The 57671-nt window shown below is 36.6% G+C and carries 62 protein-coding genes, 1 pseudogene and 1 riboswitch (1 of these 64 running past the window's edge); of the genes and pseudogenes, 39 read left to right on the plus strand and 24 right to left on the minus strand.

The genetic code is table 11. The features are described 5' to 3' along the window. Together EW028_RS00005 and EW028_RS00010 are read right to left on the minus strand one after the other, a co-directional pair. A complete protein-coding gene (locus EW028_RS00005; protein ID WP_131519477.1) occupies positions 1 to 672 on the minus strand; it encodes a helix-turn-helix domain-containing protein in 672 nt (223 codons plus the stop codon). A gap of 188 nt (positions 673 to 860) precedes the next feature. After that, positions 861 to 1055 (minus strand): annotated as a pseudogene (locus EW028_RS00010) (response regulator transcription factor); the annotation flags it as partial. A gap of 282 nt (positions 1056 to 1337) precedes the next feature. On the opposite strand from EW028_RS00010, the gene papA reads away from it, so the two are divergent. The 6 genes from papA (at position 1338) to cobT (ending at position 8931) form a co-directional block, all read left to right on the plus strand. Then, positions 1338 to 1496 carry a freyrasin family ranthipeptide gene (gene papA / locus EW028_RS25055; protein ID WP_156113266.1) on the plus strand — a complete coding sequence of 53 codons (159 nt, stop codon included), beginning with the start codon at positions 1338 to 1340 and terminating at the stop codon, positions 1494 to 1496. An 82-nt stretch (positions 1497 to 1578) separates the two neighbouring features. After that, positions 1579 to 2991 carry a PapB family radical SAM/SPASM ranthipeptide maturase gene (papB, locus tag EW028_RS00015; protein ID WP_131519479.1) on the plus strand — a complete coding sequence of 471 codons (1413 nt, stop codon included), beginning with the start codon at positions 1579 to 1581 and terminating at the stop codon, positions 2989 to 2991. Then, positions 2975 to 3838: an ATP-binding cassette domain-containing protein gene (locus EW028_RS00020; protein WP_131519480.1), complete on the plus strand. Its 864-nt coding sequence runs from the start codon at positions 2975 to 2977 to the stop codon at positions 3836 to 3838. The genes papB and EW028_RS00020 overlap by 17 nt, the downstream gene beginning before the upstream one ends. 676 nt (positions 3839 to 4514) lie before the next feature. Beyond that, complete coding sequence (locus EW028_RS00025) at positions 4515 to 5777, plus strand: ABC transporter A family member (RefSeq protein WP_131519481.1); 1263 nt, start codon at positions 4515 to 4517, stop codon at positions 5775 to 5777. A 39-nt stretch (positions 5778 to 5816) separates the two neighbouring features. Beyond that, positions 5817 to 7511, plus strand: a complete 1695-nt coding sequence (locus tag EW028_RS00030) for an ABC transporter ATP-binding protein (RefSeq protein WP_131519482.1) — start codon at positions 5817 to 5819, stop codon at positions 7509 to 7511. 96 nt (positions 7512 to 7607) lie between these two features. Next, a riboswitch (cobalamin riboswitch) is annotated at positions 7608 to 7783 on the plus strand. A gap of 92 nt (positions 7784 to 7875) precedes the next feature. Continuing rightward, a complete protein-coding gene (cobT, locus tag EW028_RS00035; protein WP_131519483.1) occupies positions 7876 to 8931 on the plus strand; it encodes a nicotinate-nucleotide--dimethylbenzimidazole phosphoribosyltransferase in 1056 nt (351 codons plus the stop codon). A gap of 51 nt (positions 8932 to 8982) precedes the next feature. Here cobT and EW028_RS00040 read toward each other — a convergent pair whose 3' ends face one another. After that, positions 8983 to 9588 carry a trimeric intracellular cation channel family protein gene (locus EW028_RS00040; RefSeq protein WP_004225816.1) on the minus strand — a complete coding sequence of 202 codons (606 nt, stop codon included), beginning with the start codon at positions 9586 to 9588 and terminating at the stop codon, positions 8983 to 8985. Positions 9589 to 9929: 341 nt separating this feature from the next. Between EW028_RS00040 and EW028_RS00045 the strand changes: the two genes are divergently transcribed. From EW028_RS00045 to glnA, 3 genes are all read left to right on the plus strand, one after another. Beyond that, positions 9930 to 11183: a methionine gamma-lyase family protein gene (locus EW028_RS00045; protein ID WP_131519484.1), complete on the plus strand. Its 1254-nt coding sequence runs from the start codon at positions 9930 to 9932 to the stop codon at positions 11181 to 11183. A gap of 154 nt (positions 11184 to 11337) precedes the next feature. Beyond that, positions 11338 to 11715 carry a MerR family transcriptional regulator gene (locus EW028_RS00050; RefSeq protein ID WP_131519485.1) on the plus strand — a complete coding sequence of 126 codons (378 nt, stop codon included), beginning with the start codon at positions 11338 to 11340 and terminating at the stop codon, positions 11713 to 11715. A 55-nt stretch (positions 11716 to 11770) separates the two neighbouring features. Then, positions 11771 to 13105: a type I glutamate--ammonia ligase gene (gene glnA, locus EW028_RS00055; protein ID WP_004225810.1), complete on the plus strand. Its 1335-nt coding sequence runs from the start codon at positions 11771 to 11773 to the stop codon at positions 13103 to 13105. A 98-nt stretch (positions 13106 to 13203) separates the two neighbouring features. Here the strand turns inward: glnA and EW028_RS00060 are convergent, their stop codons facing one another. Beyond that, the gene (locus EW028_RS00060) at positions 13204 to 13509 is read right to left on the minus strand and encodes a CotD family spore coat protein (protein WP_016991980.1); all 306 of its coding nucleotides are present in this window, start codon (positions 13507 to 13509) and stop codon (positions 13204 to 13206) included. A 574-nt stretch (positions 13510 to 14083) separates the two neighbouring features. On the opposite strand from EW028_RS00060, the gene EW028_RS00065 reads away from it, so the two are divergent. The 5 genes from EW028_RS00065 (at position 14084) to EW028_RS00085 (ending at position 18901) form a co-directional block, all read left to right on the plus strand. Next, a complete protein-coding gene (locus tag EW028_RS00065; RefSeq protein ID WP_131519486.1) occupies positions 14084 to 15094 on the plus strand; it encodes an ABC transporter substrate-binding protein in 1011 nt (336 codons plus the stop codon). A 123-nt stretch (positions 15095 to 15217) separates the two neighbouring features. Further along, positions 15218 to 16234 (plus strand): FecCD family ABC transporter permease, encoded by a 1017-nt coding sequence (locus EW028_RS00070; RefSeq protein WP_131519487.1) that lies wholly within the window; start codon positions 15218 to 15220, stop codon positions 16232 to 16234. Then, the gene (locus EW028_RS00075; RefSeq protein ID WP_131519488.1) at positions 16227 to 17267 is read left to right on the plus strand and encodes a FecCD family ABC transporter permease; all 1041 of its coding nucleotides are present in this window, start codon (positions 16227 to 16229) and stop codon (positions 17265 to 17267) included. The genes EW028_RS00070 and EW028_RS00075 overlap by 8 nt, the downstream gene beginning before the upstream one ends. A 48-nt stretch (positions 17268 to 17315) precedes the next feature. Next, positions 17316 to 18143 carry an ABC transporter ATP-binding protein gene (locus EW028_RS00080; protein WP_131519489.1) on the plus strand — a complete coding sequence of 276 codons (828 nt, stop codon included), beginning with the start codon at positions 17316 to 17318 and terminating at the stop codon, positions 18141 to 18143. Further along, a complete protein-coding gene (locus EW028_RS00085; RefSeq protein WP_131519490.1) occupies positions 18140 to 18901 on the plus strand; it encodes an IucA/IucC family C-terminal-domain containing protein in 762 nt (253 codons plus the stop codon). Before EW028_RS00080 ends, EW028_RS00085 begins: the two co-directional genes overlap by 4 nt. 60 nt (positions 18902 to 18961) lie before the next feature. On the opposite strand, the gene EW028_RS00090 is transcribed toward EW028_RS00085, so the two are convergent. After that, positions 18962 to 19534 carry a TetR/AcrR family transcriptional regulator gene (locus EW028_RS00090; RefSeq protein ID WP_131519491.1) on the minus strand — a complete coding sequence of 191 codons (573 nt, stop codon included), beginning with the start codon at positions 19532 to 19534 and terminating at the stop codon, positions 18962 to 18964. 166 nt (positions 19535 to 19700) lie between these two features. On the opposite strand from EW028_RS00090, the gene EW028_RS00095 reads away from it, so the two are divergent. The 3 genes from EW028_RS00095 (at position 19701) to EW028_RS00105 (ending at position 22701) form a co-directional block, all read left to right on the plus strand. Beyond that, positions 19701 to 20624, plus strand: coding sequence for a DsbA family protein (locus EW028_RS00095; protein ID WP_131519492.1), 924 nt, complete (start codon positions 19701 to 19703; stop codon positions 20622 to 20624). A 14-nt stretch (positions 20625 to 20638) separates the two neighbouring features. After that, entirely contained in the window at positions 20639 to 20959 is a 321-nt protein-coding gene (locus EW028_RS00100) for a monooxygenase (protein ID WP_131519493.1), read from the plus strand. Between the two features lie 386 nt (positions 20960 to 21345). Then, complete coding sequence (locus EW028_RS00105) at positions 21346 to 22701, plus strand: YjiH family protein (RefSeq protein WP_131519494.1); 1356 nt, start codon at positions 21346 to 21348, stop codon at positions 22699 to 22701. Between the two features lie 15 nt (positions 22702 to 22716). Here the strand turns inward: EW028_RS00105 and EW028_RS00110 are convergent, their stop codons facing one another. From EW028_RS00110 to EW028_RS00125, 4 genes are read right to left on the minus strand one after another with little or no spacing between them, the layout of a single operon-like run. Further along, positions 22717 to 23448 carry a CPBP family intramembrane glutamic endopeptidase gene (locus EW028_RS00110; RefSeq protein ID WP_131519495.1) on the minus strand — a complete coding sequence of 244 codons (732 nt, stop codon included), beginning with the start codon at positions 23446 to 23448 and terminating at the stop codon, positions 22717 to 22719. 24 nt (positions 23449 to 23472) lie between these two features. Continuing rightward, the gene (locus EW028_RS00115; protein ID WP_054550576.1) at positions 23473 to 24168 is read right to left on the minus strand and encodes a hypothetical protein; all 696 of its coding nucleotides are present in this window, start codon (positions 24166 to 24168) and stop codon (positions 23473 to 23475) included. Next, complete coding sequence (locus tag EW028_RS00120; RefSeq protein ID WP_131519496.1) at positions 24165 to 25028, minus strand: ABC transporter ATP-binding protein; 864 nt, start codon at positions 25026 to 25028, stop codon at positions 24165 to 24167. The genes EW028_RS00115 and EW028_RS00120 overlap by 4 nt, the downstream gene beginning before the upstream one ends. Then, on the minus strand, positions 25029 to 25391 hold the full coding sequence (locus EW028_RS00125; RefSeq protein WP_131519497.1) for a GntR family transcriptional regulator: 363 nt from the start codon (positions 25389 to 25391) through the stop codon (positions 25029 to 25031). Positions 25392 to 25715: 324 nt separating this feature from the next. Between EW028_RS00125 and EW028_RS00130 the strand changes: the two genes are divergently transcribed. Together EW028_RS00130 and EW028_RS00135 are read left to right on the plus strand one after the other, a co-directional pair. Next, on the plus strand, positions 25716 to 25967 hold the full coding sequence (locus EW028_RS00130; protein ID WP_131519498.1) for a phage holin: 252 nt from the start codon (positions 25716 to 25718) through the stop codon (positions 25965 to 25967). An 81-nt stretch (positions 25968 to 26048) separates the two neighbouring features. Further along, the gene (locus EW028_RS00135) at positions 26049 to 28136 is read left to right on the plus strand and encodes a DUF2339 domain-containing protein (RefSeq protein WP_131519499.1); all 2088 of its coding nucleotides are present in this window, start codon (positions 26049 to 26051) and stop codon (positions 28134 to 28136) included. Positions 28137 to 28321: 185 nt separating this feature from the next. On the opposite strand, the gene EW028_RS00140 is transcribed toward EW028_RS00135, so the two are convergent. From EW028_RS00140 to EW028_RS00150, 3 genes are read right to left on the minus strand one after another with little or no spacing between them, the layout of a single operon-like run. Beyond that, on the minus strand, positions 28322 to 29989 hold the full coding sequence (locus tag EW028_RS00140) for a pilus assembly PilX N-terminal domain-containing protein (protein ID WP_131519500.1): 1668 nt from the start codon (positions 29987 to 29989) through the stop codon (positions 28322 to 28324). Next, positions 29989 to 30438 (minus strand): PulJ/GspJ family protein, encoded by a 450-nt coding sequence (locus tag EW028_RS00145; protein WP_131519501.1) that lies wholly within the window; start codon positions 30436 to 30438, stop codon positions 29989 to 29991. Before EW028_RS00145 ends, EW028_RS00140 begins: the two co-directional genes overlap by 1 nt. Before the next feature lies 1 nt (position 30439). After that, complete coding sequence (locus EW028_RS00150) at positions 30440 to 30904, minus strand: type IV pilus modification PilV family protein (protein WP_131519502.1); 465 nt, start codon at positions 30902 to 30904, stop codon at positions 30440 to 30442. A 537-nt stretch (positions 30905 to 31441) separates the two neighbouring features. Here EW028_RS00150 and EW028_RS00155 point away from each other — a divergent pair. The 11 genes from EW028_RS00155 (at position 31442) to EW028_RS00205 (ending at position 41782) form a co-directional block, all read left to right on the plus strand. Next, positions 31442 to 32770: a G5 domain-containing protein gene (locus EW028_RS00155; protein WP_131519503.1), complete on the plus strand. Its 1329-nt coding sequence runs from the start codon at positions 31442 to 31444 to the stop codon at positions 32768 to 32770. A 17-nt stretch (positions 32771 to 32787) separates the two neighbouring features. Next, positions 32788 to 34458 carry a GspE/PulE family protein gene (locus EW028_RS00160; protein ID WP_369823970.1) on the plus strand — a complete coding sequence of 557 codons (1671 nt, stop codon included), beginning with the start codon at positions 32788 to 32790 and terminating at the stop codon, positions 34456 to 34458. 11 nt (positions 34459 to 34469) lie between these two features. Continuing rightward, the gene (locus EW028_RS00165) at positions 34470 to 35516 is read left to right on the plus strand and encodes a type IV pilus twitching motility protein PilT (RefSeq protein ID WP_016991992.1); all 1047 of its coding nucleotides are present in this window, start codon (positions 34470 to 34472) and stop codon (positions 35514 to 35516) included. Then, on the plus strand, positions 35513 to 36718 hold the full coding sequence (locus EW028_RS00170) for a type II secretion system F family protein (protein WP_036080216.1): 1206 nt from the start codon (positions 35513 to 35515) through the stop codon (positions 36716 to 36718). Before EW028_RS00165 ends, EW028_RS00170 begins: the two co-directional genes overlap by 4 nt. Positions 36719 to 36843: 125 nt before the next feature. Next, complete coding sequence (locus EW028_RS00175) at positions 36844 to 37320, plus strand: prepilin-type N-terminal cleavage/methylation domain-containing protein (RefSeq protein ID WP_131519504.1); 477 nt, start codon at positions 36844 to 36846, stop codon at positions 37318 to 37320. A 56-nt stretch (positions 37321 to 37376) separates the two neighbouring features. Continuing rightward, complete coding sequence (locus EW028_RS00180; protein ID WP_131519505.1) at positions 37377 to 37838, plus strand: prepilin-type N-terminal cleavage/methylation domain-containing protein; 462 nt, start codon at positions 37377 to 37379, stop codon at positions 37836 to 37838. A gap of 112 nt (positions 37839 to 37950) precedes the next feature. After that, positions 37951 to 38925, plus strand: a complete 975-nt coding sequence (pilM, locus tag EW028_RS00185; protein ID WP_131519506.1) for a type IV pilus biogenesis protein PilM — start codon at positions 37951 to 37953, stop codon at positions 38923 to 38925. Beyond that, complete coding sequence (locus EW028_RS00190; protein ID WP_131519507.1) at positions 38925 to 39518, plus strand: PilN domain-containing protein; 594 nt, start codon at positions 38925 to 38927, stop codon at positions 39516 to 39518. Before pilM ends, EW028_RS00190 begins: the two co-directional genes overlap by 1 nt. Beyond that, complete coding sequence (locus EW028_RS00195; protein WP_131519508.1) at positions 39515 to 40207, plus strand: hypothetical protein; 693 nt, start codon at positions 39515 to 39517, stop codon at positions 40205 to 40207. Before EW028_RS00190 ends, EW028_RS00195 begins: the two co-directional genes overlap by 4 nt. A 66-nt stretch (positions 40208 to 40273) precedes the next feature. After that, positions 40274 to 41026 carry a prepilin peptidase gene (locus EW028_RS00200; protein ID WP_131519509.1) on the plus strand — a complete coding sequence of 251 codons (753 nt, stop codon included), beginning with the start codon at positions 40274 to 40276 and terminating at the stop codon, positions 41024 to 41026. Between the two features lie 33 nt (positions 41027 to 41059). Next, positions 41060 to 41782, plus strand: coding sequence for a gamma-glutamyl-gamma-aminobutyrate hydrolase family protein (locus tag EW028_RS00205; RefSeq protein WP_131519510.1), 723 nt, complete (start codon positions 41060 to 41062; stop codon positions 41780 to 41782). 107 nt (positions 41783 to 41889) lie between these two features. Here the strand turns inward: EW028_RS00205 and lexA are convergent, their stop codons facing one another. Further along, complete coding sequence (gene lexA, locus EW028_RS00210; RefSeq protein ID WP_004232118.1) at positions 41890 to 42507, minus strand: transcriptional repressor LexA; 618 nt, start codon at positions 42505 to 42507, stop codon at positions 41890 to 41892. Positions 42508 to 42673: 166 nt separating this feature from the next. Between lexA and yneA the strand changes: the two genes are divergently transcribed. After that, positions 42674 to 42988, plus strand: coding sequence for a cell division suppressor protein YneA (yneA, locus tag EW028_RS00215; RefSeq protein ID WP_066036589.1), 315 nt, complete (start codon positions 42674 to 42676; stop codon positions 42986 to 42988). After that, entirely contained in the window at positions 42985 to 43650 is a 666-nt protein-coding gene (locus tag EW028_RS00220; RefSeq protein WP_004232122.1) for a YneB family resolvase-like protein, read from the plus strand. Before yneA ends, EW028_RS00220 begins: the two co-directional genes overlap by 4 nt. 30 nt (positions 43651 to 43680) lie before the next feature. Here EW028_RS00220 and def read toward each other — a convergent pair whose 3' ends face one another. The 4 genes from def to EW028_RS00240 form a co-directional block, all read right to left on the minus strand. After that, complete coding sequence (gene def, locus EW028_RS00225; protein ID WP_131519511.1) at positions 43681 to 44256, minus strand: peptide deformylase; 576 nt, start codon at positions 44254 to 44256, stop codon at positions 43681 to 43683. After that, positions 44249 to 44440, minus strand: a complete 192-nt coding sequence (locus EW028_RS00230; protein WP_066036592.1) for a helix-turn-helix transcriptional regulator — start codon at positions 44438 to 44440, stop codon at positions 44249 to 44251. The genes def and EW028_RS00230 overlap by 8 nt, the downstream gene beginning before the upstream one ends. Before the next feature lie 279 nt (positions 44441 to 44719). Beyond that, on the minus strand, positions 44720 to 45253 hold the full coding sequence (locus EW028_RS00235) for a DJ-1/PfpI family protein (RefSeq protein WP_131519512.1): 534 nt from the start codon (positions 45251 to 45253) through the stop codon (positions 44720 to 44722). A gap of 1 nt (position 45254) precedes the next feature. Continuing rightward, positions 45255 to 45788, minus strand: a complete 534-nt coding sequence (locus EW028_RS00240) for a GNAT family N-acetyltransferase (protein WP_131519513.1) — start codon at positions 45786 to 45788, stop codon at positions 45255 to 45257. 187 nt (positions 45789 to 45975) lie between these two features. Here EW028_RS00240 and EW028_RS00245 point away from each other — a divergent pair, with 187 nt between their 5' ends. The 3 genes from EW028_RS00245 (at position 45976) to EW028_RS00255 (ending at position 49088) form a co-directional block, all read left to right on the plus strand. After that, on the plus strand, positions 45976 to 46209 hold the full coding sequence (locus tag EW028_RS00245; RefSeq protein WP_004232132.1) for a DUF896 domain-containing protein: 234 nt from the start codon (positions 45976 to 45978) through the stop codon (positions 46207 to 46209). A gap of 127 nt (positions 46210 to 46336) precedes the next feature. Next, complete coding sequence (gene tkt / locus EW028_RS00250) at positions 46337 to 48331, plus strand: transketolase (protein WP_131519514.1); 1995 nt, start codon at positions 46337 to 46339, stop codon at positions 48329 to 48331. A gap of 109 nt (positions 48332 to 48440) precedes the next feature. Next, positions 48441 to 49088 carry an HAD family hydrolase gene (locus tag EW028_RS00255; RefSeq protein ID WP_131519515.1) on the plus strand — a complete coding sequence of 216 codons (648 nt, stop codon included), beginning with the start codon at positions 48441 to 48443 and terminating at the stop codon, positions 49086 to 49088. A gap of 45 nt (positions 49089 to 49133) precedes the next feature. Here EW028_RS00255 and EW028_RS00260 read toward each other — a convergent pair whose 3' ends face one another. The 6 genes from EW028_RS00260 to EW028_RS00285 all read right to left on the minus strand — a co-directional run bounded on the left by EW028_RS00260 (position 49134) and on the right by EW028_RS00285 (position 53797). After that, positions 49134 to 49766 (minus strand): response regulator transcription factor, encoded by a 633-nt coding sequence (locus EW028_RS00260; RefSeq protein ID WP_009370700.1) that lies wholly within the window; start codon positions 49764 to 49766, stop codon positions 49134 to 49136. Then, positions 49741 to 50781 carry a sensor histidine kinase gene (locus EW028_RS00265; protein WP_131519516.1) on the minus strand — a complete coding sequence of 347 codons (1041 nt, stop codon included), beginning with the start codon at positions 50779 to 50781 and terminating at the stop codon, positions 49741 to 49743. The genes EW028_RS00260 and EW028_RS00265 overlap by 26 nt, the downstream gene beginning before the upstream one ends. After that, positions 50778 to 51461, minus strand: a complete 684-nt coding sequence (gene liaF / locus EW028_RS00270; RefSeq protein WP_131519517.1) for a cell wall-active antibiotics response protein LiaF — start codon at positions 51459 to 51461, stop codon at positions 50778 to 50780. The genes EW028_RS00265 and liaF overlap by 4 nt, the downstream gene beginning before the upstream one ends. A gap of 56 nt (positions 51462 to 51517) precedes the next feature. Then, positions 51518 to 52633, minus strand: a complete 1116-nt coding sequence (locus EW028_RS00275) for an alpha/beta fold hydrolase (protein ID WP_131519518.1) — start codon at positions 52631 to 52633, stop codon at positions 51518 to 51520. A 153-nt stretch (positions 52634 to 52786) separates the two neighbouring features. Continuing rightward, entirely contained in the window at positions 52787 to 53425 is a 639-nt protein-coding gene (locus EW028_RS00280) for a PspA/IM30 family protein (protein WP_131519519.1), read from the minus strand. A 15-nt stretch (positions 53426 to 53440) separates the two neighbouring features. Next, entirely contained in the window at positions 53441 to 53797 is a 357-nt protein-coding gene (locus tag EW028_RS00285; RefSeq protein ID WP_048391315.1) for a lmo0954 family membrane protein, read from the minus strand. 338 nt (positions 53798 to 54135) lie between these two features. On the opposite strand from EW028_RS00285, the gene sirA reads away from it, so the two are divergent. The 3 genes from sirA (at position 54136) to EW028_RS00300 (ending at position 55492) form a co-directional block, all read left to right on the plus strand. Then, positions 54136 to 54561 (plus strand): sporulation inhibitor of replication protein SirA, encoded by a 426-nt coding sequence (gene sirA, locus EW028_RS00290; RefSeq protein WP_004232148.1) that lies wholly within the window; start codon positions 54136 to 54138, stop codon positions 54559 to 54561. A 98-nt stretch (positions 54562 to 54659) separates the two neighbouring features. Further along, positions 54660 to 54878 (plus strand): YneF family protein, encoded by a 219-nt coding sequence (locus EW028_RS00295; RefSeq protein WP_004232154.1) that lies wholly within the window; start codon positions 54660 to 54662, stop codon positions 54876 to 54878. A 110-nt stretch (positions 54879 to 54988) separates the two neighbouring features. Continuing rightward, a complete protein-coding gene (locus EW028_RS00300; RefSeq protein ID WP_048391314.1) occupies positions 54989 to 55492 on the plus strand; it encodes an S-ribosylhomocysteine lyase in 504 nt (167 codons plus the stop codon). A gap of 48 nt (positions 55493 to 55540) precedes the next feature. Here the strand turns inward: EW028_RS00300 and EW028_RS00305 are convergent, their stop codons facing one another. After that, on the minus strand, positions 55541 to 56512 hold the full coding sequence (locus tag EW028_RS00305) for an alpha/beta hydrolase (protein WP_036080551.1): 972 nt from the start codon (positions 56510 to 56512) through the stop codon (positions 55541 to 55543). Between the two features lie 207 nt (positions 56513 to 56719). On the opposite strand from EW028_RS00305, the gene EW028_RS00310 reads away from it, so the two are divergent. Continuing rightward, positions 56720 to 57671, plus strand: partial view of an acetyl-CoA C-acetyltransferase gene (locus EW028_RS00310; RefSeq protein WP_193767295.1) — the 5' portion only. The gene runs 233 nt beyond the window's last position; 952 of the gene's 1185 nt are visible here — the first part of the coding sequence; its start codon is at positions 56720 to 56722; its stop codon lies beyond the right edge, outside the window.

The raw sequence follows: 57671 nt of genomic DNA on the forward strand, positions 1-57671 counted from the left end.
TTAACGACGCCTCCTTTCGATTTCCTCTAACTTTTTTAAAAATAAATTTTCTGCACGTAAACGTTCATTTTCACGTTGAATCTCTAATTTCAATTTCTCCTCAACGGTTAATTCGACTTCATCTTTTGTGCGACCACGACGATCACGTAATCCCTCTTCACCGTTCGTTTCAAATTTCTTCGACCATTGATATACCTGTTGATACGAAACACCATAGGTGTGTGCTGCCAACTGATAATTTTTCTGGTGCTTCAAACAGTACTCGACAATCTCAATACGTTCTTCAAAAGTTGTCTTTCTTCCTTCTGTCATAGCTTGACTCATTCCTTTACCTGAATCTTTTATTTCACTATGACTAGTATACTTTTTTACCCAGCTTTTTAAAACGGAGGTACTGCTAATCTCGTATTTCGACAACACCTCCATCTGTGAATAATTTCGTTGAATGTAGTCCTCCACAGCCGCTAGTTTTAACGCTTTTGAATAGAACTTACATGAAGTAGCTTCTTGTAATCCTTCACGTCCACCTGCCTCAAATCTCATTTTCCATCTATGAAAAGTTTGATGATCTATTGAAAACCTTTCACACAATTCATTGATAGAATAGTGACCTTCTTCGAACAATTGAAGGATATGTAGTTTCAACTCGAGTGGATGTTTGCTTCGCCCCATAAAAAATACTCCCCTTAGATAAACAGATTTTATTTTTTAATCTGTCTACCTAATAGGGAGCATATCAATATACTTAAATATGTTTGGTCTATTTTTTTGTTTTGTTCGTTCTCAACTAACAGAGCAGTTGAATGGCATGTCATATACAGGGATTTCTCCAAAATTAAATCTTTCATGAGTTGAAAAATTTATTTGATTCTTAGTAAGCCTAGTTTAATAGCAGTAACAACAGCACCTAAACGAGTTTCTGCATTTAATTTGCGAATAATAGAGGATATATGATATTCCACTGTTCTCCTACTCATACCTAATTCTAAACTAATCTCATTATTGGTTTTGTCCTCAGCAATACGCTCTAAAATCTCATATTCTTTAGGTGTTAACTTTATCATATGTAATACTCCCCCCATTTATTTTCAGAAGATATCGTATCAATAAATTCCATTTTATTCTATATTCTGGATAAAAAATACCGTTTAATCAAATGTAAAAAGTGACAATTTTTCAAAAAATAATTAATTTTTCCCTAAGGTTGCGGAAAATACGGATACCTTATTTGAGAAATTTTGTTAACTTTGAACTACAAAACAAATTAATATTTACATATTAGTACCTAATAATTAATTGTTTTGTGGGAGTTATATGGGATCTGAGGAGGTGAAAAAATGCTCAAGAGAATTAATCATGGTTTTAATAGTGCTAGTTCTAGATCTAAATGGTGTGTTTTTTGTGATGCTAAAGATTATTGCAATAAGTGTGATGCTATGGATTGGGGATGTGCTGGAGGCTGGGAAACTTGTTTTAGAAAAGATACAGATGGTTAAAACAAGTGCTTAATTTTTTATTTGGCAATGTAGAGTAAATCATTATTTACTCTACATTGTATCAAGAAATGGGGGGATATTTATGATTGAATCTATGGAGAAAAAAATTAAAGTATCAAGTATTAAAGAGTTAGAAGTTAATCATAAAAAATATATTTATGTACCGAATACTAATGGTTTATTTGAAATAGATGATATTGTTTATTCTATTTTATCAAGTGACAACAAAAGCATAGTGGAAGTTTTTAATCAATTAAATGATAAAATAGCTGAAAATGAATTTAATAGTATTATTGAATCACTAATAGAAAATAGGATAATCAATGATACTACTGATAGAAATGCTGTTAACGAAGAAAATGTTAAAAACATAAGTGCACTCACATTAATGATGGTCCAAGAATGTAATTTACGATGTAAATATTGTTACGCTGGTGACGGAGAATATAACGAAAAAGGCAGAATGTCTATAATGACAGCAAAATCAGCAATTGACTATTTGCTAGAACAGTCAGGTGATCGTGATGATCTATCCATTGTATTTTTTGGGGGGGAACCTTTATTAAATTTTCCAGTAATTAAGCAAGTAGTAGAATATGCAAATTACAAAGTAAAATTACATAATAAAAAAATAGGTTTTAGTATGACATGTAATGGAACGCTAATAAATAAAGAAATCACAAAATTTGTTTTAGACAATAACATCGCTGTTCAAGTAAGTGTTGATGGGACTAAAAGCGATCATGACATAAATCGTTTTTATGGAAATAAAAAGGGAAGTTATGATGTTATTTTAAACAGAACAAAAGAATTAAGGGAGCAAAAACAACTGGGAGTTAGGGCAACCATTACTCCGAATAATGTTGATTTGGTAAATATATATGAGCATCTATTCGACTTGAATTTTAGAAGTATCTATGCTGCCCCAGCTATGCAGATGTTTACAGAAGATCAATTCATTGAATTGTCTAAAAGTTATGATGAATTAATTTGTTATTTCGAATATTTAGTTAATAAAAAAGAATATTATAAAGCTGTCAAACTCAATAATATAATGAAAAATTTAGAACGTATTCATATTGGACACGAATCAACATATTTTTGTGGTGCAGAGGTTAATTTTTTAGCCGTTGATATTAATGGTGATTTATATCCTTGTCATCGTTTTGTTAATAATAAAGAGTATAAACAAGGAAATATTTTTGAAGGAACATATTCCAGTGCGAAGTCAAAATTTTTAGAAGAAGCACACGTTTCAAATAGATTAAATTGTAATAAATGCTGGGCAAAAAATTTGTGTGGGGGTGGGTGTCACCATGAAAATTTAGAATCAACAGGTAAAGTAACGACACCACCTTTACATTATTGCATTTTAACTCAAAAGCAATTAGAAGCTACCTTGCATTTATATTTACGGTTATCAGATGAACAAAGAGAACTATTATTAGAAAAGAAAAATACAAGAGAGTTTGTTAAAAATGGAAATCAAAATTAAGAACTTAACAAAAAATTACAAAAATAGAAAGGTGCTAGACAATATCTCCTTAGAAATTCATAATGGTGTATTTGGTTTATTAGGGGAAAATGGGGCAGGAAAAACAACATTGATGGAAATAATCTCTACATTACTTCCATTTGATGACGGAGAAATTGAAGTTGCAGGGCTAAACGTAAAAAAAGAACCACTTAAGGTTTGTGAAATATTAGGTTATCTTCCTCAGAAGTTCGATTTTTTTCCAAAGGTTACTTTAGAAGAGTCATTTGACTATTTATGTAAGTTAAAAGGAATGAATAATAGTGAAAGTCGAAAACAGGAAATCAACTTAAGACTTCAAGAGGTGGGCCTATTAAGCGAACAAAAAAAATATATTCAAGAACTTTCGGGTGGTATGAAACAAAGATTTGGCATTGCTCAAGCTTTAATTGGTAATCCCAAAATAATACTAATTGATGAACCAACAGTAGGTTTAGATCCTCATGAGCGCATTTCATTTAGAAATTTAATTACTCGGATTAGTCGAGATAAAATCATTCTGCTTTCAACACATATCGTACAAGATATTGCTTCTACATGTAAAAATTTGATGGTGCTACAAAAAGGAAAAGTGAATTACTTAGGTAGTACAATAGACCTTATTAATAAAGTTCGAGGGAAGGTATGGCTTTATAATGTTTTAGATGATGAAATACCTCATGTGGATTTATTTGTATCTTTACAAGATAAAGGCAGCAGTATTGAGATTCGTTACATTGCAGATAGTCCATTACAAGGAAGTATATCGACAGAGCCTACTCTAGAGGATGCATATATTTATATAAATAGAAAAGAGTTATCCATATGAGAGAATTACCTTTTCTAATAAACTTTGAATTAAAAAGACTCATAAAAAGTAGAGCTATTTCCGTCATTCTTATACTAATAATGTTGGTTCTTCCAATTATCATGAATAACTTAGACACTCAGGAAACTTTTATTGAAAAATGGTATGGAACACTTCAATTACAAATGGTATTTTTACTTATTTTAATACCGAGTATGGTTTCATATGTTTGGAAGGGGTATCTTCAATCTTTTGAAAGAGCAGTCATCCTACTAAAATTGACAAATAGGTCGATGTATATAGTTGGAAAAATCGTAGCAGTTATTCTTTTTGTTTCAGTGTATCTATTTTTCTTCTACATAGTTTTTTTTATATTTTATGTAAATAAAGTTCCTATTAGCATTCTATTAATTACATTGTTTCAAGTCTTCCTTTCTATTTTCTACAGCATTACCTTTAGCTTTTTCATTTCCTTTTATTTGAAACGTACTGTATATCTACACATTTTACTAATAATATATTTGGTATTCAGCATTTATTTAAATTCTCCTTATTTTTCTATATGGTTCAATCCTGATTTTATACAACATCAAATGACTGACCTGCTATTTAATGTAAAGAGAGGTATTTTTCTAAGTATTGGCATACTATTTATGTTTGGAAATGTGTTGCTATTTAAAAGAAGGGTGAATGACAAATGAGAGATATCTTTTTATTTTGGTCGAAAGTGGTCTTACGAAGTGATTATTTGTTGACTTATTATACTATCGTCATTCTATTATGTATCTCTCAGTATTTCTTTACAGTCAGTGATGCTCAAGCATTGATTCCTTTATATGGGATTTTCTCAAGTGTATTAACGATTCAAATTATAACTTTGCATCAAAGATATCATGTAGAGAAAATTTTAATGATTTCCCCAATATCGAATGGAAAGCTTTTATTATGGCAATGGGTTTTCAGCTTTATTCTGACCACCCCTGCAATTATGTTACTAGTTGGTTTTGTAAAGTTTGTATATGTAGAGACACCAATATATAAAATTCTACTTATCGTTTTTATTTTTCAGCTATTTACTATATCCATTCCATTTTTGATGGCAACAATTTTTAAAAGTCAAGCAGTGTCTATAATTTTAATTGTCATCATTTATTTTTTATTAATGCTAATGCATGGTTATAGACTAGAAACGATTCAATATTTAGCTCCAACTCTTAACTTTATGTATCCAGATTTTATTCATTACTTAAATGTTATAGGTGTTTTATCCGTTTGTTTGTGTTCTATATCGTTCGCGATTTTATTCAGCAGGAAGGCCACCAATAAAACGGAAAAGTGGGTTGCTGGAATTATGACCAGTATGATGCTTTTCGTTCTATTAAGCTTACATTTTTATAATGGATATAAAGAAGAAGAGCTGTCAAATAAGCCTTATCAAAATTATCAATATAACGGGCTTACTGTCCAATACAAAGGTGTAAGTATAGAAAAAATGAAGAATTATGCGAATGTTTATAAAGACATTACTCAAATAATGGAGAGCTTTGGTGTCAACAACATTCCGTATCACACGCTGAAAATAACGAGGGTTTTTAGCCTTCCAGATAACAATAGTTTAGAAAATATTATTAGTAGCTCTGGCGACATCATTGAAATACGCCCGTATTCTAATAAATTTTTTGAATTTAACTATGGCTATAATATTACAGAAGACATGATAAATACATTAATGAATGAACAGTGGGAAAACAAGGAACAAACTAATTGCTATGAGGTTTTAAAAAGAACAATTGAGCAAAAGGTTATATACACAAATAAAAGCATGCTCTTTAGTGAGGCGAAAAAGAAGTCAGTAGAAAATTTGTTCATAAGTAATGAAAAAGATCCGTATATGGAAAAGTTTCTACATATATTACAGGAAGAACCGAAAAATGCTTATCTGTATATCAAAAGGTTATAAGAAAACCTTAACTAAATTAGGGAGACAGAGTATTATTTCATGAAAATATTAGGTGAGGTATTTAAGTATACAAAGCCATACAAAGCAAAATTATTTCAAGTAAATATTTTGATGGGCATTTCTATGATTTTAAGTATAGTACACCCCCTTTTATTTGGTAAATTTATTGATTCTATAACAGTAAAAGACCTCAATTCAGCATTCATAATTATAGTGTTTATGGCTTTTTTGTTTCTTTTTAATTTATTTTTTAAAGTAATCCAAAAATATTATTTAACGAAATTTGCCTGCTATCTACAAATGGATATTAAGTTAAAGATAATAAAAAGAATCATGGCTATGGACATGGATGAGTATCAATTAAAAGCAAAAGGTGAACTGATGAATAAAATAGAAAATGATACAAAGGCATTTTCTGAAGTAGTATCAGAGTTTTTAAATATTGTTGTAGATTTTATCAGCATAATAATTGTGTTAGTAATATTGATAAATCTTAATTTTATTTTAGCTAGTATTTTATTCATAGCTTGTCCTTTAGCACTTATCATTTTTAAATATTATGGAAGAAAAATAAGGATGATGGATACTGCCATCAAAGAAGATTTAGATTCTTATTTAACCTATTTGGGAGAATTACTGTCATCATTTAAATTATTTAAGATATTTAATACTGAGACAAACGCAATAGATAACTATCAAAAGAAAATTACCTTATTATACAAAAATACTCTTGATAAAATGCGTTTAAGTATAAAATCAGCATCAATAATAGAATTAATAAACTTTACAAGTTATTTGATTATCCTTATTATAGGTGCCTACTTTATTTATAAAGGAAGCCTCACGTTAGGAGTATTAATAGCATTCACTACCTATGCCAATAACTTTAGTCAGTCATTTTTAAGATTTTCTCAACTAAATTCATTTTTACAAGAAGCAATTGTGTCTGTAAATAGAGTAAAAAACTTAATGCAAGACAATAAATATCATCTAAAGAAATTAGAAGTACCTGACTATGTAAATTCTTCGCATCATTTTAGAAAAGATAAAATAGTATTACGGAATGTAAGCTTTACCTATACTAATGCATTATCTCCAGTTTTAGAAAATATAAATCTCCAAATACCTTTGAAGAAAATTGTATTGATTAAGGGAGAAAGCGGATCAGGTAAATCGACATTATTGAATATATTATCAGGTTTATACATTAATTATCAGGGTGAAATATTTCTATCCAATCAAAATATTAGATATATTCCTATTGATGTTTATAGAAAAAGGGTATGTTTGGTAACGCAAGAGCATTTTATAATGACAGGGACAATAAGGGAAAATTTGTTATTAGCAAAGCCGAATGCAACGGACGAAGAATTAATTCAAATTTGTAAAATGGTTAACATTTATTCATATATAGAAACGTTGGACTATAAATTTGAAACTCTTATAGGGCATAACGGGCTTGAATTATCTACTGGGCAACAGCAAAGACTTTCAATAGCAAGATCGCTTCTAAGAGATGCGGATATCTATTTGTTTGACGAGATTACTTCTGCGCTTGATAAAGACAATCAAATAAATATAGAAACATTACTTTTATATTTAAATAAAGAAAAACAAAAGACTGTTATATTGGTTACTCATCACCCTGTTTTAATAAGTGAAGCAGATAAAATTTTTGAAGTTGATAAGCATCAAGTGAATGAGAGGGATTCATTAGTTGTTACAAGCTCTTGATAAGCCTATATTGTTTGAATAGGTGGTGTTACTAAGTTAACACTCAAAAAATTTTTTCCTCTTGACACTAAAAAAGTTGTAAAGTAGATTTAACATAATTACATAAAAGCAATAGGTGCCCACTAGGGAGAATAGGGAATAAAGTGAAAAGCTTTAGCGGACCCGCCACTGTATAAGGGAATTTCATAGTGTATGCCACTAGCAAATTGCTGGGAAGGTACTATGAGGTGTTGAACTTGAGCCAGGAGACCTGCCTACATGCTTTAGAAGATATAGATGATGGAAAAGTCTGTAGTTTATTTGTCATGACAATAAACTACAGACTTTTTATTTTGTCTTAATGAGAACGAGAGGAGAAATAATCATGCAATTATTACAAGACACGATTCAAAACATTCAGGGGGCTGATATGAAAAGTATGGAGCAAGCCAGAAAGCGGATTGATGCGCTTTGTAAGCCCCCAGGTAGCTTGGGTAAACTAGAATCACTTGCCGTACAGCTCTCTGGTATAACAGGACAATTATATCCGATGGTCGACAAAAAAGTGATGATTGTCTGTGCTGCAGATCATGGTGTTTGCGAGGAAGGTGTAACCACGAATCCACAAGATGTTACGGTCTTTCAAACATTAAATTTTCCTAAGGGGGGTACAGGCGTTTGTGCGATTGCTGGCATTACCAATGCAAAGGTGGTCACAGTAGATGTTGGGGTAAAAGGAGATATTCCACTTGATGCAGGTGTCCTTATTCATAAAATTAAATATGGTACAGATAACATGGCACAAGGTCCCGCTATGACCAAACAAGAAGCCATTCAATCGATAGAAGTAGGAATCCGTGTGGCCACTGAGGAAATCATAAAAGGTGCTGATGTACTTGGGACTGGAGAAATGGGCATCGGCAATACAACACCAAGTGCTGCGATATTAGCTGTTTTGACGGGATGCAACCCTATCGAAGTAACGGGGTTTGGTGCAGGAGTAGGCCAAGGAGGCATTGCCTATAAAGCGGCAGTTATTGAAAAAGCAATTACCTTAAATAAGCCTAATCCAAATGATGTTATTGATGTTCTGGCTAAGGTTGGAGGGTTAGAGATAGGGTCGATGACAGGTATTATTCTTGGCGCAGCTGCCCATCTTAAACCCGTTGTCATTGATGGATTTATTTCGACTATAGCCGCCCTCATTGCTTATAAGCTCGAACCAAAAGTAATCGATTATATCATTCCTTCCCATGCTTCAGAGGAACCAGGGGCAAAAATTGCCGCTGCCTTACTAGGCATTGAACCAATGTTGCACATGAATATGCGTTTAGGCGAAGGTTCTGGAGCAGCCTTAGCCTTTCCTATTTTAGATGCAGCTTGCTCGATGATGAAAAACATGGTGACTTTAGAAGAATCAATGCAGTTGTTAAAAAGATAAAAACAATAAAACAGCCAATGACTTAATTTTTGGTCATTGGCTGAATGGTATTTATGCACGATTTAATTTTCGTAATGGCAAGCGCCACTTCATCATATAGGAAAGAATACGTAAAGCTGTAATTACTGCGAATAAAATATAAAGGAAAATATCCCCTGTAAAAACCTCGAAGCCGATTAACAATCCAGCAAGAGCTGCCCAAACCCCATAAACTTCATCACGGAGAACTAATGGTTTTCTTCTAGCTAATAAATCTCGTACAATTCCACCACCTGAACCTGTCAAAACAGCAGCTACAATGACTGCGCTTACTGGCATATCAAGCTTGACAGCATAGAGTGCGCCTTGAATTGCGAATGCTGATAAGCCAATCGCATCTGTGAAGTTACCCCAACGATGCCAATGTTGAATCAGATGATGGGGAAAAATAAAGAATATCGTAATCGCAGCAAGCGCTATTTGAAACATCATATCCTGTCCCCAAAGTGTTGTGACAGGTAGTCCAATGAGTAAATTTCGGATAGCTCCTCCACCAAAAGCAGTCACAATACCAAGTATATATACACCGAATAAATCGTATTCTTCTTCCATGGCAATAATTGCCCCCGAAATAGCAAAGGCAATTGTTCCTATAATACTAAAAACCTCCCAAGCCATCCCTTTCACCCCTTCTATCAATAAATAAACTTTTTTAAAAGTTAAAAGACTTTTTACGTAACAGAATCTATGAATTTAATAGCCAAAATCGGTCATTAAATACGCTTCTTGAAATGAGTCCGCACATTAGCTTAGCGTAAAATGCCCTTAGAAACAATAGGCAAGTTTTACAGGTGCACATACAAATTGATAAAATGTGATTAAAATAAAGAAAAACATTCGTCAAAAGCGTTCATATAACAGTAGTTGGTTAGGGAATTCTAGAGTGATTGAAGTCAATTTAGATAGTCAATAAATCTTACTGATTGAAATGCGAGACATTATGAAATGGAGAAGAAAGAATGACGTTTACATCAAAGTTATCAACAGAAACGCTATCGTTAGCGGAAAAAGTAGAGGAACAAGTTCGGCCTTATCATGCCAAGGTAGAAGAAATGGCGTTCTACAATCAGCAGAAGGTGCTAGCAGCTTTCAGAAAGCATCAAGTAAGTGATTATCATTTACATCCAACAAACGGCTATGGCTATGATGATGAGGGACGGGATAATCTAGAGCGTGTTTATGCAGAAGTATTTGGTGCAGAGGCAGCCATAGTTCGACCACAAATTATTTCAGGGACACATGCAATTACGCTTAGTCTATTCGGTATTTTACGTCCTGGTGATGAGCTGCTTTATATTTCTGGTCAGCCATATGATACATTGCAATCCATTGTCGATGGTGGTGAAAAAGATACAGGTTCACTGAAAGATTATAAAATCGGTTATCGACATGTGGATTTACTAGATAATCAGGTTATTGATTGGGCAGGTGTCGAGGCTGCTATTACAGCACAAACCAAAATGATCGCGATTCAGCGTTCAAAAGGCTATGCAACACGTCCATCCTTTACAATAGAAGAAATTGCAGATATGTGTGTAAAGGTACGTAAAATAGCCCCGAAAGCTGTTATTTTTGTAGATAACTGCTATGGCGAGTTTGTAGAGGCACAGGAACCTACAGAGGTCGGTGCTGACTTAATGGCAGGCTCGCTCATTAAAAATCCAGGTGGAGGCTTGGCTAAAATTGGTGGCTATATTGCTGGCCGAGCAGATTTAGTGGAGAAATGTGCCTATCGTATGACTTCTCCAGGTATTGGAGCAGAAGCGGGGGCCACATTAAATACACTAGGTGATTTTTATCAAGGATTTTTCCTGGCACCCCATGTTGTATCGCAAGCACTTAAAGGGGCGATATTTACAGCTGCAATGCTCGATGAAATTGGCATGAGTACTACTCCGAGCTATCATGCGAAGCGTACAGATTTAATTCAATCAGTATCTTTTCAAACAGCACAGCAAATGATTGACTTTTGTCGCGAAATACAAGCGAACTCACCGATAAATGCCCATTATGCTCCTGAACCAGCCTATATGCCAGGCTATGAAGATGATGTCATCATGGCGGCTGGAACATTTATTCAAGGGTCCAGCATTGAGCTAACAGCGGATGGCCCAATACGACCGCCATATACAGCATTTATCCAGGGTGGACTAACATATGAACACGTTAAATTTGCTATATGCAGTGCGGTTCAAGCCATTCAAAAAGCATAACAAGACAATAGATAAAGCCTAAATATGAAGAGTTTTTTACAATTTTTAATCAGATTGAAAAAAATAGTGCCATTCATGTTAGATAACCTTACATGGTTGGTTGACAGTAAAAAAAATTCGTTATATGATAAGCGGGTATTGGAGGAGGACTTAAATGAGTCGTGAAATTAGACGAACTATGCCGTTATTATCGATGAGTATCGTGATGCAATTAACAGAGCTTTCGGCAAGACAAATTCGTTATTATGAAGAACACCATTTAATTGAGCCGCACCGAACAGAAGGCAATCGACGTATGTTTTCACTAAATGACGTCGATATATTGCTTGAGGTTAAAGACTACTTAGAACAGGGTATGAATATGGCGAAGATTAAAAAAATATTTGCTAAAAAGAAAAATCCTGTTGCAACAACTGATGAGCAAGATTTAAGTGATTCAGAATTGCGCCAAATTATGCGCGAAGAAATGCGTCAAGCACAGCGCATGCAAAAATCGTCCATCCGAAGAGGGGATTTATCTCGATTCTATTAATAAATAGGGTAGGGTAAACATAAAAGCTAGACAAATTATAGGAGTGTGGAAAACTGTGGGTAAATACACAAAAGAGGACATTAAACGTCTCATCGAAGAAAAAAACGTAAGCTTTATTCGTTTACAATTTACAGATATTCTTGGCACTATCAAAAATGTTGAGATTCCTGTAAGTCAATTAGACAAAGCACTGGAAAATAAAATGATGTTTGATGGCTCATCTATTGAAGGTTTCGTTCGAATCGAAGAATCTGATATGTATTTATATCCTGATCTTGATACTTTCGTAGTATTCCCTTGGACTTCTGAAAAAGGGAAAGTAGCACGTTTTATCTGTGATGTATACACTGCGAAAGGCGAACCGTTTGCTGGTGACCCACGTAACAACCTAAAACGAATTCTTAAAAAAATGGAAGAAATGGGCTTCTCAAGCTTCAATTTAGGGCCTGAGCCAGAATTCTTCTTATTCAAATTAGATGCAAAAGGCGAACCAACATTAGAAGTAAATGACCATGGTGGTTATTTCGATTTAGCGCCAACAGACCTTGGTGAAAATTGCCGTCGTGATATCGTGTTAGAGCTAGAAGAAATGGGCTTTGAAATTGAAGCATCACACCATGAGGTAGCTCCAGGACAACACGAAATCGACTTTAAATATGCGGATGCTGTTACTGCGTGTGATAACATCCAAACATTCAAATTAGTGGTTAAAACAATCGCTCGTAAACATGGCTTACACGCTACATTTATGCCAAAACCACTATTTGGTGAAGCGGGCTCTGGTATGCACTTTAACGTGTCACTATTTAAAGGCAAAGAAAATGCGTTCTATGATGAATCTACAGAATTAGGTCTTTCTGAAACAGCTATGCAATTCATGGCGGGTGTTCTTGCACACGTACAAGGTTTCACAGCTGTAACAAACCCAACAGTTAACTCTTATAAACGTCTAGTACCAGGTTATGAAGCACCATGTTATGTAGCATGGTCTGCACAAAACCGTTCACCATTAATTCGTATTCCATCTGCACGTGGCCTTTCAACTCGTGTTGAAGTACGCTCTGTAGACCCTTCTGCAAACCCATATTTAGCGATGGCTGTTATTTTAGAAGCGGGTCTTGAAGGTATTCGTCAAAGCCTAACACCACCTGCTGCTATTAACCGCAACATCTATGTGATGTCGGAAGAAGAGCGTCAAGCAAATGGTATTGAAAACCTACCTGCAGCACTTGATGATGCACTAACATTACTTGCTAAAGATCAAGTAGCACAGGAAGCATTAGGTGAGCATATTTATGCAAACTTTAAAGAAGCAAAAGAAATCGAGTTCGATATGTACCGTACAACTGTTCATCAATGGGAACGCGATCAATATTTAAAAATGTATTAATCATAAAGATACCGAGTGCCTGATAAAGGGTACTCGGTTTTTTTCTGAACATATTAGGAACGATGAGGTCATATGATAACCCCATCGTTATTTTAGTATTAGCGCATATGTTTATGATGGTGTGGCATATGGCAAGGGTTAGGTGGCATACCGCACATTGTATGTGTTTCACAGCATTCATTCACGACAGATTCTGTGCATGGGAAATAATACTGATGATCAATCATATGTTTGTTCACTGTTGTAACATGTGCAGGTTGTACGTGTGGAACAACTGTATGGATATAATTTGTGCGTACATATTGCTCTGGTGGTAAAAATTGTGGTGGATCATATTGCATGGGCATCATTTGTGGCGGACAGCAGTGTGGACCTTTTGCCGGATGGCGTCTTCGTTGAAACATGTTATTACCTCCTGTTTTGATAAGTTGTAGTTCATTATTAAGATATGAGATATACGTCGATAGGGTCTATTTATTTGCCTATTAATGCATAGGTAAATCTAACAAGTAACTAAAATAGTAGAAAATCTATAATCAATTTGCCTACGTCTTTGAGTGAAATGAAAGCATGACATATTGTTGAAAAAAGATGATGTTAACGGCAGGAAAAGCAATTTCGCGGGGCGAGGCGTTTTCCTTTCCAAAGGGCATAAGTTCTCCTCGATCATGTGCAAAACTTTTTTCATACTAACAGTAGAGAACAAAATAGCACATATTTTCGAAGTGAAGAAGTAACGAGTCTAACAGCCATCCACTTGCTTGTTTTTCAACACAATGAGTAGGTTTTAGTTTTATTAAAATAACGTTCTTCCTCGCGTCATTAGCTTATTGGTTAAATGTCATGAAATTTTAAAATAAATTTTTATTAAAAAAGTATGTTTTTTGAAAAAATAGATATTGTCAATAAAACAATCGTACAGTATACTCTTTAATTGATAATGATTATCGTTGTCGATTATTTCTTAGGAGGAAATGTATGCCAAAATTATCACTGCAAAAAAAGAACTTTTTTGTACTTTTCACACTACTATTAACCTTCGCGTTATTATTAGTTGGGTGTGGGGAGAAAACATCGAACTCCAGTAGTTCACAAGAGAACGACAAAGCAGAAGAAAGCAACACTGAATCAGCATCTTCTAGTCGTGAGATTACACATGCAATGGGTACTACAACGATTGAAGGCACACCTACAAAAATCGTTACACTATATCAAGGCGCAACAGATGTTGCAGTTGCTATGGGCATTAAACCAGTTGGGGTAGTAGAATCTTGGGCAGAAGCGCCTGTTTATAATTATATGAAGAATGAGCTTGATGGCGTTGCGATTGTAGGACAAGAAACACAACCAAACCTTGAAGAAATTGCAAAGCTTAAACCAGATTTAATTATTGCTTCTAAAGTACGTCATGAAGAAATTTATGATCAGTTATCGCAGATTGCACCAACAGTTGCTCATGAAACGGTTTTCGATTTCAAAGGAACAGCTGAAATGATGGGTCAAGCAATGAATCAAGAAGATAAGGTGGATGAATTACTTGGCGATTGGGATACACGAGTAGCTGATTTCCAAAAAAAAATCAAAGAGAAGCTTGGCGATAAATGGCCATTCCATGTTTCTGTTGTCAACTTCAGAGCAGACCATGCTCGTATTTATGTGACAGGTTATGCGGGTTCTATTTTATCTGAGCTTGGATTCCAAGGTCCTAAAAATTTAACAGATGATTCTTTAGAAATTGTGAAGTTAACTGACAAGGAAAGCATCACACAAATGAATGCTGATGTTATTTATATGTTTATGGAAAATGATGAGACAGTGAAAAAAACTTATGAAGATTGGACAAACCATCCACTTTGGAAAGAGCTTGACGCAGTGAAAGCGAATCAAGTTTATCAGGTAGATGAAATTAATTGGAATCTAGCAGGTGGTATTACTAGTGCTAATTTAATGCTAGATGATATTTATGACAAGTTTGAATTAGAAAAATAATGAATGAAGGATGGGCTGTTAAAAGTGTTAGAGAATACTTGAATAACAGCCCTCTCATTGTAGTGTTTGAGCATAATAGAAACCTACAAAAGCTAAATCATGGATCAAGAAAGTTGGCATAACATGAGAATTATTCTTTCCAGTACACCGATGAAACAAATAGGTTTATTCATCAGCTGTTTGATTCTTTTGCTGGCATTTATATTCAGCATAGCTATTGGTCAAACGTCCATACCTTTTTCGTCAATCTATGATGCTATTTTTCATTTTGATGCTGCTAACAAGGAGCATGTCATTATTCGAACATCTAGATTTACAAGAGCTGTGATCGCTACAGTAGTTGGCGCAAGCCTTGCCATTGCGGGCGCATTAATGCGAGCATTAACAAGAAATCCTTTAGCAGCTCCTGATATTTTAGGTATTAATGCAGGGGCCATATTTTTTATTGTCAGTGCTATTACTCTTTTTTCCGTTCAATCTTTAATGAGCTATATGTGGATTGCCTTTTTAGGGGCAGGTGCAGCGGGGGCGATGGTTTTTTTCCTAGGCTCATTAGGAAGAGATGGGTTAACACCGATAAAAATAGTATTAGCTGGTGCAGCGATTACAGCTCTATTTGTCTCGTTTACGCAGGGGCTTTTAGTCATCGATGAACAAGGTTTACAAAGTGTCCTGTTTTGGTTAGCGGGTTCTGTATCGGGGCGTAGTATTGAAATGCTCGTGCCTGTCTTACCGTTTATTTTAGGAGTGACAGTTGTGGCAATATTTATGGGGCGTTCAATCAATATTTTACAATCAGGAGATGATATTGCCAAAGGATTAGGACAACGAACAATGATTACGAAAATCACGCTAGGCATAATTATTATCATACTGGCAGGCAGTTCAGTAGCTGTTGCAGGTTCAATAGGCTTTATTGGCTTGATTGTCCCTCATATGGCGCTCCATCTTGTTGGCACGGATTATCGCTGGATTATTCCCTACAGTGCCGTGTTGGGAGCAATATTGCTACTGTTGGCTGATATTGCGGCAAGATATGTGATTATGCCATTGGAAATGCCGATTGGTGTCATGACAGCCTTAATCGGAGCTCCTTTCTTCATTTATATTGCACGAAAGGGGTTAGCAAAAAATGCCTAATTATGTGTCGGTTCGAACGAAAACTAATCGTATATCTTTTCAAATTGCTAAAAGAACGGCTTGGATTCTACTACTATTAAGCTTATTATTAGTCCTCATTACGGTTCTTGGTTTATCTGCGGGGAGCGAGTTTATCCATCCTGTCACAGTGGTGAAAGAATTATTAGGCTATGGCAATGGAGATTACGATTTTGTCTTACATACATTAAGGCTCCCGCGTGTCTTAATGGCCTTATTAGTTGGTGCTGCGCTGGGAGTTGCCGGTTTAATTTTACAAGGAATTATCCGTAACCCTCTTGCTGCCCCAGATATTATTGGTGTAACGAGTGGAGCATCGATGGGGGCAATTATTTTTATCGTGTACTTTATGGGCTCAGTCAGTATTCAATTTTTACCGTTAGCTGCTATATTAGGTGCTGGTATTGTCTCCTTCATCATTTATCTACTATCATGGAGAAAAGGAGTCACACCCATTCGGATGGTACTAATTGGAATTGGTATCTCAGCCTTAGCAAAGGCGGTTGTGACGATGCTGCTTGTAATCAGTAATGTAGCCGCTACAACGAAAGCCTATTTATGGCTGACAGGTAGTTTGTATGGGGCCAATATGCAGGATGTCTATTTGCTATTACCGTGGCTAGTCATTTTAGTGCCACTAACATTTATTTTAGCAAGAACGGTGAATGTGAAGGAATTAGGCGATGAAATAGCGATAGGGCTAGGAGTAAAAGTACAAGTGTATCGATTACTTTTTCTACTCATTAGTGTCATGCTAGCTGGTTCTGCAGTAGCTTTTGCTGGTGGCATTGCCTTTGTTGGATTAGTGGCTCCTCATATGAGCAGAATGCTTGTTGGGCGTTCCTTTGCAGGATTAATTCCTGTGACAGCTATTATAGGTGGAATCATTGTCATTCTGGCTGATATGGTGGCACGCACAGCCTTTTTACCAAAGGACTTACCTACAGGAGTCTTTACTGCTGCAATTGGCGCACCATTCTTTATTTATTTATTATTTAGAACGCGCAATCAATAAAGCTTCATGATAAAAAAATTAAAAGCAGGAGAAGAAGGTGACAGGGTTTTGAAAAATGTCTTAGAAGCACAAAATTTACATGTAAGTTATGGAGAAAATCTTATTTTAGAGGATTTGAATCTTCAAATACCAAAAGGAAAAATTACAGTACTAGTTGGGGCCAACGGTTGTGGAAAATCTACACTACTTCGGACATTTGCACGACTACAAAAAGCGAAGTCGGGTGAAATTTTTTTAGATCAGAATAAACTAGATGCCATTTCAACGAAAGAAGTGGCGAAACGTTTAGCTATTCTGCCGCAGGGCCCTGTTGCACCAGAAGGATTAACTGTTCAGCAATTGATTAAGCAAGGTCGTTATCCACACCAAAGTTGGTTAAAACAATGGTCTACGGAGGATGAAGAAATTGTAAACAATGCGCTTGCAGTAACGCAGATGACTGAATTTGCTGATCGCCCAGTAGATGCATTATCAGGTGGTCAGCGGCAACGTGTATGGATTGCTATGACATTGGCTCAAAAAACAGATCTAATTTTACTAGATGAACCTACTACATATTTAGATATGGCTCATCAAGTAGAAATTTTAGATTTACTATTTGATTTAAATGAAAATGAAGGGCGTACCGTCGTTATGGTATTACACGATTTAAACTTAGCCTGTCGCTATGCCCATCATATTGTGGCTGTGCGTAATAAACAGGTTTATGCCCAAGGCAAGCCAGAGGAAGTGGTGACAGAAGAGATGGTCCAGGCTGTTTTTCGTATGGATTGTACCATTATTAAAGACCCGCTCTTTGGTACACCTTTATGTGTGCCACATGGCAAGGGGCGAACAGTTCAAACAGTGGAATTAGAGGAGGTAGGGATCTGTTGAGCCTATCACTGTCAGCTGAAGAAACATCCGTGTTACTAAGAGACTATCGATTGGCGATAGAGCCTGCAGTAGATGCTACATACTCTTTATATGCCAAAAATTTATTGGACAATGAACAAGCTCTAGATTATTTACAAAAAATTGCCCATTTCTTTCAATCGCCCTCTATCCTAGTTACGGCATCGTTATTTGCGAAGCGCTATAGCGTCTTAACGATAGCTTCAGCCTTCTATGCTATGTCCAGATACGATAAAAGACTACATTGCAGAATTGATAATATGTGGGTAGAAGCGGAATATACAAAACCTTGGCTTCCCAAAATTCGGCTAATCAATCGCACAGTGTCAATACCTACTGAAGACCGAGAAAAATGGCGTGATGAGGTTCTTAGAGAAATCTTTGCGAATAATTTAGCGAAGGTTTGGCAGTCATTGGCGGAAATAAGTAAAATTCCAAAAACAATCTTATGGGAAAACACAGCTATTTATGTGAATTGGCTCTATGAAACAAAAATAGGGGAAGGAGCCAGTGAGCAAGAAAAGGCCCGTATACAAGAGGATTATCATTATATTGTAAACCTAGCACCAGGCTCTATTTTTGGAGAAAGAAAAAATCCTTTGACGAACTATTGTGGTCCTAAAGTGACGATTATGGAATCGGAGCAACCTGTACGCTTGAGAAAAACATGTTGTTTCTATTATCATACCTCTGAAGAAGCAAATGATTTTTGTATCTCCTGTCCAAAAATAAAAAGATGATCATAACAACAAAATCTCTAACCACCAAAAGTGAGTAAACACTTATCATTTCATAAGTGTTTATTCACTTTTATGTTGGTTGTCAATACCTGCCAATAAATAAGGAATTGCAGGTTTGATAAATTCTTCAGGCTGTATCTCCTGATTGCTAGTTCTCCATTCTATAGAAGCGCCATAGATTCCCCAGCTTAATATTACAGCAGTCATTTTTAGCGCTTCGTTCCCTGTCGCTGCATTTTGTTTCAATAACATTTTGTAAAAGATAATTTCAAGCTGCTCTCTAATAATTCGAGCAATTGTCTCTTCATAGCCTCGATGACAACGATTAGACAATGACTTTTGAAAATTAGTTATCGCTTTAAAGAGAATAAGGAAAGCTCCTTCATTAAGTTCGTTATGTTGTAGAAAGTCATCATTCAAATTAACTAATAATACTTCTGATAGGACCTTCTCTAACAAATCATATATATCTTCAAAGTGATAATAAAAAGTTGCACGATTAATCATGGCCTCTGTCGTAATATCCTTAACCGTTATATCCTTGAACTCTTTTTTACTAGAAAGTGCAATGAAAGAATCCATGATTAATTTACGAGTCCGTATAACACGAAGATCTGTCTTAGATGAGGTCATTACTTAGCACTCCTTTTTAAACAATTTCTTCAAAGTGTTGTATATACAACAATTCAAATAGATTATTGGTTTATTGATGATTTTATTATGAATAAAATACAACTGTAAGGCAAATAAGAGTGTTATATATTTATTTTTAATGAAAGTAAGAAAAGGGGATAGTCAATTGAAGAATCATCCAATGGTTTGTGATTTAGAGACAGGTGTATGTGGAGTAGCTGGCGAGGAGGAATTGGGGATGATTGATTTTAATCAACCAAAGAAATCCATTGAAGTATACTATGTAACTGATCCAATATGTTCTCATTGTTGGGCACTCGAACCCGTTCTTCGACGTTTTATCGAGCAGTACGGACACTATTTTAACTTTCATACGATTATGGGAGGATTACTAGAAAAATGGGGTGATGGTCCAGTAGATCCTGCTAATGGAATATCTGGACCTGCCGACGTTGTAGGACACTGGAGAGAAGTGGGAGAAAATTATCGCATGCCAATAGATGGAACAGTGATGATGAACAATCCAGTGCAATCATCCTATCCACCATCTCGTGTTTTTAAAGTGATTCAAAAAAATCAGCATGATGCTATAGCATTTGAATATTTGCGCAGAGCAAGAGAAGCGCTATTCGTATTCAATCAAAATATTGCAGATACATCCGTTATGATTGACATTGTAAATAGACTGGGGCTTGATGGAGCGGCTATTGTAAACGAATCAGAACAAACAAACGGGCAACCGTTATTAAATGAAGATTTTGACCTTGCAAGAAATCTAGGCGTAAGAGGATTTCCAACTATTATTATGATGAATGAAGATAATAAAGGGTTGAAAATTGTTGGTGGGCGTCCATTTGTAAACTATGTGGAAGGACTAAAACAGGTTCTCAATTTGGAAGAGCTGCAACCAAAACAACAGCCATCTCTTTTAAGCTTGCTTGAAAAAGAAAAGCTTCTATTTTCGAAAGAAATTGAAGTCATGTATGATTTGGAAAAGTCAGAGGTTATATCTTATGTGAAAAAAGAGCTTTCATCAGAGCAATATGAAATGAAAGAAATACTCGGTGAATGTTATATTACTACTAAATAATGAGGAGAATGGCAATGACATACGTATTACAGGTAGATTTTAAATTGGATGGACCATTTGGTGATGTGATGGCAGAAGCGTTTTCTGATTTAGCCAAAAGTATTTATGAAGAGGAAGGACTTTTGTGGAAAATTTGGACAGAGAGCCCTGAAACAAACGAAGCAGGCGGCATCTATCTATTCGAATCTAAACGCACAGCTGAACAATATATAGAAATGCATTCCAAAAGGCTAGCTGAATTTGGGATTACTACTATCAACGCAAAAATCTTTGCGATCAATTCAAAACTGACTGAAGTCACGAAAGGTCCAGTAAAACAATTAAAAAAATGCTGATGCATACTAGAATTGCTAGCTCATTCACAGGAGTCTAATTTCGAATTAAGAAGTTAGACTCTTTTATTTATGGATGTATAAAAATTCAGAATATTGCGAGGTTGAACCAAATGTGTTGTAGCGTTTACAATAGTTTTATAACACGTTAATGGTATAAAAACATGAATAATGTGAGTGTTATTCTATTTAATGCTCAATACTTCAAAGCTTTTAAAATAGTCCTATAACAGAAGGAGGGATGAGATAGTGAATGAACACAACATATATTTGCTTGTATAGTAGTACAACGATGGATAAATAAATGTTTCTTATAAACACTATTTTAATTGTTGTAATGCAAAATACATAAATTATTGAGATTAAAAGAGATGAGGTTTTATAAAAAAATGAAAAAGTATTCTGTTGCTACATATTTTTACTTCATTATTCCGTCTTTAATTGGTATCTTTCTATTTATGACCCCCCTTTTAACAGAAGAGGGCTGGAAAGTGCCCATTGCCATACTAGCCAATGTTTTAGCGGGGATTGTGGCTCCGGTCATTAGCTATTTTACAATTATAATGTTTGCCATCTCTGCGATTGGTGCACTGATAGCGAAATTTATCCCTCGTAAAAATGCTAAAGAACCTAGTATTTTAGATTCATTGTTTTATGTTAATTGGTTTTGGACCATTACTCGTTTTATCGGTTTAGCCTTTGCTTCAATGGTGGTCTTTAATTTTGGACCTTCTGCCATTAATAATGAAAATACAGGTGGACTCCTAATGGATCCAAATGAGGGACTTGTGACGTTTTTATTTACCATTTTTTTGTTTGCTGGTTTCCTTTTACCGTTTTTAACAAACTTCGGTTTACTTGAATTTTTCGGGACAATGATGGTGAAAATTATGCGGCCACTGTTTAAAAGTCCAGGGCGTTCTTCCATTGATGCTCTTACTTCATGGGTTGGTGATGGCACAATAGGTGTGTTAATGACAAGTAAACAATATGAGATGGGGAACTATACAAAAAAAGAAGCTGCGATTATTGCCACAAGTTTCTCAGTAGTGTCCATCACATTCTGTATCGTTGTGCTGGATACTGTGCATTTGGCACGCTATTTTATTCCTTATTATTTGACAGTAGTCCTTTGTGGAATTGTATTAGCCATTATTATGCCTCGAATCTATCCACTTGCGAAAAAAGAAGATACATATATAGATGGGACACCAGTAGATTATTCACGTGAGAAATTACCAGAGGGCTATAATTCTGTCTCACATGGCTTAGAAAATGCACTTGCTATTGCGCATGCAAATCGTGATCCTCGACAATTTTTCAAAGATGGCTCTAGAAATGTAATTGATTTATGGGTGGGTGTTGCCCCTATCGTTATGGCTTTTGGGACAATTGCCTTAATGCTTGCTGAATTTACAAGTATTTTTGTGATTTTAGGAAAACCATTCGAGCCAATTTTAACCGTCCTTGGCTTACCTGAAGCGGCTGAAGCAGCGCAAACAATGGTTGTTGGCTTTGCCGATATGTTTCTACCTTCTATTTTAGGGGCAGGGATTGAATCGGATGTTACTAGATTTGTTATTGCAGTTGTTTCTGTGTCACAGCTGATCTATATGTCTGAGGTAGGTGGACTTATTTTAGGTACAAAAATTCCATTGAAATTTTTGGATTTAGTCGTCTTATTTATACTACGTACGCTTATTTCTCTTCCAATTGCCGCATTGGTTGGTCACCTACTCTTCTAACTAAAATGCCAAGTCTTAAATGGACTTGGCATTTTTCATAAACAGATTGTAATCGATTTTCTTTAGACGTCTCCATAACGTCAGCATGTAGATAAAGAGTACTAAAATGATAAGATAGGCACTTAACATGGAGCCTGCCGTATTTCCCATAATGTTAAAGAAATTATTCAGTCCATGGAAAATAATTGTTACGATAATTGATTGACCTTCCAATACAAGTAAAGCTAGAACAAGGCCAACTAAAAGAGCATAGATGATTTGAAGAATCGTATCTTCTAGAGATTGGCCATCTAGTAATTGTAACGCATGTGTGACGCCAAACAATATACTAGAAATCCAGACAGCAGAAAAAGCCCCTTTTGCTAATAGCATGCGTAGCATAATGCCTCTAAATACAGACTCCTCAATAAACGCTACAATGAAAATTTGCATGATAAACATGACAACTAAATCACTAATAGATGTCATATTCAATCCTTTTGTGCTTACTAAGATGATGCCGAAAATAAGAAGAAGCGGTAAGGTGATGAAGAAATGATTCTTATTAATAGGATAAAAGAAATATTCTCTCCATTTCTTTTTCGTCGCTATATATATGAAGAGACCTAATGCAAATGGGATTGACAGCGCAAACTGTAGAAAAGGGCTTAAAGGTTGTTTGATAGAAACAAAGGCACCATTTAAAACATAGAAAAATAGGAGTAGAGACTCTAAACCAATTATTTTTATCAACATTTTTGAGTTCATGTTATTATCTTCCTCCTATTCTATTTATACAGGATTTACAGAAACCTTTCGCATACTAGCTGAAATAACTAGATAGAGGAAAATACTAAAAACAAACATGCTCCCTAAAATCGCTAATATAGATGAATTGGCTAATAGTTTATACAACGGAGAATACCATTCAAAGATCACCATTAATATAGGTATTAATGCTAGGAAACCAATTAAGCTATAGCCTCCTAGTATGCCTAAACGATAAAAAACAACGTTAAGGAGAAGGCCAGAACTTAGACAAAATAAAAGCAAGACCGTATCCAATACTACTGTTTGGAAAAATGAATGGGTAATATCAAAAAATAAGATAGGGTGGATGATAATAATATCTTTGATATTGAATAGGGTAGAAACATAAGAAATGATTTGATGAGCACACGCAATAATCAAGGCACCGACCAGACTCCAGCTGATAAAAAATAGCCCGACATACAACATATATTGCTGACGACTTAATCCTAGCTTTAAAAAATAGGGTAAGGTTTTATTGAGAAGTTTTGTTGCCATCATACTGTAAAAAATATAAACAGGAATTGAAATAGTCATAGCAAATGATACATATTGACCAAAAAATGCATCTAAGAAAAATGACAAAAGCACAATCGAAAATAAAATGCTCCAAAAAATAATATTTTGCTTCTTATAGCTTTGAAATAAGATATAAAAACTGCCTTTCATCGTGTTCATCGCCCTGGCCTCACTTTCTGTTTACTTAAATAGACGAGCATATCTTGAAGAGAAACAGATTCAAGCGTAATGTTCTGATCTTCAATGGATTGACCATTTGCGAAGACAATAGCTGTCATCTCTTGCATAAATGTATGTTGATAGATTACTTGTAAATCCCCAATTGCTCTCTCAACATCTGAGGCATTGCCTTTTACAGCCACAATATGATCTCGCCATTCATCAGTGGTCTTTTGGAGCAAAAGTTCGCCCTCATGTAGAATGAAAATTTCCTCAAATAGCTCGCTCGCCTCATCGATTAAATGTGTAGATAGAATAAATAATCGCGGATTTTCTGTTTGCTGCTCAATTAACAAATCATAAAACATATTACGTGCGGCTACATCTAAACCGATATATGGTTCATCGAATATAGTTATAGCTGTACAACTTGCAAAGCCTGTAATAATTCCAAGTGCGGAGACCATCCCTTTTGAAAGGTTACGCACTTTATCTTTTGGATTCAGGGCGAATACTTGTAGCAGTTCCTGAGCTAGCTCCTCATCCCATTTTGGATAAAAGAAGCGATTGGCCTTTAATGTTTGGGCAATGGTCATTTCTTCTTGAAAGTTGCCACTTTCAGCCACAAAGCAAATATCACGTAATGTGGATGGGGCATTAAAGACATTTTCTCCGTTAACTAAAATTTCTCCGCTTGTTGTAGAGATGAGGCCTGATAATAAATTCAAAAAAGTTGTTTTGCCAGCACCATTGTGTCCTAAAAGGCCAATAATCTTTGGTCCCTCCATGGTGAAAGAGATATTTTTCAAAGCTGCTTTCTGTTTATAGGATTTCGTGACATTACTCACATTAATTTTCATTCATGATCCCCCTTGTATCAATTTTTGTAACTCTTCATCTGAAATGCCTAGACGTCTTGCTTCCTTTTTCAATGGTTCAATATGTTGCTGGACAAAGCTTTCTTTACGCTCAGTAATTAAAATATTTTTGGCGTCTGCATGGACAAACATACCGACACCTCTCTTTTTATAAATGACGCCCTTATCCACTAATTCATTCACGCCTTTCCCAGCAGTTGCAGGATTAATCTGGTATTCTTTTGCAAACTCATTTGTAGATGGAATGCGATCTTCAGGCTGTAGCTGTCCATCTAGAATGGCATCTTCTATTCTTTCACGTATTTGTTGGAAAATGGGCTTTTCGTTATTTAAAGAATGAATCACAATCCACCTCACTTGTTAGTTGGTTAATTACTTGTGTAACTAACCATGTAACTTATGGCATCCATTGTCAATGATTTGGTAAAAAAATGTACAAAAATTTTTACATAAAAAAAACCTTCTCATTTTTGAGAGGGCTCTAAGTAAACTAAATAGATGAACATGTTATTCATGAAAAAGCTTCCTTCACTTTCTATGTTTGAAAATAGTTTGCATCACAAAATATTATCAAAAAATCCTAGTAACTTGGCGAGAATTCCATTTTTGCATATGTGTCACATAACCACTATGCATATACTGTGGCAAGAGGGGGGGAGGTGAGCTTTTATGAGAATTAATTGGAAGGTTCGTCTTCAACATATTCCATTTCTACTAGGGCTATTTTCATTGCTGCTCTTACTCGCACAACAAGTGGCTGCAATTTTTGGCTATGATTTTACAGGGGTGATGAGTGAGCAAATATCATCTATTTTAAATACAGTCTTGTCCATTCTTGTGTTAATGGGGGTCATTGTCGATCCAACCACACGGGGCACTAGTGATAGTGAACGTGCCTTAATGTATCGGAGACCGAGATAAAATGAACAAAAAGTGTAATTTTACAATAAGGATAAATATGTTATAATGTTAGAAAATTGATAAAGTGGGGAGGATGATTGAATGTCCCTTGAATTGGAGCGCAGAATTGCAAAGCTCGAGGAGGAAATGGCAGATTTACGTCAGGAGTTGTCAGTATTAAAAGGTTCGCAAAGAGCTGAAAAAATTAATACTCTTGATGCCAGACAGTCGATGATCAAGCAATCAGAACCAATTAAACCAAAACCAGTACTGGAGTCGAAGCCTATCCCGACTAAAGTAGCGGAAAAAGAAGTGCAACCACAGCCATCGATGGAGGAACGTGTTATGTGGGCACTTCCAAAAGTATTCATGGTTATTTTAGTAATGGGCGTACTTTGGGGTCTAAAACTTGTCAGTGACTATGGCTATTTATCGGATGGCGTGAAAATCATCCTTGCCTATGTACTATCGGTGGGATTGGCGGTTATAGCCTATGTACTAGAGCGTAGGAAAGTAGGCTCATCAGCTATAACGATTTCTTTATATGGTGGGGCATTTATTGTTGGTATTTTAACAACCGCAGCGAGTGCCATATTATATGAAATCATTGGTCTTATTCCAGCACTAGGCATTACGCTGCTTTATATTGCCTATGGTATTGCCATTAGCTATTTGAAGAAAAATGAAGCACTAACTGTTTTTGTTGCCTTTACATCATTATTACTACCTTACTTACTAGAATATATGGATTTTAGTGCTGTCATTATTTTATTATTTGTGGTCGTATTGTTTGCTGCATTGCAGTTAGTGATTTACCAGCACAAGCAAAAGCTAGCCCTTTATATCGCCACATTCTTTTCAGTGCTAGCAGTGAGTGTTATAGCATTTATGAATAGTGATCAGCAAGTAGTTTTTGCACTTGGCTTACTTGTGATTCTAGCAATCTTTTATGCAATATGGTGTTTACTGTATAACGCACAATCCAAATGGAAGCCACTTCACATTGGACTCCAATTTTCTTTAGGCTCATTTAGTTTATTACTGCTGAACCTAATCATTCGTTCTCTTGAAAATGGAGAAATGCTACTCCTCATTTTAATGGCTTTATTTGGCGCTGTAGCGTTTTATAGCTATCGTCAAAAATGGCAGGAGGTACTGGATAGTGCTGTGACACTTGTGTTTATCACCTTCTGTAATATGATACTTCTATTGAATATTCCGAATAAAGTGGATGATTTATTGTATCCTTTGATTGCATTTGCAGGCGTGATGATGAGCTTACGAATACGTGCAAGTATGATGAAGGTCGTTACTTCACTTTCCCTTGTGATGACATTTACACTAAACTTTGTTTTCCATGAACCAAGTCCATTTTTCAGCATCGATCATTTAAGCTTATTTATGCCAATCATCTATTTCATCATTATTTATTTATATGCAAGACGTCCTAAAGAGGCACTCTCACCTTTTGAAAAGGTCATGAAGGATTTGTATGTAATCGATATTTTAGCAGTGGTCACAGCTGGCTATTTCTTAGCCTATATTAGCAAGCTAGATGCCGTATACTTTACAGCCACAAATGACATTCCATATATGGTGTGTATCGTACTAGCTGTATTATTTACTGGTTCTTTATTTGTAGAGGAAACTTACAAAGGGCGTGCTTTAACGCCAGTACTTGGCGCATTTTTCCTACTTGTCTCCTTGATGATTAGTACTAGGGTGTCAATGTTGGAAAGCTTAAACACTATCACTAGATTAATTTATTTAGCAGTGGTTGTAGCGATTGTCGCTGATGTGCTTGTAAAAGGAATTATTTATCGATTGTACGAGGACCGTCTGGGGAAATATGTGGACGCCATTGTAAGTACGGGGATTGTGCTCACGATGATTTCAATATGGGGGCTGATCCATCAGTTTACGTTTAACAACGCCCTTGATTGGAAGCTAAGTATCGCTCTTACAACTATTACATTATTCTTAACTGCTAGTGTATCACTATGGATTAGTTCCACACATCATTTAAAAACATTGCGCACAACAGGCTTTATTATTTTAGTTATCGCATTTATTAAGCTAATTTTCTTTGACTTATCTGCCCTTGATTTACTGATTAGAGCTGTTCTATTTATTACCATTGGTGGTATTGGAATGCTATTGTCGGGTAGGTTGTTGAGGAAAAATGAATAGAATAAAGATATAATTGCTAGTAAAAGGTAGTCATTAAATACAAAATACCAAAGCGTATACCTTTTATTGTAACGATGTTAAAAGGAAAGATGATAAAACAGCCAAATGAGAGTTGCATTTCTCCTTGGCTGTTTCATTTGTTTAGAAAATCATTAGGTTTCGCATTGTTTATTTCTTTGTAGTTATTAACTTTCTATAATAGAGCCTTCTTCAAGAGGTAATCTTCCACCATCAGGGTTAGGTAATTCTTCGAAATCATCCGATGGCCCTACACCTGGTGGCAGGGGAGGTAAATTAGAACCTTTGTAAATTCTACCATTACCAGTGAAATTTATAGAGTCAGCTATAACGGAACCTCTAATAGAAGCGCTCCCATCTATAATTAACTCAGCATTAGGTGCAATAACATATTGACCTGTAGTAGGTGTACTTCCAGAAACAGTGATTTTACTTCCTCCAGAAATAATATTACCATATACTTTAGAGCTCCCACCCAATGACATATTAGCACTTTGGTTAAATAATGTTGCATAAAATGGTGTCGAACCATTTAAGGTGAATTGTGATGAGCCTACGTAATAGAAATTAACTTTTGAAGGGTCTGCTGTATTTGCGTTAAATCCAGTAGTAGAGTTAAGAGCAGTGAATTTTTTTACATATAAATTCAACTTCCCATTCCCTGTGACATTTATTGTGCCATAATTCATATCAAAATCATCTACTAATAAATTTACTTCCTTATCTACATTAATAGTAATTGTTCTATTACTGTAAATTTCAATAGCTTTTAAATGAGTGTCTTCTGTTAAATTAAATGTTACATCAGTTCTTAGCCAAGCGAATGGCTGCCCCTCTCTTGTTGATAATACACCATTAGACACTAAATCTATTTTATTTCCACTTTTGGTTATCGTATATTTTTGTAATGGATAAAGCTCAGATAATTGATTTGTTTTATCTGATGTACTTTTCCAATAATCATTCGGTAAAAAGCTTTTTGGGTCAATGGCAAGTGGTGGTAATATGGCTTTAGGGTAATGCCACTCATTCTTTTGTTGTTGATTTTTAGTTGTAATGGACTGTTTTGTACTATCCATATTAATATTTCCACCAATTGAACCATCTTCAGTAAGGATTTTTCCAGAATAGTTATTAAAAATAACATTCCCGTACCTTAAAGATGTGTCTCCATGAATTTCACCACTACTATTAAATACAATATCTCCAGATGTCAGAACGGTATGATTTTCCCAACCTCCAGGTATAGTACCAATTTCGTCGCCATCTTCCTCCTCATCATCCTCATCTAATTTAATATATAGGGAAGGTCTAAGTTTTATTTCTTGATCAACTACACGCTCCCTAGTAGAATCAATTGTCCCAGATGAAATGATTTTGACTTTAAAATCTACACTTGTCGGTTGTAGATTAACAGATGCTATTTTACCTGGAGAGATAGTAAACGATGTGTCAGAAAAATCTCCATTATCAATTGCTTTATCAAATTCTTTTTTTAGAACTTCATTTACATAATGCTCCATTGCCATTTGCTTTGATAATTTTGGTAATTTATTAGCTTTGCGATAAATATTTTGTTCAGCAATCCAGCTCGTCATTTCTTGAATTGCGTCATCTTCAATTTTTCTTAATTTAAATTTTACTTCCTCTTTAGCTAAATTAACCCCCGCCTCAGCAATATAAAAAACCGCCTGATCTTTTCGCTCATAGTCTACTTGTTTTAGACTGTTTGAAGAGACACTGAGTAAAGAAATACCAAGGATTGAGATAATCACAACTAAAAATAACGCAAGCGCAAGAGCTGAACCTCGTTGATTTTTAATTTGTTTACTCATTAATTTCCTCTCCTTTGAGTAATATCTGTTGTAACAGTTTGACCATCTTCACTTATAATTTCAATAGCGCCTCCACTGATCGTAAATGATGATATTCTATATGCAATGACTTCATCCTTGCCGTTTGAATTTCGAATAATTTGATTATTTTCTAATCTATAAGTTGATATAATTTCATCACCTAACAATAATGTGTGTAGTTCTGTCGGAGGGTCGGTTGTTTCATCTTTTTCTGAATCGAGGTCATCACTCTTCCGAAAATCCTGCGTAATTACTTTTAATGCAAAGGATATATCCTTAATATCACGATTATGTGTACTTTGCTCAAGTTGTTGCTTTGTAGCAGATGTTACAATACTAATACTCAGCATGGATACGATGGCAAGAATAACAACGACTGTAAGCACTTCGAATAATGTAAGACCTTTGCTATTTCGAAGCCATTTCATTTTATTTTGTCCCCCCTAGTATATACACATTTTCCATAGTGGCTGTGCTGTTTGTGCTGTTTTCAATAACTTTTAGATGCACATAAATCGCATTTTTATAAGTGTCATCTTCAGGAAATGTTTCTAATGTTAAATAGTAAGTATAACGATCTTCTTCATGTGGTAGATATTTATACACTTGATTAGTAGGTAAAGAAGACAAGGACGTTCTAGTGCTTTCTTCATCCAATGTATAGCCCCCTGTTAAATCATCATAAGAATCAGCACCGCTAGACAAATTATAAATCTCCTCCATTTTTTTTTGTGCCGCATAAGTAGCATCCATAATATCATTTGACTTATGTGTTGTTTTATTTGACTGAACGAGTAAGCCGAAAAATGAAATTAACACAATGCCTATTATTAAAAGGGCGGCAACAACTTCGATCAACGTCATGCCATGATTGTTTTTAAGATGTTTTATCAAATCAATTCCCTCCCTATACAACTACTGATATATCAATAGTTTGATCTGTTTTGAGTATCCAATTTTATTTTATTGATTTCTTTGCACATACCTATATAATGAGGACTTCTCAGAGCAATGCTTTATTCAGCCGTTTGAAGACTAATAAATCTTTCATCATTTGGTGTTCATAAAAATAAATATCATATAAGGTGTGTAAAACCTCCTGAATATCATAATTATTTTTAATGCTAAAGATATAGTTATCTTCAATTTATTATAAAATAAAAATTTCTTATTATGTAAGTAAGTTCAAAATATAATGCATTATAATAGTTGATTAAGGCTATTATAACAAATTCAAACTATGTATCGAAAGGAATTTAAGGTTATGTATAGTTCTTTGTGACTAATTGTTGAATTATTTTTGAATTTTCATGTGAAATATCTAGTCAAAATCGGAACAAAGTTGCATTTTAGTAGTGCCAGAATACCATAGTTGTAGTATCATTTGTATATAAATAGAAAAACCACTAAGTTAAATAAAGGATGATGTGGATGAAAATATACATAAAAATAATTAGCTTGTTTTTGGTAATTGTTCTAATTGTGGGATTTTTTGTTCCATCATTTGTGCTAAATGACACAGTTTTTGCTAAAGAAGGTCCTGAATCTTCAACCATTGGAGGTATTGAGATCTACGATGTGAAAACCGCAGATTTGGCAACTACGCTACAAAATGCAATTTCAGAATGGCAAGATGCTGAAATGGAAATTGTTAGTGAGGGTATAGCCAAAACCATTGACTCGAAACAATTTGTTTTTGATCTATCAGCAGCTATTGCTCAGTACGAAATGCTGACAAAAAAGCCTTGGTATGCTTTTTGGCAAAAAGAAAAAGTAGTTCATATTCCCATTCCTGTTACCGTCAATGAAGCGATTACGCAGCAAATAAATGAAGCAGGTGTTTGGGATACAGATAAAACACTCCAGAAACTAATCTTACAGGCCAGCTATTTGAAGGAGCATAAGGTTGAAGCCGTTATCAATGAAGATTCCATGCAAACCGGGGAAAGGATTGCCTTTCAGATTGCCGAGCTACCAGCAAATAGTCAAGGAGTAGCAAAAATCATTCCGTTATTAAATGATGTCCATCTAGTTCCAAATCAATCCATCTCGTTGCTTACACTTTTAGATGAACAGGCTGGGGTTGTCAATGATGCAGGTTTAGATTTTGTGGCATCAATGCTATATAGTGTTATTCTTCAAACGGATTACGAAATTTTAGAAAGACACTCTCAGGAAATAAATCCAAGCTATTTGCAACAGGGAATTGAGGCAGATATCAATGCAGCTTTAGGAAAAGACTTACAATTTATTAATCGGTCTGAGCAGCTCGGTAAACTGAAAGCATCTATAGAGGGTAATCAATTAAAGATAGAAGTTTTTGCAGCCGCGAAAGACAAGGACATTACAGTACGTGTTAGCAAGGATAAAATTGTAAAGCCACGCATTATTTATCGCTATTCGGAGGAGTTAAAGGCTGGACAAGAACGAGTGGAGCAAGAGGGGAAAGAGGGTTCAAGAGTGGAAGTTTATCGTTCCATTGTAGAGAACGGAGCAACAGAAGAACAATTCATTAGTAGAGATTATTATGCACCTCAAAATCGAATTGTTACGCGTTCTTCGCAGGAGCCTGTTATTAACACAACGCCTACTCAGAACGTAGGGGCTGCTGCATCAGATCCTGATTTAGAAGTGGATTTAGATGGTAATGGCTTGCCTGATGTGAAACCTTCAAAACCAGAGGAAACAAAGCAAGAAGGACCAGAAATTGTCTATGGCTACTATGATAAGGGTGGTAATTTTGTACAAACAAGTCCATAACGATTGGAGGTATGTTTATGGCAATGAAGCCAGGGCGTAAACGTTTAGGGGATTTACTGGTTGAATCAGGTGTTATTACTGCTGACCAGCTTGAGTACGCATTAACGACTAAGATGAAAAATGAGAAGCTTGGAGATTTCCTTATCAAAGAAAATTTCTTAACAGAGCAGCAGCTTATTGAAGTCTTAGAATTCCAGCTTGGTATCCCTCATATCAGCCTGAATCAGTTTTCTATTAGTCCCGAATTATTACAGCTAATTCCAGCAGAGCTGGCAAAGCGGACAAATATTATGCCGATTCGCAAAGAAAAAAATAAATTATTTATTGCAATGGAAGACCCAATGGATTATTTCGCCATTGAAGAAGTTCGTATGACGACAGGCTGTCAAATCGAGACAAGTATTGCGGCAAAAGATGATTTATATCGGACGATAACAAAATACTATGATTTACAGGAATCAATGGATGCGGCCATGTTGGATTTGGCTGCCACAAGTACGGAAACACAAGAGGAAATAGAGAATGAGGATTCACCTATTGTTCGTTTAGTGAATCAAATTATTGCCAATGGTGTCGCACAGCGCGCTAGCGATATCCATTTTGATCCACAAGAAACAGAGCTTCGTGTCCGCTATCGAGTAGATGGTGTGCTACGTACTGAGCGATCCTTGCCAAAGCACATGCAAAATGTCGTGTTGGCTCGTATTAAAATTATGGGAAATTTAAATATTACAGAAAATCGTATTCCTCAGGATGGACGTATTAAAACTAATGTTAATTTTAGACCTGTCGATATCCGTTTAGCGACACTACCAACAGTTTATGGTGAAAAGGTAGTTATGCGTATTTTAGATTTAACCAATTCAGCCAATGATATTGATAAATTAGGCTTTAGTGCAAGTAATGAAGCACTTTTCAGGAAAATGATAGCCCATCCAAACGGTATGATGCTAATTACTGGACCAACAGGCTCAGGGAAATCCTCTACGTTATATGCAGCACTTTCTCATTTAAATGAAGAAGGCGTCAATATTATTACGGTTGAGGACCCAGTGGAATATCAGTTAGATGGTATCAATCAGATTCAAGTAAAAGAAGAAGTCGGCTTAACATTTGCGGTAGGGTTACGATCGATTTTACGACAGGACCCCGACATTGTAATGGTAGGGGAAATTCGGGATCTTGAAACAGCTCAAATTGCTATACGTGCTTCACTAACAGGCCATTTAGTATTAAGTACACTGCATACTAATAGTGCCATCGAATCTATCTCACGGCTCCATGATATGGGGATCGAGCCATTTTTATTATCCTCTTCCCTGGTAGGAATCATGGCGCAACGTCTTGTACGAAAAGTTTGTCGTGATTGTGCTGAACCATATATATTCACTTCTCGCGAGCTTGAAATACTTGAGGAAAATGGGGTGGAAGGCGTAACACATGGTAAAAAAGGGCGTGGATGTCCTGCCTGCAATCAAACAGGCTACAGAGGACGGATGGCGATTCATGAAATCCTCCCTGTTGATCGCCAAATAAAGGATATGATTTTAAATCGTGTTGGTGATCGCGTCCTCCGTGATTATATGAAAGAAAAAGGCTACCATACCCTATTAGTGGATGGATTACAAAAGGTTGTAGCAGGCCAAACAACCACATCAGAAATATTACGTGTTGCAAGTGCAGACTAGGGGTGAAAAAAATGACAGCATATTCAATCGTTGAATTATTAACACGTGCATTTGAAGAAAAAGCATCTGACCTTCATTTAACGAAAGGTATTCCACCGGTATATCGTATCCATGGGCAACTGGAGCATTACGGCACAGTCCCACTTGAAACAGAGGATTTAAAGGAAATGGTAAAGGTCATTCTTCCTGTCCATAAACAACAGGAATTTGAGGACAAGGGAGAAACGGACTTTAACTTTTCATTGCCTGGGAAATGTCGATTCCGTGTCAATGCATACCATCAACGAAATGAAGTAACGATTGCAGCTCGTTTAATTGAGGCTAAAATTCCTTCTATTGAAGCGCTCAATATGCCACAGGTGTTATATAAGCTTGCAGAAAAACCACAAGGCTTAATATTAGTGACAGGCCCAACAGGCTCAGGGAAATCAACTACCTTGGCAGCCATGATAGATCATATCAATGAAACAAGATCTAAACATATTATTACGTTAGAGGATCCAATTGAATATTTGCATACACATAAGAAGTCTGTCATCAATCAACGGGAGATTGGTGTCGATACAATGAGCTTTGCCAATGGTTTACGTGCATCATTACGTCAGGATCCAGATATTATTTTAGTTGGGGAGATGCGAGATTATGAAACCATTTCAACGGCTATTACGGCTGCTGAAACAGGGCATTTAGTTATGGCTACACTGCATACAAGTAGTGCACCAACGACGATCGACCGTATTATCGATGTATTTCCACCGCATCAGCAGAGTCAAATTCGTGTGCAGCTTGCGAATGTACTACAAGGGATTGTTTCTCAGCGTTTATTTGTACGTAAGGATGTAAAAGGGCGTATTGCTGCGACAGAAATTTTAGTACAGGCACCTGCTATTTCAAATTTAATTCGTAACGAAAAAATTCACCAAATTCCAAGTGTGATGCAGACAAGTAAAGCTTTGGGTATGCACACATTGGAATATTCGATGCAGCACCTAATTACGACAGGTAAGATTTCACTAGAGGATGCAAGACCATATATGAACGCTGGTGATTATAGTTGACGATATTTCGTTATAGTGGTCGTACCAAAACAGGAGCACCTAAAAAGGGCATTATCGAGGCACCGAATAAAAAGGTGGCCATGGAAAAGCTTCGAGCACAAGGAATTAATGCAAGAGAACTTCAAGAATCAAATAGCATTTTACATAAAGATATTGCTTTTGGGACAAAAGTGAAGCACCAGGAATTTGTTATTTATTGTCGGCAATATGCGACATTAATTCGTGCGGGCGTTCCTGTCGTTGAAGCAACCCATATTTTGGGTGAGCAAACACGGAGTAAACCACTAAAGCGAGCATTAATGCAGGTTGAAGAGGATATTCGAAATGGTATGGCATTTTCAGATGCAGCAGGCAAACACCCCAAAGTGTTCCCATTGCTATTTGTCAATATGATGCGTGCTGGTGAGGCTACAGGGAATGTCGACGATACATTAGATCGTCTTGCAAGCACACTTGAGAAGCAATACAACATTAAGAAAAAAATTCAATCTGCGATGACCTATCCAGCGATTTTATCGCTTTTAACACTAGTGGTTGGTATGTTTTTAATGGTGTTCATTGTGCCAACCTTTATGGATGCATTTAAGGAAATGAATTTGGAAATGCCGTTAATAACGGTCATTGTAGTGGGTATTAGTGATTGGCTCATTCAGTTTTGGTACCTTGTGATTTTAGGGCTATTGGTATTAGTAGTGGGTCTACACTATTTCTATAAAAATAATAAAGAGTTTCATTATGCCGTCAATGTATTTTTACTGCGTATGCCAATCTTTGGACAGCTTTTGCAAAAGGATATTATCGCGAGAATGACAAGAACCTTGTCAACACTCTTTAGCAGCTCCGTACCAATCTTACAAGCCCTAACGATTGTCGAAAAGGTTGGTGGTAATCCTGTAATGGGGAAAGTAGTACTGGAAGCGCGCGATAATTTAGAAAAGGGTGGCACATTATCAGAGCCACTTGAAAAAAGCTGGCTATTTCCACCACTCGTTACACAAATGACCTCAATTGGTGAGAAAACAGGCTCCTTGGATTACATGCTTGAAAAGATCGCTGATTTTTATGAAGAGGAAGTAAACCGTGCTGTCGATACCATGAAGTCACTCATTGAGCCTTTAATGATTGTGGTACTGGCTCTAGTTGTAGGAGTGATCGTTGCGGCTATATTCTTACCAATGTTCCAACTATATGAAAATATGTAATGTTTACAATATTGATATGGATGCCCTTTTGTTCCGCTTAATGGGAAATATCTACTTAGATTTGCTAACAAAAGGAAGCGGCAAGTAGGTATCTTCATGGTTAAGTATTAAAGGAGAGACTGGACATGGAAATGAGGGTAATGAACGAAAAGGGCTTGACATTAGTCGAGTTATTGGCAGTCATTGTTATTCTAGCTATCATTGCTGCCATTGCAATTCCAGCTATAAGTAATGTCATTGATAATTCACGTTATAAGGCATTAAAGGCAGATGCTATCAATGTCATTCATGCCGCGCAGTTCTATTTTATGGAGCATCCAACCGCCGATCAATGGCAGATGGTTGAAGTGGGAAAATTAGTATCTGATGGTTATTTAGACAGTGCAGGCAAAATATTAGAGGCAGATAAAGAAGGTCAGAATGCCAATGTCCAATTTATCGAGGGCACCTACTATTTCAATGCACATGCGATTTATTACAGCAATGGCAAATATATTAATTTTGATAATGCCACCTTACAGCATATTGCAGACGATATTCGTAAGGGCAGCAAGGGAACTGGTGGCAAATGTATTGGGCGAGATTGTGCAGCTTCGCCATAATGTTCAGAAGCGCGTGTACACACACTTCATATAAAACTATTAAGGAGGATTTCATTATGTTAAAAAAATGGAAAAATAAAAAACTATTGAAAAATGAGAAAGGTTTAACATTAGTTGAACTATTAGCTGTAATTGTTATCCTAGCAATTATCGCAGCAATCGCTGTACCTGCAATTGGTAATATTATTAATAAGTCGAAGGACCGTGCAATTTTAGCGGAGGCATCAAATATTCTAGCAGGTGCTAAAATTGCTTATATTGATGGGGCATGTAAAGAAAATAAATGTAATGATGAATCATTAAAACCGTATGTAGATGGTGTAGATTTAGCTGGTACTGTTGTTGAATTAAATACAACAACTGGTTGGGAAGTTACGTACCCTAGATTAAAGGATATTAAGTTAACAGAATTTCAAGTTAAAGATAATAAAGCAACAGAAAAAGAGATTAATGACAGATTGGTAAAAGCTGGCGGGGAAAAACCGGAAGATAATAAAGATACAAAAGGTAAGGAATAATCAGTCCTCCCAACCCACTCAGAAGCGCAAGAAAATTTGCGTTTCTGGCTGGGAAATGGATGACTAATTGAAAAAATCATTTATACTGAATAGGATAAGGGGGTCTTTTCACATGTTTAAGAGAAAAAGAAAGTCGCATGTTTCGATTGAACTGAAGGATTATGTGCTACGTGCGATTGTGGCGAAAGGACCAGAGCCTAATCAGTGGCAGGGCTATGAATACCCTTTAGCAGCTGGAATCGTTGAAAATGGGACAATAATCGACGAGGTAGCTCTTTTTGAGGTGATTAAAGAGCAAGTAATGAAATGGACAGGGAAAAAACAGGCTGTTCGCATGTTTGTCCCTGATACGACGGTTCTATTAAAAAACTTTGAGCACCCTAAAGATGTAAAGCCTCAGGAATTAAGAGGATATGCTGAGATGGAATTGGGACATTCCATTCATTTACCATTTCAGGACCCTTTAATTGATGTGTATGATGCAGATGCCGAGGATGGCAAGGCTATCTTATTTGCTGCGCCTTCTGAAGAGATTACGAAACTAGTAGGGATGCTGTTAGATGTTTCATTAGAACCCGAAGCTGCCGATATTCGTGCGCTTTGTAATATACGCTTATTAGAGCACATGTCCTTATTAATGCCTAATAAAACATATTTAATAGCAGAATGGTCGATTAATGAACTCTCTATCAGTATTTTTTCCAATGGCCAAGTGGAGTTTTTGCGCTATCAAACCATTGAAGTAGATATGACGCAATGGCAGGGGAAGAAGGAGAATGAGTTTAGCTATCAATTTATTTATAATGGCGAATCAGAGAATTATCAAATGGTCGTAATGGATCAGGTTCTAGAGATTGATCGGATGATGAATTTCTTTAAGTTTTCTTTACATAAAGGTGAAAAAACAGTGGATGAAATTATCATGCTTGGCGATAACCCACTATTGAAATCAATTGGGAACTTACTCGCTTCTAATTTAGAACCACCACTGAGGGTTGTCGATGGGAAAAAAATTGAGAAATCGTTTCCTCGCTTTAAGCGAGAATTTTCAACGTTGCTTGGCTTAGCTTTGAAGGAGGTTCGTTAATGGTTCCAGATATAAACCTCTTACCACAACTTGAAAAAAGAACAACCTCTCCCAAGCTTTTTTATAGCTTGGTGATTGTCATTGTGGGACTTATTGTAGCTTATTTACTTTTTTTATTTTTTACATCCAAAAGTGAATTGTCTCGATTGACTGCAGAGGAACAGGCATTAACAACACAGCTTAATCAATTGCAGCAAGAGCTAGACGCACGACAAAGTGTCGATCAGGGTTCGTTGGAAGAGTCTGTGACTTTTATTCAAAGCGTTTCTTATCCTGTAACACCGTTAATTGATGAAACAAAAACTTTATTACCAACTCATTCCTATTTACGTAGCTACGTTTTCGGAGAGAACACAGTGAATATTGAAGTGGATTTTGAAACGATGACAGATATATCGAAATATGTGGAGCGACTTTTAATGAGTAGCTATTTTACAGATGCTCAAATTAACACTGTCTCAAACTTTGAAATAGAGCTAGGTGAACAAAGGGCGTTAACACCCCAACAAAAATTTAAAGAAGTACCGCGATATTCAGTGTCCATCACAGCAACAATCGATTTTATGTATTTAGCTGGAGGACGACGCTCATGAATAAATTAACGAGTAGTAAAAATTCATCTATGATCTTGTTACTGGCGTTGATAGCTGCTATTTTATTTGCGCTGTATTATTATTTGCTGTCACCAAAATTGGATGAGGTGAATGAAAAAGAGAGTAATGTATTGCAGGTGCAGCAAGAATTAGCTAATGTCAAAGAACAACTAGCACAATTAGACAAGGAGCAGGGACAGCCTACTATCAATATATTAGCCTTAAGACAAAAGCTACCTGCAACAAGAGCCGTTGAAAAGATTATTCTTGATTTAGCTGAGATTGAAGAGGTGACAGGAACTCGTATACTGTCTTTAACGGTTCAAGGTGAAGACGGCACTGTGACACCTTCTGATGTATCGAATGATCTCAATATGTTGGAGCAGGCTGAAGCAGAGGTCAATGGTGATCAGCAGAACAAGGAGAGTACTACACCGATTGCATCTCTTTCGGAGGACTCTTTACCAACTAATCTAAAGCTTATTACTTTTATATTAGAGGTGGGTGCGCTTGATTTTAATTCTCTTGAAAGCTTTTTACAGGAGGTTGAACAATTAGAGCGTGTCATGAAAACCGATAAGATTGAATTTAAATTGCCAGGAGAGCAGGCACAGCTTGAGAAAGATGCAGATCTTACGTTAAAGGCAACAGTGCAAGTGACGACGTTCTATTACGAGGAACAACAATAAAACTTTATTGATAGGCGCACCATACTTCATTTGTATGGGCGCCTATTGGTTTAGGAGGACATAAAATTGGAAATGGCTTATACGATCTTTATTTTTTTATTTGGACTTGTCTTTGGCTCTTTTTATAATGTAGTTGGCTTACGTGTACCACAGAAGGAGTCGATTGTACATCCTCCTTCACATTGTCCAAAATGCCAGAGACGACTAACGGCGCTTGATTTAGTACCAGTTTTGTCTTATGTATTTTTAGGAGGAAAATGTCGGGGTTGTGGCAATAAAATTTCTTGGGTTTACCCAGTCATAGAATTAATGACAGGTGTATTATTTGCCTTTGCTTATTGGCAGCTAGGCTTGGGCATAGAATTGATAGTAGCGTTCCTTTTTATCTCCTTATTAGTTATTATCGTTGTGTCAGATTTGGCCTATATGCTAATTCCAGATAAGGTGTTAGTATTCTTTTTACCTTTGCTAGCTATTGGACGAGTGCTGTCACCATTAACACCGTGGTGGGACTCTCTTGTGGGTGCTGTGGTTGGTTTTGGCATATTATATATCATTGCTGTGCTATCAAACGGTGGCATGGGTGGAGGCGATATTAAATTATTCTTTTTAATTGGTCTCGTTCTGGGTACGATTGATACACTGTTAACGCTATTTTTAGCAGCAGTGATTGGTATGATTGTCGGGATTACCATGTTATCGAAAAACAAACAGGGGAGAAAAACACCCATTCCGTTTGGGCCATCTATTGCATTGGCCGCAGTTATTGTTTATTTCTATGGCGATGTATTAATTAATTGGTATCTAGGCTTTTGGTAATTGTGCAATTTTCAAGAATTTGGAGGGAAGCAAGTGAAACCGATTATTGGTATTACAGCCTTTGTTGAGGATGATTTATCCTCTCAATTAAATGCTGCTTACAGTAAAAGCATCATTGAAGCAGGTGGAATTCCACTGATTATTCCAATTGGAGTAGAAGAAGAGGCAGCCCAGATTTTAGCCCTTACAGACGGTTTATTATTATCTGGTGGTCATGATGTGCACCCATTTCTATTCGGGGCTGAGCCTTCATTAAAGCTTGGAAAAATTCATCCAGCGCGAGATACGATTGAGTTAGCATTGATTGAAGCCGCATTCCAACGTAAGATGCCTATTTTCGGGATCTGTCGAGGAATTCAAATACTAAATGTTGCATTAGGTGGTACCTTATATCAGGATATTGATAGTGATCACTTTAGTACCAAGTTACTCCAACATATGCAGCAATCAGGTCGAGCTGTAGCTACCCATTCTGTACAGGTTATTGCTGACAATCTATTAGCGACTATCGTTGAACAAGAGAAGATTGCAGTGAATTCATTTCATCATCAAGCGGTGAATGTGTTAGCAGAAAAATTAAAAGTAGCAGCAAAATCCAGCGACGGTATTATCGAAGCGGTAGTTCATGAGGAGATGCCATTTTGCTTGGCTGTTCAGTGGCATCCTGAGGAACTAGCCATAGCAGGAGATGAGAGTGCTCAAAAGCTATTTTCAGCCTTTATTGAAGCGAGCTTAAAATTTAAGAAGGAAGCTTAGAAGGGGCATTATACAAAGAATCCAATCGTATATGGATTCTTTTTTTGCGTAAAAAAGAGGATACATGCTCTTAGAAGGAACATAATCCTCAAAACCTGCTTTAATCGTTAATGTACACGTCTGTAAAGACCTACAACTTGTCCTAAAATAGAAACTTGATCGACAATAATAGGTTCCATAGAAGAATTTTCAGGTTGTAAACGGAAATGGTTTTTCTCTTTAAAGAAACGTTTTACAGTTGCTTCATCCTCAGCTGTCATAGCTACAACAATATCCCCATTATTAGCTGTTGCCTTTTGTTTGACAATGACTAAATCTCCATCTAAAATCCCAGCTTCAATCATTGATTCCCCCATGATTTCTAGCATGAACAATTGATCTTCACTTGTGCCATACGTATCGGGTAATGGGAAGTATTCTTCAATATTTTCAATTGCTGTAATTGGAGAACCAGCTGTAACCTTCCCGACAAGTGGGACATGGATCACCTGTTGCTTTTGAATGGATTCTTCAGGCTCTAAAATTTCAATTGCGCGTGGCTTTGTTGGATCTCGACGAATAAAGCCTTTTTGTTCTAATCGAGCTAAATGTCCATGAACAGTTGAACTGGAAGCAAGTCCAACTGCTTCACCAATTTCACGTACTGATGGTGGATATCCTTTAGCTCGTACCTCTTCCTTAATGAAAGCTAAAATGTCCTCTTGTCTTTTCGAAACTTTTTTCATGAGTGCTCACCTCTTTTTTCTAATATCATTCTACTTATTTGATAGTATAACAGAATGCGAACATGTATGCAAACATAGGTTCGAAAAGTGTTTGACAAAAACGTTTGTTCGCTTTATTATGGGAACATACATTCCGAACAAACATTCTTAAAAAGGGGTAATGATTATGACATGGTTGAAGAAAAACACACATATCTCAATTTTAATAGGAGCTTGTTTACTATTTGCAGCATACCTTTACATTACTGATCCAGGAAAAGTTAGTTACGCAGAAATTCAAATTGAACATGGAGATAGCTTGTGGTCGTTAGCTGAGCAATATCGTGGTAAAATGAGTACTGATGATTGGATAAAGCTTGTAAAAACGGAAAATGAACTAGCAGATATTAAAATTGTAGCGGGAAAATCTCTAGTTATTCCTGTAGTGAGTGATCAAGCCAGTCCCATCAATACTATCGAAATTGCGAGAAATGAACAATGATAAATAATCAACTATCGGCTGTTGTCTATTGTCGCGTAAGTACTGAAAAAGAAACACAAAGCTCCTCATTAGAGCGCCAGCAGGAAGAGTTGCTGCGCTATGCTAAAGAGCAAGGCTATGCGGTGAAGGGCGTGTTTAAAGATCAACATAGTGGCTATGATGTAGAACGTGAAGGCTTACTAGAAATGCTTGATTTTATAAAAGATAAGAACATTAATGCTCTTTTTGTCCAAGATGAAACTCGTTTAGGACGAGGCAATGCAAGGATGGCTGTATTACATTTATTACAAAAGTCAGCAACTGACGTTTTTTCGATGCGTGATGCAGGCCCAGTTCAATTAAATGAAATGGATACGATGCTGCTTGAAATTTTAGCGATTGTAGAGGAGTATCAGCGTAGAATCCATAATGCTAAAATTCGACGAGGTATGCGACGTGCTGTAGAAAACGGCTATCGTCCAGAAAATAATTTATCGAACCGAGGTAATCCGCAGGGGCAGGAGCGAAAAGATCTACCTGTAGAGGAAATTGTGAAGCTCCGCAAACGTGGATTTACCTTTGAAGAAATTTCTATAACGCTTAGAGGGTTAGGATTTGAGGTAAGTAAGGCGACTGTACATCGTCGTTTCCAAGAGCACCAAGAAAGATTAGCAGGAAAATAATATTCCTGCTAATTTTTTTTCTGTAAAAAACTACTGAAGCGAAGAAAAGCTTTCGATGATAACATGATTAGGCAGTTGGAAAGGGTGCTCTTTATTTATTCGATCATAAAACATGATGCCATTTAAATGATCGATTTCATGCTGTACAACGATGGCCCCATAGCCCTGTAACTGTACAATGATTTCATGTCCATCGATGTCGTAAGCTTTGACTTTAATTCTCTCATATCTCGGTACAAAACCAGGGACAGGTCGATTTACAGATAGACAGCCTTCTCCCTCCGGTAGATAAATCATATTAAGGGAATGACTCATTATTTTAGGGTTAATCAGCATCATTTCTTGGTCATCAAAGAGTACAGCAAACATTCGTTTATCTACGCCAATTTGATTAGCAGAGAGCCCACTCCCAGGGCGAAGCTTATATTTTTTTGCTAGCGTTGGATTTTGGCTATTTTTCAGATATTGTAGCATGGCTAGGAGGGTATTTCGGTCCTCATTGGTCACGGGTATCGATACTTCTTGAGTTTGTTTTCTTAAAATTGCTGAGTGTTCTTTCACGAAGTCCTTCATTGTAATCATATAATTTGGGTGAAATTTAGTCATAGATAAACACCTCATCAATTCGGCTATTGAGAACCTTAGCAATCTTAAAAGCTAATTCTAGGGTCGGATCATATTTATCATTTTCAATACTATTAATGGTCTGTCTCACAACTCCACACTCTTTTGCAAGAGCAGCTTGTGTTATGCCTAATTTTTTTCTTAAAATTTTGATGATGTTCTTCAGAATTATTCCTCCATTTTGTCCAAAGTATTAGACATATATCGTAAGATAAGAATTAAAAAATGTCCAACTAATTGGACATTTTTTGGTGTGAAAAACAAAACAGTCAATTGAAGGGGAGAAATGGATTTCCATTGCAGGCTGCTTGCTTTCTTGTAGCACACAGACGGAACGGAAATCACCCCACAGCCTTGTTAAAAATTCTCATTCTACTAATGACATCATCTTTTTCAACAACATGAAATGCCCGATTAATTGGACATTTGGGTTTTAAATCATCACTTAATACCAATTTTCATCAAAATTTAGCTTTAACGCATGCCCGAAACAAATACCGAAAGGAATAAAACCTCTTCCTCTTGCTGTAATGATATTTCCATCTTGTACCACTAGTTCATCTGAATAGTTATGAAGTTCAAAGCATCCTAACTGCTCCATGCCATCTAAAGGTAGTCCTACTGTATATTTTTTGTTCTTTAAGACCCCTGCTTTTGCTAATAGGTAAGGGGAGCTAGAAATACTTGCAATCATTCCTCCTTTTGCAGATAGAAGATGAATGAAGTCTAGTAAGCTCTCTTCAAGTTGTAATGTAGAAATATCCATACAGCCTGGTAATAGTAGACTATCAATATCGTCAAGCTCTACCTCATTCACGGATAAATCAGCTATACAATTTAAACCAGATTCTCCTCTGATAGGTTTGGTATTCGATGCAAGTGTGATGATGGGTTTACCGCCTTGCATTAATATGGACAAAGCAACACTCAATTCATATTCACTAAATTGTGGGTATAATAACACCGCAGTTTTCTTCATTTCATACACCTCTTACCTTTTGAGTGTTCCATTCTTCCTCTAAAATAGCGTAATAGTATTCATCCCACCAAGTCTCTCCATGAGGAATGCATTTTTTGAAAAATCCTTCTTGGCGCATTCCGATTTTTTCCATGACTCGGTAAGAAGCGATATTTTCTGGCTGGCATGTGGCAATAATTCGATGAAGTTTCATTTTATTAAAGCTGTGATCTAATAGGGCCTTAGCAGCTTCAGAAGCATAGCCATGATTGTGATAGGCAGGATTCATAACCCATCCAATTTCATACGTATGATCGCCAAAGTATTTGTGGAAAACAAGATGACCAATGACTCGCTGTTGTTCACGTAAAACAATGGCGAAATGTTTTGCTTGCTCGTTGCTATTCTCTGTTATGAAATTTTGAACCTGATCTTCATTCAACACACCCTCTGGCATATAGTGCATGACCGTTTTGTCGGACATATAGCTATAAACGGCCTGCCAATCTGAGGCTTCAAATGTTCGAATAAGTAATCTAGGTGTTGTGATGTTCATGATAGCTCCTCCTAATATCTATCAAATTTTTCCTTTTATTATTAGTTATACACCTCTAACTTCTGGAAGTCATGTAAATAATGGCTAAGAAGTGTTTTTAAGGGTTGGTATAACTGCATTTTAAGGGAAACCATGCTATACTTTGCATACTGAGGTCATTAAGCTAGGTACTGAAAGGTGTGTAACCATGTTATCAAAGGAAAAAATTAACCGAATTAATGAATTATCTGCTAAAGCAAAAAGCGGACAATTAACAGAGGAAGAAGCAAAGGAGCGAACAGCGCTTCGCAAGGAGTATTTAGATACGTTTAGAGCAACTATGCGAGATACGATTGAAAACGTTAAAGTGGTAGATGCAGAAGGAAATGATGTAACTCCTGAGAAGGTAAAACAAGCACAAAAAAATAAATTTCTAAATTAATGTGACACAATTCAATAAAGTATGTATGAAAACGCAAATAGTATAACAAAAAGCATTGTTTTCTAAAGCAATGTTGACTAAACTGTAAAAGAACAATATATAGGACGAGAAAGGATGTCACAATATAATGACTCAACACGCGGATCTTTTAGCAATTAATGCTATCCGAACTTTGTCAATCGATGCTATTGAAAAAGCAAATTCTGGTCACCCAGGTTTACCAATGGGAGCAGCGCCAATGGCTTATACGCTTTGGACAAAACAATTACGCCATAATCCAGCAAATCCAAAATGGTTTAACCGTGATCGTTTTGTACTATCAGCAGGTCATGGTTCAATGCTTTTATACAGCTTACTTCACCTTGGAGGCTATGGTTTACCAATGGAAGAAATTCAAAACTTCCGCCAATGGGATTCATTAACACCAGGACATCCTGAATATGGTCATACAGTAGGGGTAGAGGCAACAACTGGTCCTCTTGGACAAGGAATCGCTATGACTGTTGGTATGGCAATGGCTGAGCGCCATTTAGCCGCTACTTACAATAAACCAGGTCATGACATTGTTGACCACTACACATTTGCGTTATGTGGCGATGGGGACTTAATGGAAGGTGTAGCAGCAGAGGCGATTTCATTAGCTGGTCACTTAAAACTTGAAAAATTAATCGTACTTTACGATTCTAATGATATTTCTTTAGATGGTGACTTAGAAAAGTCATTTTCAGAAAACGTTCAACAACGCTTTGAATCTTATGGTTGGAATTATTTAAAAGTGGCAGATGGTACAGATGTAGATGCTATTAATGCAGCCATTGAAGAAGCCAAAAAATCTACTGGCAAGCCAACATTAATTGAAGTGAAAACAGTGATTGGTTTTGGTTCTCCAAATAAATCTGGTAAAGCAGATTCTCACGGTGCACCACTTGGTACAGATGAAGTTGTCTTAACGAAGGCTGCCTATGAGTGGGCACATGAACCATTCCAAATTCCTGCAGAAGTTTACGATACATTTAATGCGGCTGCTGAAGTGCAAGGCGCACAACCAGAGGAAGCTTGGAATGCAAAATTTGCTGCATACAAAGAAGAATTCCCAGCGTTAGCAGCTCAATTCGAGAAAGCGATGAATGGTGAATTACCAGAAGACTTTGCTTCTGAGTTACCTGTATATGAAGCTGGTAAATCTGTAGCAACTCGTTCTTCTTCAGGCGATGCAATTAATGCTATTGCGAAGAAAACACCTTCATTCTTTGGTGGTTCAGCTGACCTTGCTGGCTCCAATAAAACAACGATGAAGGGTGCAGGAGATTTCTCAGCAGACGACTATGCTGGACGTAACATCTGGTTCGGTGTTCGTGAATTTGCAATGGGTGCTGCTATGAACGGAATGGCTCTTCACGGTGGTTTAAATGTATTCGGTGGTACATTCTTCGTATTCTCTGATTACGTTCGTCCTGCAATTCGTCTATCTGCATTAATGGGTCTTCCTGTAACATATGTATTCACACATGATTCGATTGCAGTAGGGGAAGATGGTCCAACACATGAACCAATCGAACACCTTGCATCATTACGTGCAATGCCAAACCTATCTGTTATTCGCCCTGCGGATGCAAATGAATCAGCAGTTGCGTGGGAGCTTGCAGTAGCAGCAGAAAAAACACCAACTGTTCTTGTATTATCTCGTCAAAACTTACCTGTTCTTGACGCTTCTATTGAAACAGTACGTGAGGGCGTAGCAAAGGGTGCTTACACAGTGTCTCCAGCTACAAAAGAAGTGGCAGATGCTATTTTAATTGCAACAGGCTCTGAGGTTTCGCTTGCTGTCGAAGCACAAAAAGCATTAAAAGCAGACGGTATAGATGTAGCAGTTGTTTCTATGCCATCTATGGATCGCTTCGAAAAACAAGACGCCGCTTACAAAGAATCTGTTCTACCAAAAGCTGTTACAAAACGTCTTGCAATTGAAATGGGGGCATCTTTCGGCTGGCATAAATATACTGGCTTTGAAGGCGATGTTCTAGCAATTGATAAGTTCGGTGCATCTGCTCCAGGTGAATTAGTAATGGAAAAATACGGCTTCACTGTTGAAAACGTAGTAGCAAAAGTGAAAGCATTATAATTTATAATAAATACCACAACACTCAGCGAAATAAACATCGCATGAGTGTTGTGGTACTTTTTTTAGCGGCAAACACAATATGTAAAAACTTCATAAAAAGGGTGAGTAAATGAAGAACTATAAAGTTGTGTTATTTGACTTAGATGGAACATTATCTGATCCTAAAATAGGAATCACTAAATCAGTGCAGTATGCTTTACAGAAAGCGGACGTCATGGTGAATGATTTGGATGAACTGGAACCATTCATCGGACCACCATTACAAGTATCTTTTCAAGAAATCTATGGATTCAATGATGCACAAATAACGCAAGCAATTGGTGATTACCGAGAACGATTTACGGAAAGGGGAATGTTTGAAAATAAACTCTATGAAGATATTCCAGCTTTGTTAGCTCATTTAAAGCAACAAGGATATATACTAACTATTGCCACCTCAAAACCAACTGTCTTTGCGGAACAAATCATAAAGTATTTTCAGCTAGAGTCCTATTTCGATCTTGTCGTAGGAAGTCACTTAGATGGTTCCCGTTCTGCCAAAGGTGAGATTATTGCAGAGGTGCTTCAACAGTTTGATTCCTATCCAAAAGAGCAATTTATTATGATTGGGGATCGAAAATATGATTTGATTGGCGCTCGTGAAAATCAAATCGATGCCATCGGTGTGACATATGGTTTTGGGTCGCTAGAAGAATTAAAAAATGAAGAGCCTACATATATTGTGGACCATGTAAATGATCTCCTAAAATACCTCTAAAAACACGAAAAACTGCATGTCAGCATGCAGTTTTTTTATGTAGGATTATTTAGCAAGCCCATTTTGGAAGGCGTAGACGACGGCTTGAGTACGATCTTGAACTTCTAGCTTTGCTAAAATATTACTAACATGTGTTTTTACTGTTTTCAAGGCAATATATAGCTCATCAGCGATTTCCTGATTGGCTTTACCCTGGGCCATTAGCAATAATACTTCCATTTCACGTTCAGTCAATTGTTCGTATAGTGGCGTACTATTGCCGTGGCGCATGCGGTGCATCATTTTGGAAGTGACCTCTGGCTCTAATACCGTTTCGCCACCCATCGTTTTTCGAATAGCATCTGCAATTTGTTTGGCATTAGATGTTTTTAAAATATAGCTTACCGCGCCAGCCTCTAAGGCAGGATATACTTTATCATCATCTAAAAAGCTAGTCACCATCATGATTTTTGCCTCAGGCCATGCTGCTAATATTTCCACTGTTGCCTCTGCTCCTGTCATAACAGGCATCACATTATCCATTAAAATAATATCAGGCCTTAGCGCTAGGGCACGTTCCACAGCTTCTTTACCGTTCTCAGCCTCACCTACAACCGTAATATCTGGCTGTGCTGAAAGATAGGCTGACACACCAATCCGTACCATTTCATGATCATCCACTATGAGCACTTGTATCATCGACATTGACCTCCTCTTTTTGTAAAGGAATTTTAACCTCTACAATTGTTCCTTCACCAGGCACTGATACAATTTTATAGGTGCAGCCAATTTCAACTGCTCGTTCAGCTATGTTTTGTAAACCGTATGATGTGGATTTATCTTCCTCCACATCAAAGCCTAAACCATTATCTTGAATTCGTAAAATAGCTAAGTCGTCTCGTGCCACAAGAAGTAATTCCACCTCACTTGCTTTGGCATGACGCAGCGTATTGGAGAGTGCCTCTTGTGCAATACGAAATAAATGATCTTCCTCTGCTTTAGTTAAGGCCATTTCTTCTAATTCATATTCTATATGGAAATAAACTTTTTGCTGAAGTTCAATAATCAATTCCTCTAAGCCTTGTGCCAATGTTTTATTGTGTAAAGCTACAGGCCGTAAGTGTAGCAGTAATGCACGCATTTCTAGCTGGGCCTGCTGAACGATTTTCTCAACCTGTTTTAAGCTAGTAGCATGTTCGTCATTTTCAGTTAATGCAGATAGTAACATAGAGGCAGCAAATAGTTGCTGTGACACAGAATCATGGAGTTCTCTAGCTAGTCGTTGGCGTTCAGCAATAATACGCTCCTGAATAATTTTATCATTGGCCTCAGCCCGTTCATTGGACAAACGCTGTAAACTTTTACGTTGCGTATCAATTAATTCACTCGTTTGGACAAGTGCCTTTTTTAACGATTTCGGAAGAGCTTGTTTTTTAGGAAAAACAAAATCAGGCTCGATCAGTTGTTTCACTATTCGTGTTGCCTGCGCTTCTCGTGCCCTTGCAGTCATACTGATCCAGCTGGCAAACAGGAAGCTAAGTATAAACAGGCTAACTAGGATGATGCCACCTAGAGGGATATTATCGTAATTCTGCTGCCATAAGGGCTCCCATGTTTTTTCATCAGGATTGCCCCATAGTGCAACAAGAAGACCGAAAACAGCACTCATTAAAATGAAAAATAATGTAAATAATCTTGAGATAAAGGCTATCATTTTCGTAGCACCTCCAAATCTCCAAGCCAGGTTGCGACATGAATAATCAGTACACGTTTAGCATCCTGGGGGTTGCCGTCTGAGAAAGTAATACTTTCATTTACTATACGTTGCGGCCCTACGTGTAAGCAGGAGAGCTCACCAAATAACGTCGTATACTGTAAACGGAATGGAATTTCATAAGGAATATAAATTTGAACTTTACCAATACCTTGTCGAATTGTAATAAGACTAGTGCCAGCTGGTAAAATCGTTTGCGTTGTATCGATGGTAATATCTCCAGCGAGGCGCTGAATTTGTACATCTTGCCATTTATAAGCTTCTATAGGCGCTGGCATTGTACCAATTAGGTCATTTTTAATCGCAGGGAGTTTTTCAAAAAGCTCTGCGCCAACTACTTTTGGCTCGTTTTCTCTTTGCAAGTATTGATAGAGCATATATAAGAGCATGATGACGATAAATAAACGTAAGCTCCACATCGTGAACAAAGCAATGGCAATAAAGAAAATTCCTGTCCATTTAAAAAATCGAACTTTTTTGGAAAAACTCAAATAAAGAAGTACAGCCCCAATCAATAAACAGAAGGCGCCACCATTATTAAATATAGTTAGCTCCACAAAGACGAGTAAAAAGAAGCAAAGAACCCAAAATGTGAGCTTATTTGTTGTGAAATTTTGCATGAGGGTCACCCTTCCTTCTAGAAATTGATGTGAGAAGCTGAACTTCTCTACATGCTTTAATACCTTTCAAGCATTTTTTTCAATGTGTCATTTATTAGTGTGACATCAAGTTTGTTTGGATAGTGAGCAGAGTGTTGTAATGTGATAAACTCCTTGCCATTTGGTGCATCTAAAATCTCGTAATATTGTTTAGATAATTCATAATTTGCCTGTTTATCATATATTCCATGAATAAGATAAACAGGGATTTCTATAGTTTTAACAGTTTCGAAAAAATTAGTAAGGATAATTTCTTTTTTTAATTCCTTGCTTTCGATAAGACTAAATTGGGGACCAGAAATAAATGCATGATAAATATTTTGTAAAGAATAGTCAGGTGAAGTGAAAGCCCCTTTGATTAAATTAAAAAGGTTCACCTTTTCTATGGTATCATCAGAATAATTCATTCCTTTATATTGATTGATAAGTTTACTAAACTGGTCTTCATCTTCTTCAAGATAGGGTTTTTTATCAAAACTCTCCAAAATTCTAAGAGTTTTCTCATCGTCAATTGCTTGGGCTTCGTTCTTTAGCCACTCATAACCAAGTTCCTGTCCCTTTGTTGGATTTGTTAATTGAGAAATGCCTAAATAAGCGTGAAACTTTTCGGGATATTTAGCTATTAATTGTGTTCCGATTACTGTTCCAAAAGATTGCCCAATGATAAAGATCTTTTCCTGTTTGTAATGTACTCTTATAAAATCCACAATACTATTTGCATCTTCTGTGAATTGAGCTAAGTTCATTGTGTTTAATGATAAGTTTTTATTATAACTTTTACCAGACCCCCGTTGATCATAAAATACAGCTACGCAGTTCTCTGTAATCTCAGGAAACAGCGTTCTAGCACTTACCCCATATGGAAATGGGGAGCCAGGGCCACCATGAAGGAATAAACAAAATGGTCTTTCTTTATCTTGCCCCTCTACTAGTATAAATTGTTTATCTCCATTGACAGTTATTTCTTTTAGTTCACTAATACCACCATTTTCAATAATGGCCGTACTTTGTTGCTTTATCTGCTGTTGAACAATGGAACGATAACACAATAAACAGATTGAAAGTACGAGGAGAAAAATTAAAACAAAAAGGCAGATTTTAATCATATGATGGACCCACTTTTTAATTTTCATCTTAGTTAATTCCTTTTCCAGTATTAATCGCAAGTAAAATCACATATTAAGGATTTGGAAGAGAAAAGCTCCTATAAACTACACTGTTTTTCTTCAAAGAAATGGGATGCTTCCTAAATAGAGGCATCCCTTATCTGTTTATATTATACCATGTTATTTATTTTCAATTAGCAGTGGTGAGCTTTCTTCTACTGCTTTTTTTTCTAATTCTGCCAGTCTTGCCTCAAAAGTTGTAAGCTCATGGTCTTTATCGATTTGATAAGCTAATTTATCGATATATGCTTCTAAATCTTCAAAGTTTGTTTTATTATTTTTGGCAATCATTCCATCCATTTGATGATGGGCACGAGTTACATTTTCTTTCCCCATCAGCTGTAATTGACGCACTTTCATATCTTTAATTTTATGCTTCATTGTTTCAAATTTACGCTCGAGCTCGAAGTATTCACGAGTACTTGCTTCAATGCTAGCTTGTAATGTAAGGTTACGAGCTGAATAAGCTGTTACTTCATCCGTAGCGAAATCAATTAAGTCCTGCTCTCCGCTAGATTTTGCTAATGCTAATTGAGATTCACGTTTCGCTAGTAAATCTGCGTTTTCTTTATATTCTTGCTCTAGCTTTTCTTTTAATTGCCCTTGTCGCTCTAATAATTTGCCTGTTTGTTCTGTTTGTTTTTCTGCTTCACGAATGTATTGATTTAACATCGCAATCGGATTTTTTTGTTCCTTCTTATCAAATAATTGGTGTAAGTCTGCCTCTATTGTATATCTAAAACGTTGAAATAAGTTCATTTAAAATCGCTCCTTTTATTTTGTTAAATTTGACCATTCTTTTTCAAAGTTTGTAAACGGATCTTCTTCTTTTTTTCCTTCAATTGTAGGGATTTTTACATCTTCACCATTCCATTTTTTATAGATAACATAGATAATGGCGATGGCAGCAAGACCTACCATTGCTGGAATGTTAGACACTGCTGATAGGACACCGATTAGACCAACTGTAAACCAGAAAATTTTACCGAAAGATGACTTACTAGCAATGTAGAAGTGCATGCCCAGTGCTACAAATAATCCAGAGAATAATAACCCCGCCAGTGGTCCAATTAACGCTAGTGCAACACATGCTGCAATGACGCCTCCAGTTAATAAAAGAAATTTTTTCATTTGTTTTAGCTCCTTTCGTTTGTACCTTTATGTTACCTATTTACAAGATTGTCTAAAACGGACTCGAAATTGATTTTGAACTAGGTCTTGAGGCTGAGATTCATCTAAGCAGCCAAAATAGAAGCTTTTTAGCCGTGTTTAATAAGACTTTTTCTTGTTTTTGGAAAAATATTAATTATTTTTGGTTGGAAATACCATTTGTCATAAAGTCATTTATAGACCCGAAACTAGAATTTTTTCGACAAAAATAGAAGAGAGATCCCTCCTTCGTTTGACAAATAAACAAGATTGAATGAGCTATACTTATGAAAAAGAAACTGAGCGAAGGAGGATTTCTGGTGAGAACCTATTCTATATATAAGATAAAAGAAGAGCATTTAACGTTTATTTTTGGCAGAGAGCGTAAGTTGTTAGAGATGATGCAAGGTTGTGAAGATGCCAATGAGAAATCCTTAAAAGAGCTTGCATATATATGTGAATCCGTTCGTTTTGAGGAGATTGCAGCCATGTTAGAGCATCAACTTGATTCCAAATATGCACACCTAGAAAGAGCTCGTAATGCTTTGTTTTTAGAACATCCGATCAAAGGTAAAATGGCTATTTATTTAGTAGATCGTAAAATTTGTGTTTACTGTGAAGGTTCGCGAATGCTAGATTTAGATTTATTTCAAATGCTTGCTAAAATGAGTGAACGTTTTATTGCTTTTAATAAACAGGATAATGAGTGTGGGTGGTTAAAGCCGATGAAGTATACAATGCACTAGGAAAATTCACTACAATATATAGTAACACGCTATTATTTGGTGTATAATGGAGCGTGGAGAGTTTTTCTCGGTATATTGTAGTGGAGGAGGTTGGTTGTATGCCTACATGGGGCTGGATTATTATCGTAATTATCGCATTAGCAGCGGGCGCAGCACTTGGTTTCTATTTCGCTCGTCAAGCTATGATGAAATATTTGAAAGAAAACCCACCTATTAATGAGCAAATGATTCGTATGATGATGGCGCAAATGGGTCGTACGCCGTCTGAAAAGCAAGTACGTCAAATGATGGCGCAAATGAATAAATTCCAGAAGTAATTTGGAATGTTCCGAGCAACTAGTTCAAGCTTAACTAGTTGTTTTTTTATTTTTAATAGTATTTAAATAATTCTTAAAAATCATACAACTCTATCGGGAAACTATGTATAATGGAGTTACTATATGGAAGGGAGTTGTGTATATTGCAAAAAGAAAAAACAAATGTAGAAAGTTTTGATCTAGATCATACAAAAGTAAAGGCACCTTATGTTCGTTTAGCAGGTGTGAAAACGGGCAAAAATGGCGATGAGGTATATAAATACGATATTCGCTTTAAACAGCCAAATAAGGAGCATATGGAAATGCCTGCATTGCATTCTTTGGAGCATTTATCTGCTGACATTATCCGTAATTACTCTGATCATATTGTTGATTTCAGTCCAATGGGTTGTCAAACAGGCTTCTATGTGTCCTTGATCAATCATAATGATTATGAGGATTTATTAGCTATTTTAGAGAACACATTTACAGATGTGACAAAGGCAACCGCAGTGCCTGCCTGCAATGAAGTGCAATGTGGCTGGGCTGCTAGCCATAGTTTAGAAGGGGCCCAAGCATTAGCGAAAGAGTTTTTAGCGAAACGTGATGAATGGCATATTATTTTTGAAGATTAAATAAAATAAAAACCTTGCGAGTAAAATAACGCAAGGTTTTTCATTGCCCTAAAAATGGAATGGAATGACATTCGAAGAAGAGGAATCCCGATTGATTTTTTGATAAATAAAATTGTCTAAAAAATCATGAATTAAATCCTCATATTCATCCATATTTTCATTAAAGGATTGTGCATGTGCCCCCGTATCAAAAAGTTTTAATTTTTTTGGACCGGTTTTTTTATTGTAGAGATCGAGTGACATGGAAGCTGGAATAAACGTATCTGGAATACTATGGATAAAGAGCACAGGTTTTTCAATATGTGTGACGGCTTCGGCAGGTGTTACACTTTTAAATGAGTAACCATCTCTGAGACGAACAAAAAAGTCAGCAAAACGAATAGGAATAATGGAGCCATATTTAAATTCAGTTTTTGCAATTTGTTTGAGTAACATAGAAAAGTCGGAGAACGCGCAATCTGAGATATAAAAATCAGCGCCATCCTCGACTGTTCCTGCATAGAGGAGCATGGTTGCAGCACCCATCGATTCACCGTGAATGCCAAGTATAGCATCCTCTCCAATCATGGCTTTGACTGTTTTCACCACGGCATCAAGATCGTTTTTCTCATAGTAGCCATAGCTTGTAGTCTTGCCTCCAGATTCACCATGGCGACGGTGGTCAAATATAACAGAATTATAGCCAAGTCTTTCAAAAAGGCGAGCATATTTTACGGAATTTATTTTATTTTCGGTGACACCGTGGCAAATGATGATCGTGTTATTTGTTTGCAATGGCTGAAACATAATGCCTCGAATTGTATAGCCATTAGGAGAATCAATATTCAGTTCACATTTCAAGTTTTTATTGTACCAAGCCTCATCAAAGCGTTTTGCGGTCGTTTCTCGTTCCCGTATAAATTCAGGGTCTTTTTGTTGGATATACATTAATTTATTGGAAAGCGCGAAGCCGAACAGACCTGTTGCAGCGGCGGCTAGCGTTGTTGTAATACCAGAGAATAAAAGCATCTTCTTTTTCATCATAAAACACCTCCACATGCTGTTTCTTATTTGTAATGTTCCCAACTAAGATTGTTTAAAACACGTCAACATTTTACAATATCTTTGGCAAAACTGCGATTATTTCTATTATCGAAAATCGTCATAATATTTGTTAAAATATACATATCTGCTAGTAGCATATGCATGCAGTGTTGATTCTTGAACGGGGAAAAGGGGAGAATGATTATGACAAACGAGGTAGTAATCGTGAGCGCGGTGCGTACTGCAATCGGCTCATTTCAGGGGACATTAAAAGATGTACCAGCGACAACGTTAGGTAGCATTGTCATTAAAGAAGCATTAGCGCGTGCTGGCGTAGCAGGAGAACAGGTTGATGAGGTCATTATGGGGAATGTTTTATCGGCTGGACTTGGACAAAATCCAGCGCGACAAGCGGCAATTAAAGCGGGGTTACCTCAAGAGGTATCAGCCTTAACAATTAATAAAGTATGTGGATCGGGTTTAAAGGCTGTTCATTTAGCAACACAGGCGATTTTAGCGGGAGATGCAGAGATTGTTGTTGCAGGTGGATTTGAAAATATGAGCCAGGCTCCATACGTATTAAAAAATGCACGAGAAGGCTTCCGAATGGGCGATCAAAAGATAGTAGATACAATGATTCATGATGGCCTATGGTGTGCTTTTAACGATTATCATATGGGCATTACAGCTGAAAATTTATGTGATATGTATCAAATTTCTCGAGAAGAGCAGGATGCTTTTGCAGCTCGTTCTCAGCAACGCGCAGAGGCAGCAATTGCAGCGGGCAAGTTTGAAAATGAAATCGTTGCTGTTGAGATTCCACAGCGCAAGGGAGAGCCACTGCTTTTCAATAAAGATGAATTTCCACGAGCAGGTGTGACAGCAGAATCATTAGGTAAGCTACGACCAGCATTTAAAAAGGATGGCTCTGTCACAGCAGCGAACGCGTCTGGTATTAATGATGGTGCGGCAGCGGTAGTGGTGATGTCAAAGGAAAAAGCACAAGAGCTAGGCATTCAACCAATGGCGATCATTTCAGCGAATGCTAGTGCTGGTGTAGATCCTGCAATTATGGGTACAGGTCCTGTAAAAGCAGTACAAAAAGCGCTGACAAAGGCTGAGATTACTTTAAACGATATCGATTTAATTGAAGCAA

This window comes from Lysinibacillus sp. OL1, assembly GCF_004332175.1.
GTDB lineage: Bacteria > Bacillota > Bacilli > Bacillales_A > Planococcaceae > Lysinibacillus > Lysinibacillus capsici.

Coding starts and splice junctions, on each gene's coding strand:
- EW028_RS00180 (WP_131519505.1), top strand. CDS start 37,377: ATGTTAAAAAAATGGAAAAATAAAAAACTATTGAAAAATGAGAAAGGT.
- EW028_RS00065 (WP_131519486.1), top strand. CDS start 14,084: ATGCCAAAATTATCACTGCAAAAAAAGAACTTTTTTGTACTTTTCACA.
- EW028_RS00145 (WP_131519501.1), bottom strand. CDS start 30,438: ATGAAATGGCTTCGAAATAGCAAAGGTCTTACATTATTCGAAGTGCTT.
- EW028_RS00040 (WP_004225816.1), bottom strand. CDS start 9,588: ATGGCTTGGGAGGTTTTTAGTATTATAGGAACAATTGCCTTTGCTATT.
- EW028_RS00135 (WP_131519499.1), top strand. CDS start 26,049: ATGTCCCTTGAATTGGAGCGCAGAATTGCAAAGCTCGAGGAGGAAATG.
- EW028_RS00025 (WP_131519481.1), top strand. CDS start 4,515: ATGAGAGATATCTTTTTATTTTGGTCGAAAGTGGTCTTACGAAGTGAT.
- EW028_RS00190 (WP_131519507.1), top strand. CDS start 38,925: ATGGTTCCAGATATAAACCTCTTACCACAACTTGAAAAAAGAACAACC.
- EW028_RS00115 (WP_054550576.1), bottom strand. CDS start 24,168: ATGAACACGATGAAAGGCAGTTTTTATATCTTATTTCAAAGCTATAAG.
- EW028_RS00260 (WP_009370700.1), bottom strand. CDS start 49,766: ATGATACAAGTGCTCATAGTGGATGATCATGAAATGGTACGGATTGGT.
- EW028_RS00220 (WP_004232122.1), top strand. CDS start 42,985: ATGATAAATAATCAACTATCGGCTGTTGTCTATTGTCGCGTAAGTACT.
- EW028_RS00020 (WP_131519480.1), top strand. CDS start 2,975: ATGGAAATCAAAATTAAGAACTTAACAAAAAATTACAAAAATAGAAAG.
- EW028_RS00155 (WP_131519503.1), top strand. CDS start 31,442: ATGAAAATATACATAAAAATAATTAGCTTGTTTTTGGTAATTGTTCTA.
- EW028_RS00075 (WP_131519488.1), top strand. CDS start 16,227: ATGCCTAATTATGTGTCGGTTCGAACGAAAACTAATCGTATATCTTTT.
- EW028_RS00165 (WP_016991992.1), top strand. CDS start 34,470: ATGACAGCATATTCAATCGTTGAATTATTAACACGTGCATTTGAAGAA.
- EW028_RS00120 (WP_131519496.1), bottom strand. CDS start 25,028: ATGAAAATTAATGTGAGTAATGTCACGAAATCCTATAAACAGAAAGCA.
- EW028_RS00030 (WP_131519482.1), top strand. CDS start 5,817: ATGAAAATATTAGGTGAGGTATTTAAGTATACAAAGCCATACAAAGCA.
- EW028_RS00100 (WP_131519493.1), top strand. CDS start 20,639: ATGACATACGTATTACAGGTAGATTTTAAATTGGATGGACCATTTGGT.
- lexA (WP_004232118.1), bottom strand. CDS start 42,507: ATGAAAAAAGTTTCGAAAAGACAAGAGGACATTTTAGCTTTCATTAAG.
- EW028_RS00175 (WP_131519504.1), top strand. CDS start 36,844: ATGGAAATGAGGGTAATGAACGAAAAGGGCTTGACATTAGTCGAGTTA.
- def (WP_131519511.1), bottom strand. CDS start 44,256: ATGACTAAATTTCACCCAAATTATATGATTACAATGAAGGACTTCGTG.
- EW028_RS00275 (WP_131519518.1), bottom strand. CDS start 52,633: ATGAAAATTAAAAAGTGGGTCCATCATATGATTAAAATCTGCCTTTTT.
- EW028_RS00140 (WP_131519500.1), bottom strand. CDS start 29,989: ATGAGTAAACAAATTAAAAATCAACGAGGTTCAGCTCTTGCGCTTGCG.
- cobT (WP_131519483.1), top strand. CDS start 7,876: ATGCAATTATTACAAGACACGATTCAAAACATTCAGGGGGCTGATATG.
- EW028_RS00160 (WP_369823970.1), top strand. CDS start 32,788: ATGGCAATGAAGCCAGGGCGTAAACGTTTAGGGGATTTACTGGTTGAA.
- EW028_RS00305 (WP_036080551.1), bottom strand. CDS start 56,512: ATGAAAAAGAAGATGCTTTTATTCTCTGGTATTACAACAACGCTAGCC.
- EW028_RS00070 (WP_131519487.1), top strand. CDS start 15,218: ATGAGAATTATTCTTTCCAGTACACCGATGAAACAAATAGGTTTATTC.
- papB (WP_131519479.1), top strand. CDS start 1,579: ATGATTGAATCTATGGAGAAAAAAATTAAAGTATCAAGTATTAAAGAG.
- EW028_RS00090 (WP_131519491.1), bottom strand. CDS start 19,534: ATGACCTCATCTAAGACAGATCTTCGTGTTATACGGACTCGTAAATTA.
- papA (WP_156113266.1), top strand. CDS start 1,338: ATGCTCAAGAGAATTAATCATGGTTTTAATAGTGCTAGTTCTAGATCT.
- EW028_RS00285 (WP_048391315.1), bottom strand. CDS start 53,797: ATGAAAAAATTTCTTTTATTAACTGGAGGCGTCATTGCAGCATGTGTT.
- EW028_RS00005 (WP_131519477.1), bottom strand. CDS start 672: ATGGGGCGAAGCAAACATCCACTCGAGTTGAAACTACATATCCTTCAA.
- yneA (WP_066036589.1), top strand. CDS start 42,674: ATGACATGGTTGAAGAAAAACACACATATCTCAATTTTAATAGGAGCT.
- EW028_RS00045 (WP_131519484.1), top strand. CDS start 9,930: ATGACGTTTACATCAAAGTTATCAACAGAAACGCTATCGTTAGCGGAA.
- EW028_RS00235 (WP_131519512.1), bottom strand. CDS start 45,253: ATGAAGAAAACTGCGGTGTTATTATACCCACAATTTAGTGAATATGAA.
- liaF (WP_131519517.1), bottom strand. CDS start 51,461: ATGCAAAATTTCACAACAAATAAGCTCACATTTTGGGTTCTTTGCTTC.
- EW028_RS00195 (WP_131519508.1), top strand. CDS start 39,515: ATGAATAAATTAACGAGTAGTAAAAATTCATCTATGATCTTGTTACTG.
- EW028_RS00295 (WP_004232154.1), top strand. CDS start 54,660: ATGCCTACATGGGGCTGGATTATTATCGTAATTATCGCATTAGCAGCG.
- EW028_RS00050 (WP_131519485.1), top strand. CDS start 11,338: ATGAGTCGTGAAATTAGACGAACTATGCCGTTATTATCGATGAGTATC.
- EW028_RS00280 (WP_131519519.1), bottom strand. CDS start 53,425: ATGAACTTATTTCAACGTTTTAGATATACAATAGAGGCAGACTTACAC.
- EW028_RS00110 (WP_131519495.1), bottom strand. CDS start 23,448: ATGAACTCAAAAATGTTGATAAAAATAATTGGTTTAGAGTCTCTACTC.
- EW028_RS00105 (WP_131519494.1), top strand. CDS start 21,346: ATGAAAAAGTATTCTGTTGCTACATATTTTTACTTCATTATTCCGTCT.
- EW028_RS00300 (WP_048391314.1), top strand. CDS start 54,989: ATGGAGTTACTATATGGAAGGGAGTTGTGTATATTGCAAAAAGAAAAA.
- EW028_RS00255 (WP_131519515.1), top strand. CDS start 48,441: ATGAAGAACTATAAAGTTGTGTTATTTGACTTAGATGGAACATTATCT.
- EW028_RS00130 (WP_131519498.1), top strand. CDS start 25,716: ATGAGAATTAATTGGAAGGTTCGTCTTCAACATATTCCATTTCTACTA.
- EW028_RS00060 (WP_016991980.1), bottom strand. CDS start 13,509: ATGTTTCAACGAAGACGCCATCCGGCAAAAGGTCCACACTGCTGTCCG.
- EW028_RS00245 (WP_004232132.1), top strand. CDS start 45,976: ATGTTATCAAAGGAAAAAATTAACCGAATTAATGAATTATCTGCTAAA.
- EW028_RS00240 (WP_131519513.1), bottom strand. CDS start 45,788: ATGAACATCACAACACCTAGATTACTTATTCGAACATTTGAAGCCTCA.
- pilM (WP_131519506.1), top strand. CDS start 37,951: ATGTTTAAGAGAAAAAGAAAGTCGCATGTTTCGATTGAACTGAAGGAT.
- EW028_RS00265 (WP_131519516.1), bottom strand. CDS start 50,781: ATGATAGCCTTTATCTCAAGATTATTTACATTATTTTTCATTTTAATG.
- tkt (WP_131519514.1), top strand. CDS start 46,337: ATGACTCAACACGCGGATCTTTTAGCAATTAATGCTATCCGAACTTTG.